Here is a 42400-nt window from a genome sequence, read left to right as displayed (position 1 = left end):
TGCTGGAGCGGAGGATGAAGCGGTTCCTGATGGGCGTTGCGCTGCTCGCGGCGAGCGCTTCAGCGTGCGCGACGGAGCCCGTCGGCGCGGCGCCGGACCGGCCGGCGCAGGCGGTACGTGCACTCGAGCGCGCCGTGCTGCTCGGGGCGGCACAGGCCGGCGCTGCGTGGATCGCGGTGGGCGAGCGCGGCCTGGTGATGCGTTCGGACGATGGCGCACACTGGCAGCAGCTCGCCGCGCCGGTCAGCGTCACGCTGACCGCGGTGCGCTTCGCCGACGAGCGCCACGGCATCGCCGTGGGGCACGGCGGCACGGTGCTGGTCACCGAGGACGGCGGACGTCGTTGGGAGCGCCGCCTCGATGGCCGGCGCATCGCCGAGCTGCTGCTCGCGGATGCGAAGGCGCGCCACGACGCCGCCGCGCAGAAGGCCGCCGAGCAGTTGCGCGCCGACGGACCCGACAAGCCGCTGCTCGACGTGCTGGTCTTCGGCCCGCGCCGCGCGCTCGTCGTCGGCGCGTATGGCCTGGCGCTCGCCACCGAGGACGCCGGCATGACCTGGGCCCCCTGGTCCTCCAGGCTCGACAACCCGAAGGGCCTGCATCTTTATGCCGTGCGCCAGCGCGGCAGCCGCATCGTGATCGCGGGCGAGCAGGGCATGGTCTTCAAGTCGGAAGATGCCGGGCGAACCTTCCAGCGCCTGAGCACGCCGTACCAGGGCAGCTTCTTCACGCTCGAGTTGCCGGACGATCGAGAGATCGTTCTGGCCGGCCTGCGCGGCAACGTGTGGCACTCGCTCGATGGGGGCGGTGCCTGGATGGTGCTCGCCACGCCGATGCCCGTGTCCGTCATCGCCAGCCAGCTCGGTGCCGACGGCACGCTGTTGCTGGCCAACCAGGCCGGCTTCGTGCTCGCACGTCGCGGCAACGCCTTCGTACCGATGAACCGCGAGCCGCTGCCGCCGCTGACCGGTCTCGCGGCCGGACGCGGCGGCGCGCTGTTGGCCCTGTCCGTCCAGGGCGTGATGCCCGTCGCCTCCAAGCCATGACCCAGCCCCAGGACTTCGACCCGCGCTCCGGCTCGCTCGTCGAGCGCGCGCTCTTCAACCATCGGCTGATCGTCGTCGTGCTGTGCGCGCTCGTCACCGTGCTGCTCGGCTGGCAAGCCACCAAGCTGCAGTTCAACGCCAGCTTCGAGAAGACGATTCCCGCCGAGCATCCGTACATCCGCAACTTCCTGCAGCACCAGAACGAGTTGAGCGGCCTCGGCAACGCGGTGCGCATCGCGGTGGCCAACCCGAGCGGGACGATCTACGACGCGAAGTACCTCGACACGCTGCGCCGCATGAGCGACGAGGTCTTCCTCGTCCCCGGCGTCGCGCGCAACCAGATGAAGTCGCTGTGGACGCCGACCACGCGCTGGGTCGGCGTCACCGAAGAGGGCCTGGAAGGCGGGCCTGTCATTCCCGACGGCTACGACGGCTCGGCCAGGGCGATGGACCAGCTGCGCGCCAACGTTGCACGCTCCGGCGAGATCGGCCAGCTCGTCGCGCTCGACGCCAAGTCGAGCGTGATCTTCGTGCCGCTGCTGGCCAAGGGTACCGATGGCCAGCCGCTGGACTACGGCACGCTCGCGCACCGCCTCGATGAGCTTCGGGCGAAGTACGAAGGGCAGGGCGTGCAGCTGCACATCACCGGCTTCGCCAAGATCGTCGGCGAGCTGATCGACGGTGTGCGCGTGGTACTGGTGTTCTTCGCGTTCGCGGTCGCGATCGCTGCTGCCGCGGTGTTCTGGTTCACGCGCTGCGCACGCTCGACGCTGCTGGTCGTCACCGCCTCGCTGGTGGCCGTGGTCTGGCAGCTCGGCATGCTGCCCACGCTCGGCTTCGCGCTCGACCCCTACTCGATCCTCGTGCCCTTCCTCGTCTTCGCCATCGGCATGAGCCACGGCGCGCAGAAGATGAACGGCATCATGCAGGACATCGGCCGTGGGCTGCCCAAGCTCGTGGCCGCGCGCTTCACGTTCCGACGCCTGTTCCTCGCCGGCCTGACCGCGCTGCTGGCCGACGCGGTCGGCTTCGCGGTGCTGCTGGTGATCGACATCCAGGCGATCCGCGAGCTGGCGATCGCGGCGTCGATCGGTGTCGGCGTGCTGATCTTCACCAACCTGATCCTGCTGCCGATCCTGCTCAGCTACGCCGGCGTCAGCGCCGCAGCCGCGCAGCGCAGCCTGCGCGCTGAAGGCGCGGAGCAGAAGCAGCCGCTGTGGCGCTGGCTCGACCGCTTCACGCAGCGCCGCTGGGCGCTGGGCGCGGTGGCGATCAGCGTGGCGCTGGCGGCTGGCGGGCTCGTCGTCTCGCAGCACCTGGCCATTGGTGACCTCGACCCCGGTGCGCCCGAATTGCGCGCGGACAGCCGCTACAACCGCGACGTGGCCTTCGTCAACGCCGCCTATGGCGCATCGAGCGACGTGCTGGCGGTGATGGTCAAGACCCCCGACGGCCAGTGCTCGAAGTACACAACGCTGAACAAGATCGACGCGCTCGAGTGGCAGCTGCGGCAGCTCGACGGTGTCGAGACGACCAACTCGCTGGCGCTGCTGAACCGCCGGGTGCTCGCCGGCTTGAACGAAGGCAATCCGAAGTGGTACGAGTTCCTGCCCAACCAGGACATGCTCAACACCGTGACGGCCGGCGCGCCGCGCGGCCTGTACAACGACGCCTGCTCGCTGCTGACGGTCTACGTCTACCTGCGCGACCACAAGGCGCAGACGCTGGCTCGCGTGGTGGACCACGTCGAAGCCTTCGCGAAGGTCAACGACACGCCGGACACCAAGTTCCTGCTGGCCGCCGGCAGCGCCGGCATCGAGGCGGCGACGAACATCGTCGTCAAAAATGCCTGGCGCACCATGCTGTTGCTGGTCTACGGCGCGGTGGTGCTGCTGAGCTTCATCACATTCCGTTCCTGGCGCGCGGTGCTGGTGGCGGTGCTGCCGCTGATGCTGACCTCGGTGCTGGCCGAGGCGCTGATGGTCGCGCTCGGCATGGGAGTCAAGGTGGCGACGCTGCCGGTGATCGCGCTGGGCGTGGGCATCGGCGTGGACTACGCGCTGTACATCCTGTCGATCACGCTGACGCAGCTGCGCGAGGGCAAGAGTCTGTCGGAGAGCTATTACCGCGCGCTGCTGTTCACCGGCAAGGTGGTGCTGCTGACCGGCGTGACGCTGGCCATCGGCGTGGTCACCTGGGTCGCCAGCCCCATCAAGTTCCAGGCCGACATGGGCCTGCTGCTCGCGTTCATGTTCCTGTGGAACATGCTCGGCGCCATGGTGCTCCTGCCGGCCTTGGCGCACCTGCTGCTCAAGCGCCAGCGTACGTCGTCGGCCGAGAACTCCGCCGCCTTCTTCGGCGCGCTGCGCGCGAGGCCCTGATGAAACCTGCGATGAGCTACCCCCGACGCGTGCGCATCGCGCGCAAGACGCTCGAAGCGCCCGACATCTGCAGCTTCGAGCTGGTCGCCGTCGACGGCGGGGTGCTGCCGCCGTTCACCGCCGGCGCGCACATCGACGTGCATCTCGATGGCGCGGTGGTGCGGCAGTACTCGCTGTGCAACCACCCGCGCGAGACCGATCGCTACCTCATCGCGGTGCTGCGCGAGCCGGCATCGCGCGGCGGCTCGAGCAGGATGCATGCGCTGCGCGAGGGCGACGACCTGGACATCTCCGAGCCCCGCAACCACTTCGCGCTGGCGCCCGACGCGCGCCGCCACCTGCTGCTGGCCGGCGGCATCGGGATCACGCCGATCCTGTGCATGGCCGAGCAGCTCGCGAGCGAGGGCGCCGCGTTCGAGTTGCACTACTGCACGCGCTCGGCCACGCGCACGGCCTTCCTGCAGCGCATCCGCCAATCGGCCTTCGGCGCCAAGACCCGGATCCACCATGACGACGGCGCAGCCGCGCAGAAGCTCGATCTTCCGGCCGTCTTCGCTGTGCCGCGAGCCGGCGACCATCTCTACGTCTGCGGCCCGGGCGGCTTCATCGAAGCGGTGCTTGTCGCGGCACGTGCCGCCGGCTGGCCGACGGAGGCGCTGCACCGCGAGTACTTCGCCGCTGGCCCCACCAGTGTTGCGGACGACGGCGCGTTCGAGGTGCAGATCGCCTCCTCCGGGGCGCTGATCCGGGTCGCCCCGCAGCAGAGCGTCGTCGCGGCGCTCGCCGCCGTCGGCATCGAGGTGCCGGTGTCCTGCGAGCAGGGTGTCTGCGGCACCTGCCTGACCGGCGTGCTCGACGGCACACCCGACCACCGCGACGTTTACCTGACCGACGACGAACGGGCGCGTGGCGACCAGTTCACGCCCTGCTGCTCGCGCGCCAAGTCGCCGCGGCTGGTGCTGGACCTGTAGCAGCGGAGGCAAGAAGACGATGCATGACCAGCTCCCTCACCCCGAAGCGACCACCGAGGGCGCGGCGCGCCGCCGGCTGGTCGATTGGGGCGATCGCCTCTGCTGCGCGGCGCTGCTGGCGGTGGGCTTGGGCGGTGCAGCCCTGCTGGGCTGGTACGTCTGGCAGATGCCGGCCCTGCGCTGAATCGAGCCGATCAGCCGCTATGGATCCCGCGTGCCGCGACTTCCCCACTTGCGGCTCACGTGGAGCCGTTGCGCCCGTCCATAGGGCTTCCGGGGTCGGCATCTCCCCCGTAGCGGGCGAGGGCCGGGATCAGCTTGGCGAGAACCTGTGGCCCGATCACTGCGGCCATCTCGCGCTCTGCATCTGCAACCGCACGGCCAAAGGCGTCCAGCCACGCCAGACCCGCTGGCGTGAACCGCACGATGCGGACCCGGCCATCGGCCGGATCGGCAACTCGTTCCACCAAACCCCGCGCGCTGCAGAGATCGATCAGCTCCGTCATGGCCGCGTTGGTCATGGCAGCCCTGCGCGCAAGTTCGGTGATGCGGGTGCCTTCGATGTCCAGATGACGCGTCAGATGGACGTGCGAGCGCTGTGTTCCGGTGTGTCCGGCCTCGCGCATGAGTTCCAGCACGCGCTCCTCGAAGCGGCGCAGCGCGTTGCTCAGCACCCGCCCTGGATTGCGGCTGCGCCAGGCGTAGGTATGACCGTCGGAGGGTTCTGTCATCGCAAACCCGACTGTTCACGGGCCATTTACTTTGGTAACCTAAATATATCTCATGCCCAGCCCGGAGGTCCATCCCATGAACGCTGAAGTCGGCGGGTCGCCTATCGAGACCGACGTCCTGATCGCGGGCGGCGGTCCTTGCGGGCTGATGCTCGCCATCGAGTTGGGGCGCCGGAACATCCGCTGCCTGCTGGTCGACGCCAAGCCCGGCACGGCCTTCAATCCGCAGGCCAATGCGACCCAGGCGCGCACGATGGAGCACTTCCGGCGGCTGGGCTTTGCGCAGGAGATCCGCACGCTGGGTCTGCCACCGGACCATGCGACCGACATTGCGTACTTCACGCGCTATGCGGGCCACGAGCTGGCCCGCATTCGGTTGCCTACGGCCGCCGAGGCCGTGGCCAAGATCAAGGAATTGTCGGGCGCCTGGAGCGCGGCCGAATTGCCGCACCGCGTGTCGCAGAAGTTCGTCGAGCAGGTGCTGCGCCGCCATGCGCAGGCCTGCCCGTCGAACGATGTGCGCTATGGCTGGACGCTGGACGCCTTCAGCGATGACGGCGATTCGGTGAGTGCGGCGGTGCGCCCGACGGAAGGCGGTACCGGCCAGCAGGTGAAGGCCAAATTCCTGGTCGGGGCCGACGGCGCACGCAGCTTGGTCAGACGCGAGCTGGGCATCGAGTGGGGCGGTGTCTCGGGCATCCAGCGGGAATTCATGGGTGGCAAGATGTTCGCCGTCTACCTGCGGTCGCCAGCGTTCTTGTCGGTGCTCAAGCATCCCAAGGCCTGGATGTACGTGGCCGTCAACCAGCAGCGTCGCGCGTTCATGGCGTCTGTGGACGGTGTGGCCGAGTACGCGTTCCACGCCGCGCTGCGTCCTGGGGAGGATGCCGATTCGTGGACCGAGGCCGACGCCCGCCGCGTTTTCGCGGAGGCTGTCGGTGCCGAGGTGCCCATCGAGATCCTGTCCATGGGCACCTGGCTCGCAGGGCATGCTCTCGTCGCAAAGCGACTGCAGCGAGGCCGCGTTTTCATCGCTGGCGACGCTGCCCATCTGTTCACGCCGACGGGCGGGCTGGGCTACAACACGGCAGTCGAGGATGCAGTGAACCTGGGCTGGAAGCTCGCCAGCGTGATCCACGGCCAGGCGCCGCCGGCACTGCTGAACAGCTACGAGGCCGAACGCAAGCCATTGGCCGAGCGCAATACGGCTTACGCCCGCCACTTTGCCGACTCGGTCGGGCTGTTCGTCGCGAAGCCCGAACTCGACGAGGTATCGGAGCGCGGCAACGAGGCGCGGCGCATCGCCTCCGAGGTCCTCAACCAACATGCGCGGCTGGAGTTCAACATTCCGGGCGTCACCTTCGGCGGCCGCTACGACGCATCACCGGTGATCGTGCGCGACGATGCCGCGCTGCCGCCCGACGAGCCGAACAACTACGTGCCTACCGCCAGCCCTGGCGGTCGCCCGCCACACGCCTGGCTCGAGGACGGTCGTTCGCTGTTCGACCTCTTTCACACGGATTGGACCCTGCTGCGTCTCGGACCCGGAGCGCCCTCGGGTGCGGCCTTCGAGGCCGCGGCCCATGTTGCGGGCATGGATCTGCGCATCGTTCACCTGGCGCGGGCGCCGCTGCGCGAGCTTTACCAAGCGCCGCTCGTCCTTATCCGTCCCGACCAGATCGTGGCGTGGCGCGGCGCCAGCGATGCGGCCGCTGCCCCGGTGCTGGCACGGGTGATGGGCCGTTGAGGCTCGCGCCGAGTCGTCGTTGAAGCCAAGGGGCCGATCTTGCGCAATCTGAACCAGCACACCATCACCGAAGCCGTTCTTGCGCGGCACGCGAAAACGGCGGACCCGCGGCTCAAGCAGATCATGACCATCCTGGTCAAGCACCTGCACGAGTTCGCGCGCGAGGCGCACCTGACCGAGGACGAGTGGTTCAAGGGGATCGAGTTCTTCACCCGCTGCGGCCACATCACCGACGACAAACGGCAGGAGTTCATCCTGTTGTCCGACGTGCTGGGCCTGTCGATGCTGACCGTGGCGCAGAACAACGACAAGCCGGCGGGCTGCACCGAGGCCACCGTCTTCGGCCCCTTCCACGTCGAGGGTGCGCCGCACTTCGAACTGGGCGACGACATCGCCAACGGCGCGCGCGGGCAGCCGTGCGTGGTGCGGGGCACGATCCGGGGCATCGGCGGCGAGCCGGTTCCCGGTGCGCACCTCGACGTCTGGCAATCCGACGAGGACGGGCTGTACGACGTGCAGCATGCGGGAATCGACCACGCACAGGCGCGCGGCATCCTGAACGCCGACGATGCAGGCCGTTTCGTTTTCCGTTCCATCCTTGCCGTGCCCTACGCGATTCCGCACGACGGCCCGGTCGGAGACCTGCTGAAGGCGACCGGGCGCCACCCTTGGCGGCCGGCTCACCTGCACTTCCTCATCAAGGCACCGGGCTATGAGACGCTCATCACGCACGTGTTCCGCAGCGACGATCCATACCTCGATTCGGATGCCGTGTTCGGTGTACGCCAGACGCTCATCGCGGAATGGAAACCGCAGCCCGATGGCAGCCACCTCGTCGAATACGACTTCGTTCTGAACCCCTGCAAGTGAGCCAGGGGCTGAAAAGGGAGCATGCAGTGATCCGGCACATCGTGATGTGGAATGTGGGCGGCGCGACGCCCGAAGAGAAGCGACAAAACATCGAGCGCGTGCGCCGAGGCTTTCAGGACCTGCGCGGCGGAATACCGGGCCTGATTCACCTGGAGGTCGGCGTGGACGCCAGCACGGTCGACTATGCGTGTGACGTCGTCTTGTTCAGCGAGTTCGAGTCTTGGGATGCGCTCAGGGCCTATGCAGTGCACCCCAAACACCTGCGGGTACGAGACGAACTCGCAGGCGTGCGCATCGCGAGACATCAGGTCGATTACGAGACGGTTGCCGACTGAGTGGCGTCGACTGAGTGGTGCCCAACTGGAGTTCCATGGACGAATTCATCTACAACGCACAGGCGTCGCGCGTGGTGTTCGGGCGCGGCGCGCTGGCACACCTCGAACGCGAGATCGAGCACCTCGGTTCGCGCCGCGCGCTCGTGCTGTGCACGCCCGAGCAGTGCAGCCAGGCCGAACAGGTGGCGGCGCGCCTTGGCGACCGCGCCGCGGGCGTCTTCGCACGTGCGGTCATGCACGTACCGCTGGAGACGGCGCGCGAGGCCCGCGACGAGGCACAGCGGCTGGGCGCAGACTGCGCGGTGGCCATCGGTGGTGGCTCGACGATTGGGTTGGGCAAGGCCATCGCGCTCGACTCCGGCCTGCCGATCCTGGCGATCCCGACCACCTATGCGGGCAGCGAGATGACGCCGATCTACGGCATCACCGAAGGCGGTCTCAAGAAGACGGGCAGGGACCCTCGCGTATTGCCGCGCACCGTGATCTACGACCCCGAGCTGACGCTGACCCTGCCGGTGGGATTGAGCGTGACCAGCGGCATGAATGCGATCGCCCATGCGGCCGAAGGTCTCTATGCTCGCGACAGCAATCCCGTGATGGCGCTGATGGCGGAGGAGGGCATCCGCGCCCTGGCAGGGGCGCTGCCGGCGATCCGGCTCGCGGCCGACGACGTTGCCGCGCGCTCTGATGCGCTGTACGGCGCCTGGCTGTGCGGCATGGTGCTGGGTAACGTGGGCATGGCGCTGCACCACAAGCTGTGCCACACGCTCGGCGGCAGCTTCAATCTCCCGCATGCCGAGGTGCACACGGTCGTGCTGCCGCATGCCATTGCCTTCAATGCCGGGGCGGCGCCCGAAGCCATGCTGCGCATCCGCCGCGCCCTCGGCGTGACCGGCTCGCTCAGCGCCGCCGCAGCGCTGTATGACCTGGCCCGCGACAACGGCGCGCCCGTGGCGCTGAAGGACATCGGCATGCAGGAGGCCGACCTGGAGCGAGCAGCCGGCCTCGTCGTGGCCAATCCGTACCGGAACCCGCGCGAGATCGGTGCTGGGCAACAGGGTGCGATCCTGCGCCTGCTGCGAGATGCGTTCGTCGGCCAGCGGCCGGAGTGAGTCAGACACTGGAGCAACGACATGTGGCCAATCTGGGAGTGGTTCGTCGACGTCCACTCTTATGCCGTTTGGGCCGAATGCTCTCGCGCATCGTCCAGGCCCATTGTTTCGCTGGGACCCGTGGCACCCGAGATGGATTGCCATAGCAGCGTCACGCCATGTCGCCGTGCGTGCTCCTTGCTTTCCGATGAAATCGAGAAATCCGCCAGCTCGTCAGCGACGGCGACACCGTAGTTCGCATTGGTACTTTGCACACGCACTGGACTTGGACCTCGGTTCGCTTGGAGGGCAGGCGCTAAGGCTAAGTGCAGCTGGGATGTCGCGCCGTGACGCAGTCCCTGTGCGCTGTGCGCCAGCATGCCGGGCGCCTTTCATCGTGCTGACGGTCCGCAGCCTCGCGAGGATTCCGATCCGGGCAGTTTCAGGGCAGTTCGCGCGTTCGGTCCGCCGTGTGGTCAGGCCGCCCGACGAAATCGAGAAGCACCCACGCATTTCGTTGCCAATGCCGCCTCAGTTGCTTTCTGTCGGGCCGCCGGCTGCTGGTGCGAGCGGCGTATCCGCACGACGGCGTTGATCACGCTGTCCTTGCCGTACCAAGGCAACCGCTTCCTCGAACGAGTAGGAAGTATGGTGAACCCGGTCGGCGGCGATCTGATCCACGGGCGCCTGCCGGCCGGCCCGCATCGGCAGCATCAGCACCAAGCTGGCCTGCTGCAGACGGGCCAGGCACTTGTTGAGCATCAGGCCGTCCTCGGCTACGACCTTGTCGGCCGTGGTGCCGACGACGAACACCGTGCCCACGGCTTCAAATCTTGCATCGACCGGCGGGTGGGCCAACTCATGGACGGTCACATGTCGGGCATCAAGGCGCTCGCTACGCAGCACTCGCGCCAGCAGTTCCGCGGTGAACTGGGGCTCGCTGCCGGCCATGCTTACGCACATCAGCATCGAGCCAGGCGGCACGTCCAGCGGACCCTGCCAGCGCCCCTCCGCCTTCTGGCGCTCCTGTCGCAACCACAACCCGAGGTCTCCGCCGTCCGAGGCCGCCACTCGTGGGCGCGCAGGCCTCGGGGCTTGAGTCAGTTCCGCGAAGACCTGCGAGATGACGTGCTGGGCTGCTGCCCGCTGTTCGGCGCTGATCAGATTCCGTTCGAAGTCCTCACGGGCCAGCTCGAAGGCCGGCATGACGACCTTGTCACAGTAGGCCGACAGAGATCTGCGCTTCAGGAAGGCGCGCGCATCGGCCACGACCTCCACCGCGTCGCCGCTAAGGGAGCGCTGGTAGAAGCGTTGCGAAAGGTCGAGCGCTGGCGCGTCGCCGAAGAGGATTTCCAAGAATGTCAGCGCCGGCACGTGCCGTCCGGCGACCACCAGGCACAGGGTCAATGGCGTGGACAGCAGCAACCCCACTGGGCCCCACAGCCCGCCCCAGAAGACGGCCGCGACCACAACCGAGAACGGTGACAGGCCCGTGGAATGTCCGTAGAGCAGTGGCTCGACCGCGTAGGCCGCCACCAGTTCCACGCCGAGAAAGACCACCAGCGTGGACAGCACCAAGCTCCACCCCGGGATCATCGCGGCGGCCATCGCGCACGCGCACACCGCCGCTGCCGGAAACCCGACGTAAGGAACGAATCGCAGGAGCGCAGCCAGCGCTGCCCAGACGGTGGCGTGTGGCACACCCAAAGCGGACAGCAGCGCCCATATCACGAGGCCGACGCCGCAGTTCACCGAGAACTGCGAGATGAAGTAGCGCGAGAGCCGCTGCCCCGCATCGTTGAACGCACTGGTTGCCGCACGCACATCGCGGCCTCCGGTCAATCGGATGAGGCGGTCGCGTAGTGAATCCTGCTCCAGCAGCGCGAACACAAGCACCAGCGCCACGACGCTCACCACGCCCAGCGGCCCCCACACCATGGCGAGAAGCCGACCCAGCACGGTGGCACTGTCGTCGGGCGCGCGGCCGGCCCTGATTGCTGCAACATTGAGCGGCGTCTCGGCGGTCCTACCGCGGCCCGGATTGGGCAGGGCGTCCGGGACGGAGCCCTGTGCCAAGTCGCCGAGCAGCCGGCCGGCACGGCCCTGCATTTCCTGCATCCGGTCCACGGTGAGCTCGCGCAGGGTGGAGATTTTCTGGCGTACATTGACCTCGTAGCGAGGCAGGTCGCGCGACATCGCACCCAGTTGCGCGAAGATCACGGCCGCGATAGCGGTCACTGCCAGTCCGACCAGCACGAGCGCTGTCATGGCGGACGTGGCCTGACCCAGACCCAGACGGCGGATCGCCCGCACGATGGGTGCCATCACGAAACCCATCATCGCTGCCAACGCGATGGGCGCAAGCAGACTGCGCCCCAGATACAGCAGACCCAGCACGGCAACGCCGGCTAGGATATTCAGCCTCAGGAGCGGAGGCGGCGTCGGCTGCGACATCTGCTAGGCGACGGGAACAGAAGAATGGCGAGTATTGCAACTGCCGGTGTGTGCGGGCAGGCGTGATGTCTCATCAAGTGTTGCGGCGGCCTCGACATTGAATGGCAACACCATCGCGCGTCCGCTCCAAACCAAACAGCGTCCTCGTAACCGGGGCGGTTCAGGGCCAGGGTGTCGTGCTTCTCACACTGCCGCTGTTCGTGATCCTGGGGACGCGCGCGACTGGTGTCCATCAGCCGCCCCGTCCGGATGCCGCGCTTCTGGTGTGCTCGTCGGACCACCCGCCGCCCAGCACCTTGTACAGCGTGACTCGGTTCGACATCCGCGACAAGCGCGTGCCGATCAGGTTCTGTTGCGCGCTGTAGAGCGAGCGCTGCGAGTCCAGCACCGTGAGGTAACTGTCGACGCCGCGCGAGAAGCGTGCCCGCGACAGTTGGTCGCTCTCGGCCGTCGCGTTGACGAGCGACTGCTGCGCCTCGAGCTGGTCCCCCACCGTGCTGCGCTGAGCCAGTGCGTCCGACACCTCGCGGAACGCGGTCTGGATCGCCTTGTCGTACTGCGCCACGTTGATGTCGCGGCTGATCTTCGCGATGTCGAGGTTGGCGCGGTTGGCGCCGCCATCGAAGATCGGCAGCGAGATCTGCGGCAGGAAGGACCATGTCCCCGAGCCGCTCTTGAACAGGTCCGAGAGATCGGCGCTCGATGACCCTGCCGACGCAGTCAGGCTGATGCGCGGGTACAAGGCCGCGCGTGCGGCACCGATGTTGGCGTTGGCAGCCTTCAGCTGGTGCTCGGCCTGCAGGATGTCGGGCCGGCGCTGCAGCAACGTCGACGGCAGGCCGCTCGGCAGGTCGGGCAGGGCGTTGAGCGAATCGGCAAGGTTGGCGGGCAGCAGCTCGGCCGGCAACGCCGAGCCCACCAGCAGCACCAGCGCATTGCGGTCCTGCGCCACCTGCGAGGTGTAGCGTGCCACGTCGACGCGCGCGGTGTCGACGCTGGTTTGCGCCTGGCGCAGCGCCAGTGCCGACATGATGCCGACCTCGAGGCTGCGCTGGCTCAGCCGGTACGACTCGCTCTGGCTCGTCAGCGTGTTCTGTGCCAGGGCCAGCCGCTCCTGGTCCGCGCCCAGCGTCAGGTAGGCATTCGCGATCTCGGCCACGAGGCTGATGTGCGTGCTGCGCCGCGCCTCCTCGGTCGCAAGAAACTGCTCCAGCGCCTGTGCGCTCAGGCTGCGCACGCGTCCGAACAGGTCGAGCTCGTAGGCGCTGACGCCCACGCTCGCGCTGTACTGGCGGCCGATCTCCGGGTTGCCCGGCACGCGCAGGCCGTCGGCGGTGCGCGTGGCGCTCTGGCTGCCGGTGGCGCTGACGCCGGGGTACAGGTCTGCGTTCTGCACGCGGTACTGCGCACGCGCCTTCTCGATGTTCAGCGCGGCCACGCGCAGGTCGCGGTTGTTGGCCAGCGCCAGCGCCACGATTTGGCGCAGCCGGTCGTCGGCGAAGAACTCGCGCCAGCCGATGTCGGCCGTCTCGGGCGCGTCTGCGGCCGGTGCCGACGCCGCCACCGGGTAGGCGGTTGGCACCGGCAACGGGGGGCGCTCGTAGGCGGGCATCAGGCTGCAGCCGCCGAGCGCGACAGCAGTGGCCGCGCAGGCCAGGGTGATCCAGGTCAAGCGAGTCATGTCAGTGGCCTTCCAGCAAAGAGGAGGTGTCGGCGTGCGGCTGCGGCGCCGCTGCGGCCGCCTTGGGCCGACTGTCGAACAGGCGCCGCACGGTCACGAAGAACAGCGGTACGAAGAAGATCGCCAACAGCGTGCCCGAGACCATGCCGCCGACCACGGCCGTGCCCAGTGCGTTCTGTGCGCCGGCGCCGGCGCCCTTGCCCAGCATCAGCGGCAGTACGCCGAGGATGAAGGCGAGCGAGGTCATCAGGATCGGGCGCAAGCGCATGCGCGCTGCGGTCAGGGCCGCCTCGACCAGGCCCATGCCTTGCGCGACCAGATCCTTCGCGAACTCGACGATCAGGATGGCGTTCTTCGACGCCAGGCCCACGGTCGTCAGCAACCCGACCTGGAAGTACACGTCGTTCATCTTCCACGTCAGCAGCGCACCGAGCAGCGTGCCCACCACGCCCAGCGGCACGACGAGGATCACCGAGAACGGGATGGACCAGCTTTCGTACAGTGCCGCGAGGCACAGGAACACGACCAGCAGCGATACCGCGTACAGCAACGTTGCCTGGCCGCCGGCCTCGCGCTCCTGGCGCGAGATGCCGGTCCATTCAAAGCCGATGCCGGGCGGCAGCTCGGCCGCGTGACGCTCCACCAGGTCGAGCGCCTGTCCGCTGGACATCGCGCCGGGCATGGCCATGCCGAGAATCTCGACCGAGGGCACGCCGTTGTAGCGCTCCAGCCGCGGCGAGCCCGAGGTCCATGCGGCCTGCGCGAAGGCGCTGAACGGCACCATCGCACCGCCGGCGTTGCGCACGAACCAGTTGTCGATGTCGCTCGGCAGCATGCGGAATGGCGCATCGGCCTGCAGGAAGACCTTCTTCACACGCCCCTTGTCGATGAAGTCGTTGACGTAGCTGCTGCCCCAGGCGGCCGAGAAGGTGTTGTTGACGTCGGCCATCGACAGGCCCAGTGCGCCGACCTTGTGTTCGTCGATGTCGAGGCGGAACTCGGGTGTGTCTTCCAAGCCATTGGGCCGCACGGCCACCAGGCCCTTCTCCTTCATCAGCGCACCCAGCAGCTGGTTGCGGGCCTGCATCAGCGCCGCGTGGCCGAGGTTGGCGCGATCTTGCAGCATCAGGTCGAAGCCGCTCGCGTTGCCGAGCTCCGAGACGGCCGGCGGGGCAAAGGCGAACACCGTCGCATCGCGCAGCTGCGCGAAGTAAGCCATGGCCTTGTTGGACACAGCAGCCGCCGCCAGATCGGGCCGCGTGCGTTCGCTCCACGGCTTGAGCTTGACGAACGCGAAGCCCGCGTTCTGACCGCTGCCCGCGAAGCTGAAGCCGGCCACCGTGAAGATGGAATCGACCGCGTCCTTCTGATCGACCAGGAAGTGGTGCTCGACCTGCTCGATCACTTTTAGCGTGCGATCCTGCGTGGCGCCGGGTGGCAGCTGCACCAGCGTGAACAGCGAGCCCTGGTCTTCGTCGGGCAGGAAGCCGGCGGGGATCTTCATGAACACGAAACCGACCGCAAGCACGAGCACCGCGTAGCCGGCCATGTAGCGCCAGCCGCGGCCAAGCATGTGCCGCACCACGCCCTGGTAGCCGCGGTTGCTGCGGTCGAACAGGCGGTTGAACGCGCCGAAGAAGCCGGTGGTGGCGAGCGCGTGGCCTTTCGCCACCGGTTTGAGCAGCGTCGCGCACAGCGCGGGCGTGAGAACAAAAGCGACCAGCACTGACAGCGTCATCGCCGAGACGATGGTGACCGTGAACTGGCGGTAGATCACGCCGGTCGAGCCGCCGAAGAAGGCCATCGGCACGAACACGGCCGCCAGCACCAGCGCCACGCCCACCAGCGCACCGGTGATCTGCCCCATCGACTTGCGCGTGGCTTCCAGCGGCGACAGTCCCTCTTCGCTCATCACGCGCTCGACGTTCTCGACCACGACGATCGCGTCGTCGACCAGCAGGCCGATCGCGAGCACCATCGCCAGCATCGTCAAGGTATTGATCGAGTAGCCGAATGCCGCGAGCACGCCGAAGGTGCCGAGCAGCACCACCGGCACCGCGATCGTCGGGATCAGTGTGGCGCGGAAGTTCTGCAGGAACAGGTACATCACCGCGAACACCAGCACGATGGCTTCGATCAGCGTCTTCACCACCTCCTCGATCGAGATGCGGACGAAGGGCGTGGTGTCGTAGGGCTTGATCACCTCCACGCCGGGCGGGAAGAACTTGCGCAGTTCGTCGACCTTGGCATCGATGCCTCGCACGGTGTCAAGCGCATTGGCGCCGGTCGCGAGCTTGATCGCCAGGCCCGCGGCCGGCTTGCCGTTGAAACGGCTGACGGTGGCATAGCTCTCGCTGCCCAGCTCGATGCGGGCCACGTCGCGCAGGCGCACGGCCGAGCCGTCGGCCTGCGTTCGCAACAGGATGGCCTCGAACTCGGCGGCCGTCTTCAGTCGTGTCTGCGCGGTGATGGTGGCGTTGAGCTGTTGGCTCTGCACCGACGGCAGGCCGCCGAGCTGGCCCGCCGAGACCTGCGCGTTCTGCGCCTGGACGGCGTTCTTCACGTCGAGCGGGGTCAGCTTGAAGCTGTTGAGCTTGCTCGGGTCGAGCCAGATGCGCATTGCGTACTGCGAACCGAACAGCGTCGTGTCGCCCACGCCTTCGACGCGGCTGATCGCCTCCTGGACATTGGCGGCGACGTAGTCCGCGATGTCGGCGGCGCCCAGCTTGCCGTCTTGCGACACGAAGGCCAGCACGTTCAGGAAGTTGCTGGCCGACTTCGTGACCTGCACGCCTTGCTGCTGCACCTCTTGCGGCAGCAGCGGCGTGGCCAGCGCCAGCTTGTTCTGCACCTGCACTTGCGCGGTGTCGGGGTCGGTGCCGTTCTCGAAGGTCAGCGTGATGGTCACGCTGCCTGACGATTCACTCGTCGAAGCGATGTACGCCAGCCGGTCCAGGCCTTTCATCTTCTGCTCGATGACCTGGGTCACCGTGTCTTCCAGCGTCTTGGCCGATGCGCCGGGGTAGTTGGCCGAGATCGCGATGGCCGGTGGCGCGATCGTCGGGTATTGCGCGATCGGCAGGGTCTTGACGGCCATCACCCCCGCCAGCATCACGATGATGGCGAGGACCCAGGCGAAGATCGGGCGGTCGATAAAAAAGCGAGCCATGGTGGTGATCTCCTCGGTGGGTCAGTTCGCAGCCACGCGCGCGGGGGGCGCGCTCGCCGGCGCCGCCACCGGCACGGCGTTGACGGGTTGGCCGGGGCGCGCCTTCTGCTGCCCCTCGACGACCAGGCGATCGCCGGCCTTCAGGCCGGAGGTCACCAGCCACTGGTCACCGATGGCGCGCTCGGTGGTGAGAGCCCGCGATTCGAGCTTGCCGTCGGCGCCGACCACGAAGGCGATCGGCTTGCCGGCGGCGTCGCGGCTGACCGCCGGCTGCGGCACCAGCAAGGCTTGGTCGCTGACGCCCTCTTCGACCAAGGCGCGCACGTACATGCCGGGCAGCAGGTCGGCGTTCGGGTTGGGGAACACCGCACGCAAGGTGATCGCACCGGTGCTCTGGTCGACCGTCACGTCCGAGAACTCCAGCTTGCCGGCGAGCGGGTAGGTGCTGCCGTCTTCCAGCAGCAGTTTGACAACGGCCGCGTTGGCGCCTCCGCTCTTCAGATCACCCTGCGCCAGCGCGTGCTTGAGCCGCAGCACCGCGCTGCTCGACTGGGTCACGTCCACATAGATCGGATCGAGCTGCTGCACGGTCGAGAGCAGCGTCGCCTGGTTCGCCGTGACCAGCGCGCCCGGGGTCACCGACGACTTGCCGATGCGCCCCGAGATGGGGGACACGACGTGGGTGTAAGCCAGGTTGATGCGGGCGCTCTCGAGCGCCGCTTTGGCCCCGGCCACGTCGGCTTCACCCTGCTGCAGCGCGGCCGACGCATCGTCCTGATCCTGCTGGCTGACGGCCTTGATCGCCACCAGTTCGCTGTAGCGCTCCGACTTCAGCCGCGTCGAGCGCAGATTGGCTTCGCTCTTGGCCAGCGTGGCGCGCGCGCTCTCGAAGCTGGCCTGGTAGCTGGCCGCGTCGATCTGGTACAGCGGCTGGCCGGCCTTCACCAGGCTGCCTTCCTGGAAGCTGCGCGCCTGGATCAAGCCGGTCACCTGCGGGCGCACTTCGGCGATCTGGTAGGGCACGGTGCGGCCCGGCAGTTCGGTGTTGAGCGCCAGGCGCTGCGGCTGCACGACGACCACGCCGACCTGCGGCGGGCCCGAGGCGGCGGGCGGCGGGCCCTGCGGCGGGTCTCCGCACGCCGTGAGCAGGGCCGACACCAGGGCCAGCATCGTGGTGTTACTGGTCAGAGAATGGATTGAAGGCATGGGGAAACTCCTTAAACGAGGCGTGAGGGCCTGCAGCGCGCCGCCCGGCGGCTGCCCGTTAAACATACGGGTGAGTACAGTATAAGGGTTTACCAGCGGTGCATGTCAAGCGATAATGAACTCATGAGTTCATAAGATGGGTGTTGACATGAGAGTAAAAACCGAGACAAGACGCGAGGCGATCCTGGAGGTGGCGGCGCAGGTGTTCCAGGAACTGGGCTATGAGCGCACGTCGATGGATGAAATCGCCGCGCGCATGGGCGGGTCGAAGGTGACGCTGTACGGCTACTTCTCGTCGAAGCAGCAGCTTTTCCTCGAAGTCGCCAACCACCTCGGTGCTAAACAGTTGGGCCCGGCATACGATGAACTGGTGGTCGGCAGCGACGACATGTCGAGAGTGCTGCGCCGCTTCGGCGAGAAGTTCCTGTCGTTCATCTGCACACAACAGGCCGCGGGCACGTATCGCATGGTGATCTCGCAATCCGGCCAGTCCGACATCGGACGGGCGTTCTTTGAACTGGGACCGAAACGCGGCGAAGAGGCGATCGCGGTTTTTCTTCAATCACAAATGGATGCTGGCCGCCTGAAGCAGACGGACGCGTCGGTTGCGGCCATGCACCTGATTGGCCTGCTGTCAGCCGAGACATTGGATCGCATCCTGCTACGCGTGATGGCGTCGCCCACGCGTCAGCAGATAAAGCAGATGGTGGACCGCGCGGTCAAGGTGTTCACCGCCGCTTACGCAGTCTGAGTGGCGCGATGCGGCTCACCAACTGACCGGAGGCTTCGGGCGGGATAGCGGCAATCTCACAGAATGCTGCCGCTCGCCTTTTGTCCTAGGTCGGCCGACCGCATGATCTTTGCGAGTCATTGCTGCGCACCAAACGGTCGGTCCAGAGAGCGGGCGGCAGCGCAGTGCCTTCGGCAGTACCGGTGCCAACGCGTTGACATGTTCGCGCCGGCTCGACCGACGCGCCAGTCATCGCGCTCGGCGCCACGCCCGACGTGGGACGCCGGCTCAAAGTGGCGGCGTGCTCCTGCGCGCATCCACTGCGCCATTGGGCCTGTCACATCGTTCGCCTCTGCTGTGGGCCCTCTCTTCGTTCTTTGCAGGCCCTATCGCCAGTGCTTCAACACTTCGCAGGTTTGTCCTGATAATCTTGTGATCGCAATGCAAACAAGGTTGCCATGTCCTCGACCCCTGAGTACCGAGTGATCCTGGTGGGCACGGACGCGCTGGCCAACCGTGCGCTTCACCGACACCTGAGGCGCCAGTACCTGGTGCACTGCGTCGGGCGCGCCACAGACGGTTCGAAGCTCACTCTCGACTATGCGCCGGACGTTGTGGTCTGCGCACCCGCTCCCCGCCGAACCCGGGTTGGCGCTTGCCACGCAAGCCTGGCTGGGCTTCGACGAGTTGCAGCAACTCTCTCACGCGGCCAAGCGAAGTTGAAGCCCTTCGCACGTGCCTGCACGGACGGACGAACTCTTGATCTGGACCAATATCTTGGGCAAACGGCTGTCTGCTGAGAGTCCACCGGCGGCTCAAGGACAGGCTGCGTCGGCTCCGCGGCGTGGCCTCGTACTGCCTGCATCACTACCTCGGCTGATTCCGCACGCCTGAACGATTCCCAAAACCAGACCTCACTCCGCCGGCGATCCTGGCGCTGGCCATCGGAGTCTGACGACATCCATGCTCAACGCGCATAGCGCCCTGGATTGCGTCATGCTGTGGTGCTCGGTCAGCAGGTCCAGCTGGCGTTTCGTTCGGTATTGATGCCGTAGTTCCGGATGGCCGCGAGGCACGTGTCGCCGTCGACGTTGCCTTGGTCGCGCAACTGGGTCAGCGCGGCGAGGACGATGTGGGTGCGATCCACCTCGAAGAACCCGCGCAAGGCTGCACGCGTGTCGCTTCTGCCGAATCCGTCGGTTCCAAGGGCCGTGAACGGCGCGCTGACGTAACTCGCCACCAACTGGGGCCAGGCCCGGACATAGTCGCTCACCGCCACGATCGGGTCCTGGCCGGCAAGGCAAGTCTCCACATGGCTCTGGCGGGCCTGTGTGTTCGGGTGCAGGCGGTTGTATCGCTCGACCTCGCGTGCATCGCGGGCCAGTTCACTGAAGCTGGTGGCGCTCCACACCTCCACCTCGACTTGCCAGTCTTCGGCCAGCATCTGAGACGCGGCGATCGCCTCGCGCAGGATCGTGCCCGACCCCACGAGCCTGACACGGCCGCGACTGGCTTTGGTCGACTGGGTCGAGTGTCGGTACAGCCCCCTGATCACATCGCCGTGCACGTCTGCCGGCAGAGTAGGCTGCGCGTAGTTCTCGTTCATGAGCGCGATGTAGTAGAAGACATCCTGTTGTTGCTCGAGCATCTGCCGCATGCCGTGGTCGAGGATGACGGCCAGTTCACCGGCAAAGCAAGGGTCGTAGGCGCGGCAATTGGGCACGGTAGCCGCTTGCAAGAGGCTCGTGCCGTCCTGGTGCTGGAGGCCTTCGCCACCGAGCGTGGTACGGCCTGCGGTGGCGCCCAGCAGGAAGCCGCGCGCGCGCTGGTCTGCGGCCGCCCAGATCAGGTCGCCCACGCGCTGGAAGCCGAACATCGAGTAGTAGATGTAGAAGGGCAGCATGGCCAGGCCGTGTACCGAGTAGCTGGTGGCGGCTGCCGTCCAGCTGCTGATGGCGCCCGCCTCGCTGATGCCCTCTTCGAGAATCTGGCCGTCGGTGGCCTCGCGGTAGCTCATCAGTGAGCCAATGTCTTCCGGCTCATAGGCTTGCCCCGAGCACGCGTAGATGCCGATCTGCTTGAACAGATTGGCCATGCCGAAGGTGCGGGCCTCGTCGGCGACGATGGGCACCACCCGGGGGCCGAGCGCCGAATCCTTCAGCAGTGTGGTGAGCATGCGCACGAAAGCCATCGTCGTGCTCATCTCCTTGCCTTCGGCATTGACCGCGAACTCTGCATACCTTGTCCAGGCTGGCACAGGCACGGTGGGCGCCTGCGCACAGCGGCGCGGCAGGTAGCCGCCCAACGCCTGCCGGCGCGTGTGCAGGTAGCGCATCTCGGCGCTGTCGTCGGCGGGCTTGTAGAAGGCCAGTTCGGCAGCCTGCTCGTCGCTGAGGGGCAGCTGGAAGCGGTTGCGGAAGGCGATCAGGTCGTCGCGTTCGAGCTTCTTCTGCTGGTGCGTGGTCATGCGGCCCTGGCCGGCTTCGCCCATGCCGTAGCCCTTCTTGGTCTGCGCCAGGATCACCGTGGGCCGGTCAACGGTCCGCGTGGCGGCGTGGTAGGCGGCGTGGATCTTGACGAAGTCGTGGCCGCCGCGCTTGAGCAGATCGATCTGCTGGTCGGTCAGCCCCTGCGCCAGCGCGGCGAGCTGTGGGTTCTGGCCGAAGAAGTGGTCGCGGTTGTAGCGGCCGTCTTTGGCAGCAAAGGTCTGGAACTGGCCGTCCACGGTGTTGGCGAAGGCGTGGGCGAGCGCGCCGTGCACATCGCGTGCGAACAGGCCGTCCCAGTCGGAGCCCCATACGAGCTTGATCACGCGCCAGCCCGCGCCTTCAAAGAGAGCCTCCAGCTCGTCGATGATGCGGCCATTGCCGCGCACCGGGCCGTCCAGGCGCTGGAGGTTGCAGTTCACAACCCAGATGAGATTGTCGAGCTTTTCGCGCGCCGCAAGCGTCAGCGCGCTCATGCTCTCGGGCTCGTCCATCTCGCCGTCGCCGAACACCCCCCATACGCGTCGACTCGCGGTGTCCAGCAATCGCCGGTGCTGCAAGTAGCGCATGAAGCGCGCCTGGTAGATGGAGCTGATCGGGCCTATGCCCATGGAGCCGGTTGGGAACTGCCAGAACTCGGGCATCAGCCATGGGTGAGGGTAGCTGCTCAGCCCCTGCGCGCCTGTGCCCTTGGCGCCGATTTCCTGCCGGTAGTGAGCCAGATCCTCGGCGCTCAGGTGACCTTCGAGGAAAGCGCGCGCATAGACGCCCGGCGCCGAGTGCGGCTGGAAGAAGATGAGGTCGTCGCCACCAGCCTCGCGCTGGGCGCGGAAGAAGTGATTGAAACCCACTTCGAACAAATCGGCGGCGCTGGCATAGCTGGCGATATGTCCGCCGAGATCGCCATAGGCCTTGTTGGCTCGAACCACCATGGCCAGGGCATTCCAGCGCATGAGAGAGGCCAAACGCTCTTCCAGAGCGAGGTCACCCGGATAGGCGGGCTGCTGCGATGTCGGGATCGTGTTCACATAGGGTGTGCCACGCACGGGCCGCCAGCCGATGGACGGGTCGCGGGCCGAGTGCGCGAGAGCGTCCAGGACCTGGGCCACCCTCTGCGGGCTCGAGGCACGCAACAGAGAGTCCAGCGCTGCCAGCCATTCCGAGAGTTCTTCGTCGTGTGTCGTCTGGTCTGGAAGCTTCGCTGAGTTGTTCATGAGGAATTCCTTCGGATGATTCAAGGGCCAAGGGAGCTGTTCGGCTGGTTGCACGCTGCACGGCCCCGAGTTGGGGCGCAATCGTCGTTGCTCTCCGCCCACCTCGCACCGAGCCGTTGCGTTGCCTGGCGTGAACAAGGATCTTCTAAGGGTTTGTGCTAGGCATGCTTCCTGCTTGACACGAGGTGTTCTACAGGACACACTGTGTCCTAGACACTATCTCACACTTGGAGGTCCTGATGAAGCTCACGAAATCCCTTGCAGTCGCAGCGCTTTCGCTCCTCGTGGGAGGGTCGGCATCGGCCGGTACCACGTTCGACGCGGTCAAGAGGCGGGGCTTCGTTCAATGCGGGGTCTCGACGAATCTGCCGGGATTCGCGTTCACCGACAGCAAGGGTGTCTGGCAAGGCGTGGACGTCGACACTTGCCGTGCGATCGCTGCGACCCTGTTCGGTGATGCCTCCAAGTTCAAGGTCGTGCCGCTGACCACACAGGCGCGCTTTACCGCGCTGCAATCTGGCGAGGTGGATGTCCTGACGCGCAACACGACGCAGACCTTGTCGCGCGACACGACGCTGGGTCTCATCGGTGTGGGTGTCAACTACTACGACACGCAGGGCCTGATGGTCAAGAAGGAGTTGGGTGTTGCCAGCGCGAAGAAGCTCAATGGAGCGACTGTCTGCGTGCTTCCCGGCACCACGACCGAGTTGAACGTTTCTGACTGGTTCCGCGGCCTCAAGCAGAGCTTCAAGCCCGTGGTTCTGGACAAGCCCGACGAGATCCAGCGCGCATTCGCGGCCGGGCGCTGTGACGTGATCACGATGGACAAGTCACAACTCGCGCTGGCCCGCCTGGCGCTTGGTGGCCCGGAGAAGTTCGTCATCCTGCCGGAGGCTCTGTCGAAGGAGCCGCTAGGTCCCATGGTTCGCCAGGGCGACGAGGCGTGGTTCAACGTTGTGCGCTGGAGCCTGTTCGCCATGATCGAGGCTGAGGAGTACGGTCTCACCTCGAAGAACGTCGACGAGTCCCTCAAGAGCACGGCGCCCGTGGTGCAGCGCATCCTGGGCGTTATTCCCGGCATGGGCAAAGCCCTGGGCGTCGACGAGAAGTGGGTTTACAACATCGTCAAGCAGGTCGGCAACTACGGCGAGGTCTTCGATCGCAGCCTCGGGGCGGGAAGCGATCTGAAGATGGACCGTGGGCTGAACGCGCTGCACACGAACGGCGGTCTGATGTACGCCTGGCCGATCCGCTGAGGGCGACCCCGCCCACACGATGACGATGCAAACATGAGCAGCAGCGGACTGAGCGTCGAGCGTCGCCTGTCCTGGAGCAATCCAAGCGTTCGGGCTGTGGTCTACCAGCTTGCCGCCGCGGGGCTGGTTGCTTGTCTCGTCTGGTTCCTGGTGGCCAACACGCTGCACAACCTGGCGAGCCGGAACATCGCGACCGGCTTCGGGTTTCTTTCCCAACCGGCTGGCTTCGAGATCGCGGAAGCGGCGGTCGCCTATTCGCCGGCCGACACCTATGGGCGCGCCATCGTCGTCGGGCTGCTCAACACCTTGCGGGTTGCAGCGATCGGGGTCGTGCTCGCCACCGCCTTGGGCGTCGTGATCGGGATCGGTCGGCTGTCTCCAAGCTGGATCCTCCGCCGCATCTCGTCGGCTTATGTGGAGGCCGTGCGCAACATCCCTTTGCTGCTGCAGTTGCTGCTGTGGTACGCGCTGGTCTCGGAGACTCTCCCAGGGCCGCGCCAGGCGCTTCACCCCTTGCCGGGCACGATGTTGTCGAACCGCGGGCTCAACCTGCCCTCGTTGTCGGGGGTATCGCTGGAATGGGCTGGAATCGGGGTGGCCATCGCGATGCTGCTCGTTGGCGCGTATGCGTTCTGGGCACGGCGACAGCGCCTCCAGCAGGGTCGGATTCGCCCGGTGCTTCCGGCGGCCATGGCGCTGCTCATCCTGGTCCCAGTGGCCGCATGGTGGCTCAGTGGCCGTGACGTGTCGATTGAAGTGCCGCGCATGGAAGGGTTCGGCATCGAAGGCGGCTGGTCTCTGTCGCCAGAGTTGTTCGCTCTGCTGGCCGGGCTCGTGGTCTACACGGCGGCATTCATTGCAGAGATCGTGCGTGCCGGTATCGAGGCCATCAGGAAAGGGCAGTGGGAGGCGGCCGGTTCCCTGGGGCTCAGCCGCGGGCGAACGCTGCAGTTGATCGTTCTTCCGCAGGCACTGCGTGTGATCATTCCGCCGCTGACGAGCCAATACCTCAACCTGGTGAAGAACAGCTCGCTGGCCGTTGCCGTCGGCTACCGCGACCTGGTGTCGGTGGTGAACACGACGCTGAACCAGACAGGTCAAGCCATCGAAGGGGTGCTCATCATCATGGGCGTCTACCTGACGTTCAGCTTGTCGATCGCCATGCTGATGAACTGGTACAACCGGCGCATTGCGCTGGCGGAGCGCTGACATGGGACCGACGAGCGGCGCCGATCAACAGCAGCAGCCTGCCCGGACCGCAACAGCGAAACCGGGCCCTCTGTCCAGGGTGGGTGTCTGGCTCGTAGCGCACCCTTTGAGCACTGCACTCAGTCTGGCGTTGCTGGGCCTGATGCTGTGGCTGCTGCCGCCCATTGCCAACTGGCTCTTCTTCAACGCCAGCTGGCGGGCCAGTTCGGCCGAGGCCTGCCGCGCCCACTCCGGGGCCTGTTGGGCCTTCGTCGCAGAAAAGGTTCGGCTCATCCTGTTCGGAACCTATCCGTTCGAGGAGCAATGGCGCCCGGCCGCCGCCTCGGTACTCCTGGTGGGTCTCATCGTTTGCAGCTGCGTGCGTCGACTGTGGCGACCAGGGCTCGGCGTCGCATGGGCTGGCGGGCTGCCGACTGCGGCGGTCCTCATGTGGGGCGGCATTGCGGGGCTGAGCCCCGTGGAGGACATGCAATGGGGAGGCCTGCCTATCACCTTGATGCTCTCGGTGTTCGGCATCGTCGGCGCATTTCCGTTGGGGGTGCTGCTCGCCTTGGGCCGGCGTTCCCGCATGCCCGTGATCCGCGCGATGTCGGTCGTCTACATCGAACTGATCCGGGGTGTCCCGCTCATCAGCCTGCTGTTCATGGCATCGGTGATGCTGCCCTTGTTCCTGCCCGAAGGCTTCTCGATCGACAAGCTCCTGCGGGCGCAGATCGCCGTCATTTTGTTTGCCGCTGCCTATATCGCGGAGACCGTGCGTGGCGGATTGCAGGCGATTCCGAAAGGCCAGTACGAAGGCGCCGAGTCCATTGGCCTGAGCTACTGGCAACAGATGCGCGGCATCATCCTTCCGCAGGCGCTCAAGGTCGTCATTCCGCCGCTGGTGAGCACGTTCATTGCCCTGTTCAAGGACACCTCGCTGGTGGCCATCATCGGCATCTTCGACCTGTCACTCACGGCCAAGGCGGCGCTGGCCGATCCGGCGTGGACAGGCTTTGCCGTCGAGGCCTACCTCTTCATCGCGGTCATCTACTTCCTCTTCTGCTACGGCATCTCGCGCTACAGCCAGGCGTTGGAAGCGCGCCTGAGCGCCGGACGCCAGCACTGAGCCGGCCGGCGATGCATCAACAAGGCAACAACATGTCCGATCACATCATCACGTTGAAGTCCGTCTCCAAGTGGTACGGCAGCTTTCAAGTGCTGCGAAACATCGACCTCGAGGTTGCCAAGGGCGAACGCATCGTCGTCTGCGGTCCGTCGGGATCGGGGAAGTCGACCATGATCCGATGCCTGAATCGCCTGGAAGCGCACCAGCAGGGGCGCATCGTGGTCGACGGTATCGAACTGACCGAGGACTTGCGGCGCATCGAACAGGTGCGCCGTCACATCGGCATGGTGTTCCAGCACTTCAACCTCTTCCCTCATCTGACCGTGCTGGAGAACCTCACGATTGGACCGACCTGGGTTCTCGGCCAACCGCGTGCCGAAGCCGATGCCGCGGCGATGAAGCATCTGAAGCGTGTGCGCATCGCCGAGCAGGCCATCAAGTACCCCGGCCAGTTGTCGGGCGGGCAGCAGCAGCGCGTGGCCATCGCCCGTTCTCTGTGCATGAACCCCAAGATCATGCTCTTCGACGAGCCCACTTCGGCGCTGGACCCGGAGATGGTCAAGGAAGTGCTAGACGTGATGACCGAACTGGCTCGCGAGGGCGGGGTGACCATGATTTGCGTGACCCACGAAATGGCCTTTGCGCGCAAGGTGGCCGACCGGGTCATCTTCATGGACCACGGCGAGGTCGTCGAACAGGCTCCACCAGCCCAGTTCTTCGACAATCCGAAGAGCCCGAGAGCCCGTGAGTTCCTCAGCCAGATCCTCCACTAGACACCACGAGCAAGCATGCGATGAGCAAGTTCGAGACCTCCAAGCTTGGGTTCCAGACACGGGCCATCCACCACGGCCACGACGCCGATCGTCATTTCGGTGCCGTGGCCCAGCCCATCTACATGACCACCACCTTTGCCTTCGACAAGGTGGCGGAGGCTGAGGCCGTGTTCGCTGGGGAAAGCGACCGCTATGTCTACGGGCGGCAACACAACCCCACGCAAGAAGCCTTGGAGGTGCGGCTGGCGTCGCTGGAGGGCGCCCAGGCCGGGGTGGTGTTTGGTTCCGGCATGGGCGCCATCGGCTCTGTGCTGCTGACGCTGCTTTCTTCGGGTGACGAGCTGATCGTGCATCACACGATGTACTCGACCGCCGCGTCGTTGATCCATGAAGGTCTGCCACGCTTTGGCATCAAGATCAAGAAGCTTGATCTGTCGAATCCCGAGGCGCTTGCCGGCGTGATGTCACCGGCCACGAAACTGGTGTATTTCGAGACCCCGGTCAATCCGAGCTGCGAGGTGCTGCACATCCGGGCACTGGCGGAGATCGCGCATCGCGGAGGTGCGCGGGTGGTGGTGGACTCCACCTTCGGATCCCCGGCCCTGCAGCGCCCGCTGGAGCACGGAGCGGACATCGTCGTGCACTCGATGACCAAGTACATCAACGGCCACGGCGACCTGCTGGGCGGTGCGGCGCTGGGCGACCGCGAAACGATGGTGAAGGTCCGCACGGTCGGGCTGAAGTACATGACGGGTTCCACGCTGTCGCCGATGCTGTGCTTCATGGTTTTGCGCGGGCTCAAGACGCTTGCATTGCGGATGCGACAGCACAGCGAGAGCGCACTCCGGATTGCGCAGTATCTGGTCGAGCATCCAAAGGTGCAGATGGTCCGCTACCCGATGTTGCAAGGCAGTCCAGGCCACGACATCGCGAAGCACCAGATGTCCAGGGGCGGAGGCATGCTGTCATTTGACCTGCACACCGGGTTCGACGGCGCGATGCGCCTGATGAACCAGGTGCAACTGATCGCCAGAGCCATCAGCCTCGGTGACACCGACTCGTTGATCATGCACCCGGGCGCCTTCATCCGGGCTCGGCAGAAGGTGGAGCCCGATGCCCGGCTGAGTGAGGGTGTCACCATGGCGCTGATGCGCTTGTCTGTGGGGCTGGAGGACTGCGACGACCTGCTGGCCGACCTGGACCAAGCCCTCGCAGCTGTCTGATCCACTGAACTCTCAGCCTATTTCGACCACGACATGAGCCAAGCAACTGAACATCCAACCACCACCGCCGGCCCTGCCTGGACGGGGGTCGTCCGCCATCTTCACAAGGTGCCGCGCGCCTTTCTGCCGATGCGATCATTTTCCGAACTCACCCTGCTGGCCGGCAAGGGGATCGAGGGTGACCGGTACATGATCGGACAGGAGACAGGCTTCTACTCTCACAAGCCCGAAGAGGGGCGCCAGATCACCCTCTTCGAAATCGAGACCCTTGAAGCGCTCTCGCGCGACGCCAAGATCACGCTCTTGCCTGAAGAGCACCGACGGAATGTCACCGTCGAGGGGGTGCCGCTGAATCACCTGGTGGGGCGACGGTTCTGGCTGGGCGAAACCCTGCTGGAGGCCACCCGGCTGTCGACGCCTTGCCGGCACATCGAGGAGATTCTGGGCAAGGCCGTCTTCGACCCACTGATCAACCGTTCGGGCCTGAACTGCAGGATTCTTCAGGGTGGTGTCGTGCGTGTCGGCGACATTGTTCGGCCGGCGTGATGGCACGCCCGATCAAGACGGTCACCGTCGATGTCGTAGGCATGGACGAGCCGCGGCCAGGCGTCAAGCGCTTCACGCTGGCCGATCCCGACGCTTGGACCTTGCCGCCATTCCGTCCCGGAGCCCACATCGATGTGCATCTCGGCCCGCACTTGGTGAGGACCTATTCCCTGTGCAACGACCCGGCGGATGCCGCGCGCTACGTCATCGCCGTCAAGCGAGATGCCGACGGTCGTGGTGGTTCGCGATTCATGCACGACGAGTTGAAGCTCGGCTCACGCATGGGCGTCTCGCTTCCGCGTAGCGGCGTCGAGGTCAGTCCCCGAGCCATGAACATCTTCATCGCCGGGGGCATCGGCGTCACGCCGTTCGTCTCCGCCATCCTCGACATGGAGCGGCAGGGCCTGTCGAACTACACACTGCACTGGTCGAGCATGGGTGAGCCCAGCCTGCTGGACATGCTGGAGCCCGCGGTGTCGGGCGGCCGCGTTCGGCTCTACAACACGCTGGTGGATCCCCGGCCCGATCTGGCCGCCATTGTCCGCTCCGGTGGGCCCGAGGCGAAGGCGTTCTGTTGCGGTCCGGCGGGCATGCTTGACGCCTTCGAACGGGAAGTGGCCGACTGGCCGGCCGATCGAAGGCACATCGAGCGCTTCACACCACCAAGAGTGGCGGTGAATGCCGATGCCAAGCCCTACGAACTCGTGCTGGCCAAGAGCGGCCAGCAGATCACCGTGACGCCTGAACTGGGCCTGGTGGGCGCACTGGAGGCCCTGGAGGCTGATGTGTCGGTGTCGTGTGCAGGCGGCATCTGCGGCGCCTGCCGAACACCTTGGCTGGAAGGGCCGCCAGTGCACCGCGATCGAGTGCTCAGCGCAGCCGATCGCGAACATGAGGTGATGGTTTGCGTTGCAGGCTGTGCCGGCCCGCGGCTGGTTCTGGATCTTTGACGGGTTGGGATGCTGGCCACTGATCAATCCCGCACATTTGCGGCTGGTACCGAGATTGAAGGGGGGGTGCCATGAGCAACTCGACCATCGACTACTATTTCTGGCTGAATTCGGACTGGGCCTACTTGGGGGCCGACCGGCTGGAGGCGCTGGCCGCCCGTTGCAAGGTGCAGATCGTGTACAAGCCGGTCAACCTGCCCCAGGTCTATTCGCGCACCGGGGGCGTGCTGTTGGGGCAGCGTGCGCCCGAGCGGCAGGCCTATCGGGTGACCGAGTTGAGGCGTTGGTGCCGCAAACTGGGCATCCACGTGAATGCCCAACCGAAGTTCATGTGCCCCAATGCCGATCTTGCGTCGTGCATCGTGATTGCTGCAGATGGGATGGGCGCGCCGGTGACGCCGCTATATAAAGCCGTCTTGCACGCTGAGTGGTGCGAGGACCGCGACATCTCATCGGAAGAGACGCTGCGCGCGATCCTGCGGGAGCAAGGGCTGGACGACGGGGCACTGCTCGAAGCGGCGCGTCGGCCCGAGGTCGAACGGCGCTACCGGCGCTTCACCGATGACGCCGTCGCTGCGGGCGTTTTTGGCTCCCCCTCGTATGTCTATCGGGGAGAGCTGTTCTGGGGCCAGGACAGGCTGGACATGCTCGAGGAGTGCATCACCGGGTCAAGCCAGGTTTGGTGATGGCAAATGAGTCCACCGTGAGTAGCGGCTGACGCGCATCTTCGATGCATCCGTCAGCCCGCGAGTCACCCTGCACCAGCACCTCAAGGGACAGTACTACGCGCTGATGGCCGCGCGCGATCTCGCCACCCCCAACCCCCGAGGCGCGACCGCGCGCACCGCGAATTCTTCGATCCGCTCGCGCACGCCTTCATCCGGCTGCGAAGGCGCCAAGGCGGAGTTGCTGACTTTCATCGCGGGCAGGTTCCGGGCCGTCCTGGGCGAGCCCGGTCGGTCAGTGGCCGCTGCGCGAAAACCGACCCGCGCCGCGGCGGGCAGACAGTCGGCCCAGGCCGCCGCAACGGAAGGTCCCGTGGCCGCAGGGCGGGCGCGCTCAGTCATGCGCACTCAGGCTGAAATCGTCTCTGGCCTGCGGTGTCGACCATGAGCGCCGGATCACGACCGGAGAGGGGCCCCCTCGGCTCCTCGGAAGCAAGCACCTTCCACTGCGCCTTCAAGAGCGGCGGGCGGGTGTCGCGCCGGGCGCGTATTGGCAGACGCAACCGGCAATGCAGCCGACTCGGCGACTTCGATTGCCGTCGAGATCAGTCTTCGAATCAGGGCGAAGTCCTTTCGATCCGAACGCGTGATCACGACGACTCTTCTTCGCATCGACGGCTTGCCGATCCTGACCTTGCGAAGTTGATACTCCTTGAGCAGTGGGTCCGGAATCCTCTCGGGAAGAATGCTTGCACCCATCCCCGACGAGACCAACCTCAGCATGGAGTCGATCGTCTCCGTCTCCGCGACGAAGGTTGGATGCAAGCCGCTGCTGTGCAGCATGCGACGCAGCGCGTAGTGTTCAGGAAAGCCGATCAGGCGCAGCGAAGCCGTCATGAGGTCGATGTCGTCCTCGGCCGGGCAGCCAGGCCCCACGACCAGACACATGACATCCTCGAACAGGGGCGTTGACGCGAGCTTGTCCGAGGCGACGGCGGTGTCGTAGACAAAACCGACGTCCGCCTTCCCGTTCTCGACCAGGTCCACGACGTCCGGAGAGCTTCGCCCCATGACCGACAGATTCACCCTCTGGTGTTGGCGCGAGAACTGCGCCATCACGTCGCCCAGGAAGTAGTAGCTCAGGGTGTGAACGCTGGCGAGCCGGAGGGTTCCCTCCAGGCGGTCATCGCTGTTCTTCAAGGCGGCCAGCACGGCATCGATGGCACCGAACGCCGGGCCTGCGCGCTCCAGCAGCCTGCATCCGGTGTCCGTCAACTCCATACCGCGGCCGGTTCTCAGAAAGAGCGGGCAGCCGAGACGGGTCTCGAGCGCAGCAAGCTGCCGGCTGAGCGCCGGCTGAGTGCAGTCCGTCTCCTCGGCGGCGCGCGAAAGGGATCGCAGTTCCGCGATCTTGAGGAAGTACCGAATCTGCCGGTCAAACGAATCCATCGACGCCTCGCCCTACGACGAATGCATCAGTCGGAACACGAATGGGCGCCGAAACTGCCGAACCGTCAAGCATGGGCAAGCCAGGAGTTCAGCAAGCATCATGCCCGGTCTCGGCGCAGGCCAGATGCTCTATCGCTATGTTGGCTCAGTGTGGGCACCTGCAGCACCCGCCCTGCAGGTCCGAATAGCTGCTATGCGCGCTGATGCATGGCGCGGTAGGCGGCGCTTCGTGAAACTCCATGGGCAGATTCGCTCAAATTCAACCTTGGTGGGGTGCCATGGACTCAGCAGCTTTCACATTGCGTCGCCACGGCCGCAAGGCCCACGTGACCGTCGGATTGGCCAGCATGATGGGTACCACGATCGAGTGGTACGACTTCTTTCTCTACGGCACCGCTGCGGCGCTGGTGTTCAACAAGATCTTCTTTCCCGCGTTCGACCCGATCACGGGCACGATGGCTGCCTTCGCGACGTACGCTGTGGGGTTCTTCGCCCGTCCGCTGGGCGGCATCGTGTTTGGACACTACGGTGATCGCTTGGGGCGGAAGTCCATGTTGCTGATCACGCTGTTTTTCATGGGCGTGCCGACCATCCTGATCGGACTGATTCCGTCATACGACTCGATCGGGTACTGGGCCGCGCTGTTGCTCGTTGTGATGCGATTCCTGCAGGGGGTGGCCGTCGGTGGGGAGTGGGGCGGCGCCGTGCTGATGGCGTTCGAGCATGCGCCGGATGGCAAGAAGGGCTTCTTCGGAAGCCTGCCGCAGGTCGGTGTTGCGCTGGGCCTGATCCTCTCGTCGTTGGCGATGGGCGCGATGGCCAAACTGCCGGAGGCAGACTTGCTCGCCTGGGGCTGGCGCATCCCGTTCCTTGCAAGCGTGGTCCTGTTGTTGGTGGGATGGTTCATCCGGGCGCGCGTGGCCGAATCGCCCGACTTCGAGCGCATGGCAGATCGCGGCACGCGCGTCGAAGTGCCGATCGCGAAGGTGCTGAAGCAGTACCCGCGGGAGACCGCGGTGGTGATCGGCGCCCGACTCGCCGAGGTCACCTGGTTCTACACCACGGTCACGTTTTCCCTGGCGTACGCGACAGGTACGCTGGGAATCGCCCGCGCCCAGATGCTCGATGCCACGATATTGGGCGCCTGCGCCGCGCTGGCGACGATGCCGCTGGCGGGCATTCTCGGCGACCGGTTCGGAAGCAAGTGGGTCTTTGCCTTTGGCACCGTCGGCATCATCGTGTGCGCTCCGCTGTTCTTCGACCTGCTGCAGTCCAAGCAGCCGCTGCAGATCAAGCTGGCGCTGGTGATGGCGGTCGGGCTTGTGTACGCGACCTTGTACGGCCCCGAAGCCGGTCTGTTCTCGAGCCAGTACCCCGCGGAGGTTCGATACACCGGCATTTCGCTCGCGGTTCAAGTCTCGGGCGCCATTGGCGGGGGTCTGGCGCCCATTGTCGCGACGTGGCTGCTGGCCAGGGGCGGCGGCGATCCGCGCTACGTGGTGTGGTATCTCTCGGCGTTGGGTGTCGTCGCGCTGCTGTGTGCCGCCAAGATGCATGGTGAGTCGCGGTTCGCCGGCGGTCCGGCGATGATGAGGTCTCCCCTGGAAAGCGTTGACCCGTGAAAGTCATCGACTACTACTTCTGGATGAACTCGGACTGGGCCTATCTCGGGGCCGACCGGCTGGAAGAGCTGGCTGCGCAGAAAGGCGCCACGATCCAGTACAGGCCGGTCGACCTGCCGCACGTGTATTCGGAACCGGCGGCACCATCCTTGCGCTGCGTTCGCCCGAGCGCCAGGCCTATCGCATCGCCGAACTCCGGCGCTGGTGCGCACGCCTCGGAATCCACGTCAACCCGATGCCGAAGTTCATGTGCCCGGATGCGGGGTTGGCGGCTCGAATCGTGATTGCCGCCGACCTGCGCGGCCTGCCCTGTCACGCGCTCTACAAAGCCATTCTCCATGCCGAGTGGTGCGAGGACCAGGACATTTCCGACGAGGCCACATTGCGCTCGGTGCTTCATTCGCTGCGTCTGAACGACGATGAACTGGTGCGCGAGGCGGACTCGGACAGCGTCAGGGGCGCCTACCGCGAATACACCATCACGGCGATCGCCGGCGTCTTTGGCTCACCTTCGTACGTGTACCTCGGCGAGGTCTTCTGAGGACAGGACCGCCTCGACGTTCTCGAAGAGGCGCTCGACATAGACAATCCTCGAGGGCTGGACCAGATATCCGAGGATTGATCCCTGTGACAATTCGGGACTCCATGCCCCCGGACTCACAGCCGATATCCGGCCCGTAGAAGTGCTCGAGGAGACCGTCGGTGGCGGAGGCCCGGGACTCCGGCGCTACAGGTCCAGAACCAGGCTAGGCTTGTTGACGGGCAAGTGAGTCTGCCAGCGAGAAGCCTACGTCGCTGCAGATCTCGATCAGTGCGGGGCCGGGGTGGGCAAGAGCGGACTCGACAAGTGCATCCGCGTTGGCCGCGTTGTCGATTCGGCACGCATAGGCGCCAAAGGCGCGCCCGAAGGCCACGAAGTCCGGATTCTCAAGCGTTGTTCCGTGAACCCGCGCTGGATAGTGGCGTTCCTGATGCGACCGGATGGTGCCGTACGACTCGTTGTTCGAGACGAACACCTTGAGCGGCAGGCGCCTCGAGGTGGCCGTGATGAACTCAGTGCCGGTCATCAGGAAGCCCCCGTCACCGCAGAACGAAAGCACCATCCGGCCCGGGTGCCGCATCGCGGCAGCCACGCCGGCCGGAACGCCCATGCCCATCGCGCCGCAGGATGTGCTGAGCATGCGCTGACCGGGACGCAGCCTGAAGATGCGATGCACCCATCCAGCGAAATTGCCGCTGTCGCAGGTCACGACGCCGTCCAGCGGCAGGCGGGCCGCGGCAGCCTGCACCGCGTGGCCCAGTACATCCTGCAAGGGCACAGCAGCGGCCGACCAGCCCTGCGTGGCCTGCAGTGCCAGGCCGGCGCGGGACAGCCATGCATCGCGCGTCGGTGGTGTTCCCCGTGGCGCCTGGGACACGAGTTGGCGCGCGAACGCACCTGCGCTGCTGACCACGGCCAGGGTCGCTTCGTAGTGTCGACCGATGCCGCGGGCATCGACATAGACGTGAACAAGCCGCTGTCCGTTGCGGCCGAGTCGCAAGCTGTAGCCGTGCGTCGTCAGGTCGCCGAGCCGCGTGCCGATCGCCAGCACCAGATCCGCGTCGTCGATGACGGCGCGGTGCTCCGGCGAGCCAAAGAACCCCATGTGCCCGAGCCACAGAGGGTGATCGTTGGGGAAGAGATCCTGCTGCTTGTTGGTGACGACGACCGGTGCATTCCAGCGTTCAGCCGTCCGGACGAGGTCCGCGCGAAATCTGTCGTCGCGGCATTCGCCGCCCGCGATGATCACGGGGCGTTGCGCGGCACCCAGAAGCCCAAGGGTCCGCTCGATGTCTTCCGTGCACGCGGACGCAAGCGCGAGGCCGTGCACGCGCGCCGTCGCGTCGCCGGCCTCTGCCATCAGGACATCTTCCGGCAGTTCCACGACCACCGCGCCGGGCGTCGCGCCGCGGGCTTCGGAAAAGGCACGGGCCATCAACTCCGCAGCCTTGTCTGGCGTGTCGATCCGACCGGACCACTTCACCAAGCCCGTCAGACCGCCGGGACTCAGCTCCTGAACGGCGTCCCGCCCGAGATGGGAGTTCTCGACCTGGCCCATCAAAACCACGAGTGGGACGGCATCCTGCTGGGCGACGTGCAGTCCGAGCATGGCGTTGGCCAATCCGGGCCCCCGGCTCACCATCACGACGCCAGCGTGTCCGGTCAGCTTTGCGTCTGCCACCGCCGCCAGGGCGGCGGAGCCTTCATGCCTGCAGGTGACGACGTCGATCGACGGCGTGTCGCGCAGCGCGTCCAGAAGCGCCAGAAAGCTCTCGCCTGGCACGTTGAATGTCCTGTCGCAGCCGTGGGCCAACAGGCTCTGCGCGACCAGATCCGCAACCCGGTGCCTCATCGTCATTCCGCCAAAGGCAACTTGGCGTCGACAACGAACTTCTTGAAGTTGGCGATGTCGGCGACGGAGTCGCTCGTATAAGTCTCGGGTGTCGATCCGCGAATCGGAGCCGCGCCGATCGATGCCAGGCGCGTCTCGAAATTGCGGTCCTCAACAATGGTCCGGAGCGCTTGAGCGAGCCGATCAATGACAGGTCGGGGCGTGCCGGCGGGGGCTGTGACGCCGAACCACGGTGAGATGTCCATCCCGACAGCCCCTGCCTCACGGAGTGTGGGAAGGTCCGGGAGCGCGGGGGAACGCTCGTTGGCGGCGATGGCCAGTGCCTTGAGCTTCCCGGCCTTCACATGCTGGGCCACTGTCGATTCAGTGAAGAAGCCGACCTGCACGATGCCTCCGATGAGGTCCGAGATCGGCTGGCTGCCACCGGGATAGCTGACGAACGTCATCTCCAGGTGGTTCTGCAGGCAGAACAGGGCACCCCCTATGTGCGCGGAAGCCGCGTACGTGCCGCTGTAGTTGAGTTTGGTGGGTTGGGCCTTGGCCAGCGCGATCAGCTCCCTGACCGACTGGGCCGGCAAGGTCGAATTCACCACGAGCAGCACGCGCTGCCGGGCCACCTTCGCGATCGGTGAGAAGTCCTTGATCGGGTCGTACGGCAGGCTCTTGAAGATGGCCGGTGCGCGGGTCTTCACGGACTCCACGTCGAGCATCAGCGTGTAGCCATCTGCCTTCTGCTTCGCGACGAAGCCTGCCGCGATCGTGCCCCCGGCTCCGCCCTTGTTCATTACCAGGACAGGCTGCTTCAGCTGCTTTGAAAGCTCCTCACCAATCACGCGGGCCACGATGTCGGTCGGGCCGCCGGGAGGGAAGCCCACGATCAGCTGGATCGGGTGATTCGGAAAGTCCTGTGCGACAGCTGCGCCCTGCAAGGCGGTCATGCTCGACAGCGCGACGACGAGGATCCTGAGAAGCTTGATCACGGCGGTTTCTCCTTGAAGGGAACTGAATCGGGGGTCACGTGGGGTCCGTTGTCATCCGCCGGCATCTCGGGGTCGCGCGCCTCAGTCGCGGGCGGCTGCGGTGCCTTGGCGAAGATGAAGTCGAGCGCGGATGCGGCGGTGTCCACGGCGAATCGATCAGCGGTTCACGTCGACCACGAGCCGACCGCGGACTCTGCCGTCGAGAAGTCTCGTGGCTGCGGTGATGGACTCCTGGAGGTCGATCTGCTGCGTGGTCGCATCGAGGTCCATTGCCGACAGGTGGCGTGACAGGCGCTCCCAGGCTGTCACGCGCTCGTGCCGCGGCCGGGTCACACTGTTGACGCCCAGCAGGCTGACACCACGCAGGATGAACGGGGCTACCGAGGCATGGAAGTCGAGCCCTTGGGCCATGCCGCATGCGGCGACGGCGCCGTCGGCTTTCGTCGAGGCACACACGTTCGCCAAGGTGTGGCTGCCGACCGAGTCGATCGCCGCTGCCCAACGCTCCCTCTGCAAGGGCTTGCCGGGTTCGCCGAGGAGTTTTCGGTCCATCACTTCTGCAGCGCCCAGCAGCCGCAAGTAGTCGGACTCTTCCGGCCTGCCGGTCGATGCCACGACGCGATAGCCCAGTTGCGCCAGCAGCATGATCGCGAAGCTGCCCACACCGCCCGCGGCGCCTGTGACGAGCACTTCCCCATGGGACGGCTTCAGCCCATGCCGCTCCAGCGACATGAGGCACAGCATCGCCGTATAGCCGGCTGTCCCGACCGCCATGGCACGGCGCGAAGACATGCCGTCGGGCAGGGGGATGAGCCAATCGGCGCGCAGCCGCGCCTTCTGTGCGAGGCCGCCCCAATGCTCCTCACCGACACCCCATCCGTTGAGAAGCACGGCTTGGCCCGCACTGAAGGCTGGGCTTGAAGAGTCGATCACGGTGCCCGCCAGATCGATGCCAGGGACCATCGGGAATCGCCGCAGCACCGGTCCCCGGCCCGTGAGGGCCAGGGCGTCCTTGTAGTTCAGCGTGCTGTACTCGACGGCGACGGTGACTTCGCCCGCCGGCAGTTGTTCATCTTCCAGCAGTTGAACGCCGGCTCGGTAGCCGGCAGCATCCTTGTTGACGACGATGGCGCGGAACACTTCAACTCTCCTTCGCGAATGGGTTTGCAGGGCTGCAGGCGGGCGATGGCTTGGGCAGCGAACGCAAGAATGCGTTCGCGAAGACATCGAGCGGGCTGATGGATCGCACCAGCCGTGCCCGCAGGACAGCGCCCTCCCAGCCGATCCAGAAGAAGGCGGCCAGTTCGTCGCAGTCGGCGTCCAATGTCACCGTGCCGTCCCGCTGTGTTAGGCGGAAGCAGTCGGCCGTGCGCCGCTGCCACCTCAGCAGCATGTCGTCCAGCACCTGCCGGAACCCGTCCGGCAGGTTGCGATTTCCTCACCCAGGTTGCCGACCAGGCAGCCGCGAGTGAAGCCATGACGCCTCAGCCCCAGCTTGGCGTCGGCGATGAAGGCGCTGAGTCGTTCGAGTGGCGCAAGGTCTTCGCACCCAAACCAGCGATCCAGCTTGTGCAGGAAGTAGGCGGCGTAGGCGGCCATCACTTCACGGCCGAAGTGTTCCTTGCTCGGGAAGTAGTTGTAGAACGACCCCTTGGGCACCCCGATGCGCCGCAGTACGGTGTCGATGCCGGTTGACGCGAACCCTTGTTCGGTCAAGAGCGCCATGCCGGTCCTGACCAGCGCTTCGCGTGTGGTGACACCACGATCGAAGGCTCGGGGTGGGCGGCCGCGCCGCGGCACCTGTTGTTCTTGCATGACGAGAATCTAGACCGACCGGCTAGAAAAGGCAATACACTTTGTGTCGCACAGGACACGAGGTGTCGTTCAGATCGCGATGAGGAGCAAGTGAGAGTCGTGAAGATCGCAGGCAAGGACTTCTTCAGGGAACATGACCGCGAGTTGCCCGCCGAGGAACTTCGCCTCGTCGGCGAGGCACGACGGTTCTCGTACGAGGATCTCGGGCCCGAGGCCCGCCGGGCGTTTGCCGCCGGCGAGCCGTTCGACCGTGGCATCGTCGACCGCTGGGCCTCGCTGGGCATGTTGGGGCTGCAGGTCGACCGCAGCGAAGGTGGCTTCGGCACCTCGTACCTGTGCAAGGTACGTGTTGCCCAGGAACTGGCCGTGCACGGATTCGCCGCTGCGTTCTGTCTCAACAACATGCAGGGAATCGCCACCCGGCTATCCCGGCACGGCAGTGTCCGGCAGAAAGCCGAACTGCTTGGCGGGCTGGTGTCCGGCCGGTGGCTTGGCGCGCCGGCCATGACCGAGCCTGGCGGGGGCAGCGACCTTGCAGCGCTGACCAGCAGCGTGGTGCCGGTCCCCGATGGTTGGGTGTTGAACGGAACGAAGGCCTGGGTCAGCAATGGTCTCATCGTGGACTGGGTGACGCTTCTGGCACGGGCTCCCGATGGCGCCGGGTCCAATATCGCCAGCTTCCTGGCGCCCTGCGTGGGTGCTTCGGTGCAGCGCGCGGAAATGCCGATGCCCGGAGCGCGCTCGTTCCGCCTGGCTGAGATCTCGTTTCGAGATCACTTCGTACCCGACTGGGCCCTGCTGCACTTGCCCGGCACCGCCCTGAAGACGTCGCTGGACTCCATCAACGCCGCTCGCGTGCATGTGGCCGCGATGTGCGTGGCAACGCTGCTCGGGGCCTTTCGTACGGCCTTGGAGTATTGCGGCTCTCGCGTGGCATTCGGCAAGACGCTGCTGGAGCACCAGGGGCTGCGCTGGAGCCTGGCGGACGTGGCGATCCGGTTGGAGGCCGCCGATGCGCTCGTGCTCCGAGCCACGCGGGCGGTTCAGCAGGGTGACGATGTCACGGTGCTCGCTGCACAGGCCAAGGCCTTTGCAGCGAGCGTCGCGTTTGACGGCGTCGAGGCGTGCATGCGTGCCATGGGCGCTGTCGGCGCGAGCGCAGTTCATCCCCTGGCCATGCACGCCACGGAGCTGCGGTTGGCGACCTATGCAGATGGCACTGACGAAATCCTGCGAGACCGTGTCGGGCAGCGGCTGCTGACCACCTACCTCGGCGTATGAGGCTTCGATTGGAGGAGTGAAGGGTGCGCAACGTTGTCGTTGAGAACGCTGACCAGGCCGTGGCCGGGGTCCGGGATGGCGCGTCCATCTTGATGGGCGGATTTGGTGGTGCCGGCCTGCCTCGCGGACTGATCCGGGCGGTTCTTCGCCAGGGCGTCAGGGACCTGACGGTGATCTCCAACAATGCCGGAGCCGATGCGGACGATCTGTCGCTGTGGTTCGACGCCGGGATGGTGCGCAAGATGATCTGCTCGTATCCGCGCAGCGCGGTGGCCTTCACCGAGCAGTACCGCGCAGGCAAGGTGGAGTTGGAACTCGTGCCGCAGGGCACCTTGATCGAGCGGATCCGCTGCGGCGGCGCGGGGCTCGGGGGGTTCCTGTCACCTGTGGGGGTCGGAACGGTGTTCGAAAAGGGCAAGGAAAGGATCGAGCTGAACGGTCGGGCTTACCTGCTGGAGAAGCCCATACGCGCCGACTTCGCTATGCTCAAGGGTCGCAGGGCGGACACGCTGGGCAACGTCGTCTACAACAAGACGGCACGCAACTATTCACCGGTGATGGCAACAGCCGGCGATCTGACCGTCTTCGAGGTGGACGAGATCGTGCAGCCAGGAGAACTGGACCCGGAAGCCGTCGTGACGCCCTGCATCTTCGTGAACCGGGTCTTCCGACCGGAAACGCCATGACACCTCTGACCCGAAGCGCTCTGGCCCGACTCGTCGCGAGCCACCTGCCGCCGAACAGTTTCGTGAACCTGGGCATCGGGGCACCGACTGCGGTGGGCGATTTCGTCTTACCTTCAAGCGGCGTGATGCTCCACAGCGAGAACGGCATCCTCAACATCGGGCCCAGACCGCCCGCGGACGAGGAGGATCCCGACCTGATCAACGCGGGCAAGACGCCGATCACACTCGGCACGGGCGGTTCGTATTTCGATACGAGCCTCTCGTTCACGATGATGCGCGGCGGGCACCTCGACATCGCGATCCTGGGAGCTTTCGAGGTATCCAGCCGGGGTGACCTGGCCAACTGGACCACGGGTGGCGACAGCGGTGCGCCGCCGGCGATCGGCGGTGCGATGGATCTGGCGGTCGGCGCCAAGCAGATCTGGGTGATGATGGACCACGTCACCAAGGATGGTCGCCCGCGCATCGTGCGGGAGTGCGCTTACCCGTTGACGGCAATGGCCGTGGTGAACCGGATCTTCACCAACCTCGCCATCATCGACGTGACTCCGCGAGGCTTGGTTGTCGAAGGGATGCTCGACGCCTTCACGCTCGCGCAACTGCAGCAAGTTACCGACGCCCCGCTCGTCGCATCCGGTAGCTTGCGCATCATCCCTGCTTAGCTGCGTCCGCTCCCGAGGTCCTGTGCACGGCGTGCCACAATTTCGGTCTGTTTCACTCGAAGTGTTCGCTGTCCGGCAGGGGGATGAATACCCTGCTGTGGCGCGGGCAGGAAGACAAGCGCGACCGTGGCAGTCAATCTGAAACAACATCGCCTACAGCGGGGCCTGACGCTTGAGCAGATGGCCAAAGATGCAGGTCTGACCAAGAGCTACGTGTCGAAGGTGGAGCGGGGACTGTCGACGCCGTCGATCGGATCTGCGATGGGCATTGCTGCGGCCCTGGGCATAAGTGTTGAGCGGCTGTTCGGCCAGGCCGATGGACCCGATGAGCCAATGACGATCATTCGGGCCGGCGACGGAGCCAGCAAGGATCCGGACGCCTACCTGACCTTGGTCGCCGGGGCCAACCCGAAGGGGATCATGCGAGCCTTCGTCGTGCGTCCCGGCAACAAGGGCACACGAGGTCGTGCGGCCAGCCACCACGACGGCGAGGAGATCCTCTTCGTGCTCAAAGGTCGCATTGAGTTGCGCGTGGGCAAAAGCATCCAGACGCTGGGTGTCGGGGACTGCGTGCACTTCAATTCTTCGATGCCACACCAGCTCAGTTCCGTCGGCGCGACGCCGGCCTCCGCACTGGTGGTCGTGGCTGCAAGTCAGGCTGGGGCCTCGCGCGGTCGCTGAGGTGCCTTCCCGGGGCTTGCCATCTCTCTGCCGGCCGCCATGGAATTCGTTGCCCTTATGGCGGCGCCAGGTCAGGCGTGAGCGGTGCGCAGAGCGTTGTCGAGATCCGATCAGAGTTCGTTCACGTCTCCGATGCCAATGCTCAGCCGCAGCAGTGATGACGGCAGATGTGACCTGGCCAAGCGACACCTCTGTGTTTCACGAACGCTCGGGAAGCTGAAAGCTCGTTGGCAAACGCGGCCATATGAAATCGCTCGACAGCCCTAGATCGCCTTGACCATGTCCTCGACGACCTTCTTCGCGTCGCCGAACACCATCATCGTCTTGTCCATGTAGAAGAGTTCGTTGTCCAGGCCCGCGTAGCCGGCGGCCATCGAGCGCTTGTTGACGATGATGGTCTTGGCCTTGTAGGCCTCGATGATCGGCATGCCGTAGATCGGGCTGCCCTTGGTCAGCGCGGCGGGGTTCACGACGTCGTTGGCGCCGAGGATGATCGCCACGTCGGCCTGGCCGAGCTCGCCGTTGATGTCTTCCATCTCGAAGACCTGGTCGTAGGGCACCTCGGCCTCGGCCAGCAGCACGTTCATGTGGCCCGGCATGCGGCCGGCGACCGGGTGAATCGCGTACTTCACGGTCACGCCCCTTTCGGTCAGCTTGGCCGCCAGTTCCTTGACGGCGTGCTGCGCGCGCGCGACCGCGAGGCCGTAGCCCGGCACGATCACCACCGTTTCGGCGTTGCCGAGCACGAAGGCGGCATCGTCGGCGCTGCCGCTCTTGACCGGGCGCGCCTCGGCCTTCGCACCGCCCGCGGCCGCGGCCTCGCCGCCGAAGCCGCCGAGGATCACGTTGAAGAACGAGCGGTTCATCGCCTTGCACATGATGTACGAGAGGATCGCGCCCGACGAGCCGACCAGCGAACCCGCGACGATCAGCATCGCATTGTTCAGACTGAAGCCGATGCCCGCCGCGGCCCAGCCGGAGTCCGGAGT

Annotated in this window: 35 protein-coding genes and 2 pseudogenes; 23 read left to right on the top strand and 14 right to left on the bottom strand. The window is 65.9% G+C overall.

The window, feature by feature from the left end; translation table 11 throughout:
- The 4 genes from AC1DTW_RS26000 to AC1DTW_RS25985 all read left to right on the top strand — a co-directional run.
- A partial coding sequence (locus AC1DTW_RS26000; RefSeq protein ID WP_477984537.1) for a WD40/YVTN/BNR-like repeat-containing protein occupies positions 1-1046 on the top strand: 1046 nt, incomplete at its 5' end.
- Positions 1043-3427 carry an efflux RND transporter permease subunit gene (locus tag AC1DTW_RS25995; RefSeq protein ID WP_477984535.1) on the top strand — a complete coding sequence of 795 codons (2385 nt, stop codon included), beginning with the start codon at positions 1043-1045 and terminating at the stop codon, positions 3425-3427. The genes AC1DTW_RS26000 and AC1DTW_RS25995, both read left to right, overlap by 4 nt.
- Positions 3428-3438: 11 nt before the next feature.
- Complete coding sequence (locus tag AC1DTW_RS25990) at positions 3439-4398, top strand: PDR/VanB family oxidoreductase (RefSeq protein WP_477984533.1); 960 nt, start codon at positions 3439-3441, stop codon at positions 4396-4398.
- Between the two features lie 19 nt (positions 4399-4417).
- Entirely contained in the window at positions 4418-4582 is a 165-nt protein-coding gene (locus tag AC1DTW_RS25985; RefSeq protein ID WP_477984531.1) for a hypothetical protein, read from the top strand.
- A 55-nt stretch (positions 4583-4637) separates the two neighbouring features.
- On the opposite strand, the gene AC1DTW_RS25980 is transcribed toward AC1DTW_RS25985, so the two are convergent.
- Positions 4638-5129, bottom strand: coding sequence for a MarR family winged helix-turn-helix transcriptional regulator (locus tag AC1DTW_RS25980; protein WP_477984529.1), 492 nt, complete (start codon positions 5127-5129; stop codon positions 4638-4640).
- Positions 5130-5205: 76 nt separating this feature from the next.
- On the opposite strand from AC1DTW_RS25980, the gene AC1DTW_RS25975 reads away from it, so the two are divergent.
- Genes AC1DTW_RS25975 through AC1DTW_RS25960 form a run of 4 tightly spaced genes read left to right on the top strand, consistent with a single transcriptional unit; the run spans position 5206 to position 9193 of the window.
- Entirely contained in the window at positions 5206-6876 is a 1671-nt protein-coding gene (locus tag AC1DTW_RS25975; RefSeq protein WP_477984527.1) for an FAD-dependent oxidoreductase, read from the top strand.
- Between the two features lie 39 nt (positions 6877-6915).
- Entirely contained in the window at positions 6916-7746 is an 831-nt protein-coding gene (locus AC1DTW_RS25970) for an intradiol ring-cleavage dioxygenase (protein WP_477984525.1), read from the top strand.
- A gap of 26 nt (positions 7747-7772) precedes the next feature.
- On the top strand, positions 7773-8081 hold the full coding sequence (locus AC1DTW_RS25965) for a Dabb family protein (RefSeq protein ID WP_477984523.1): 309 nt from the start codon (positions 7773-7775) through the stop codon (positions 8079-8081).
- A 35-nt stretch (positions 8082-8116) separates the two neighbouring features.
- On the top strand, positions 8117-9193 hold the full coding sequence (locus AC1DTW_RS25960) for a maleylacetate reductase (RefSeq protein WP_477984521.1): 1077 nt from the start codon (positions 8117-8119) through the stop codon (positions 9191-9193).
- A 510-nt stretch (positions 9194-9703) separates the two neighbouring features.
- On the opposite strand, the gene AC1DTW_RS25955 is transcribed toward AC1DTW_RS25960, so the two are convergent.
- The 4 genes from AC1DTW_RS25955 to AC1DTW_RS25940 all read right to left on the bottom strand — a co-directional run bounded on the left by AC1DTW_RS25955 (position 9704) and on the right by AC1DTW_RS25940 (position 17646).
- Positions 9704-11569 (bottom strand): AI-2E family transporter, encoded by a 1866-nt coding sequence (locus AC1DTW_RS25955; protein ID WP_477984519.1) that lies wholly within the window; start codon positions 11567-11569, stop codon positions 9704-9706.
- A 289-nt stretch (positions 11570-11858) separates the two neighbouring features.
- Positions 11859-13307, bottom strand: coding sequence for an AdeC/AdeK/OprM family multidrug efflux complex outer membrane factor (gene adeC, locus AC1DTW_RS25950; protein ID WP_477984517.1), 1449 nt, complete (start codon positions 13305-13307; stop codon positions 11859-11861).
- A 1-nt stretch (position 13308) separates the two neighbouring features.
- Positions 13309-16476 carry an efflux RND transporter permease subunit gene (locus tag AC1DTW_RS25945; protein WP_477984515.1) on the bottom strand — a complete coding sequence of 1056 codons (3168 nt, stop codon included), beginning with the start codon at positions 16474-16476 and terminating at the stop codon, positions 13309-13311.
- A 21-nt stretch (positions 16477-16497) separates the two neighbouring features.
- Positions 16498-17646, bottom strand: a complete 1149-nt coding sequence (locus AC1DTW_RS25940; protein ID WP_477984514.1) for an efflux RND transporter periplasmic adaptor subunit — start codon at positions 17644-17646, stop codon at positions 16498-16500.
- Positions 17647-17830: 184 nt separating this feature from the next.
- On the opposite strand from AC1DTW_RS25940, the gene AC1DTW_RS25935 reads away from it, so the two are divergent.
- Positions 17831-18433, top strand: a complete 603-nt coding sequence (locus tag AC1DTW_RS25935; RefSeq protein WP_477984512.1) for a TetR/AcrR family transcriptional regulator — start codon at positions 17831-17833, stop codon at positions 18431-18433.
- Positions 18434-19424: 991 nt separating this feature from the next.
- Here the strand turns inward: AC1DTW_RS25935 and mdeB are convergent.
- The gene (gene mdeB, locus AC1DTW_RS25930; protein WP_477984510.1) at positions 19425-22112 is read right to left on the bottom strand and encodes an alpha-ketoglutarate dehydrogenase; all 2688 of its coding nucleotides are present in this window, start codon (positions 22110-22112) and stop codon (positions 19425-19427) included.
- Between the two features lie 239 nt (positions 22113-22351).
- Between mdeB and AC1DTW_RS25925 the strand changes: the two genes are divergently transcribed.
- From AC1DTW_RS25925 to AC1DTW_RS25890, 8 genes are all read left to right on the top strand, one after another.
- A complete protein-coding gene (locus AC1DTW_RS25925; RefSeq protein ID WP_477984508.1) occupies positions 22352-23368 on the top strand; it encodes an amino acid ABC transporter substrate-binding protein in 1017 nt (338 codons plus the stop codon).
- Between the two features lie 33 nt (positions 23369-23401).
- A complete protein-coding gene (locus AC1DTW_RS25920) occupies positions 23402-24577 on the top strand; it encodes an amino acid ABC transporter permease (RefSeq protein ID WP_477984506.1) in 1176 nt (391 codons plus the stop codon).
- 1 nt (position 24578) lies between these two features.
- Positions 24579-25685, top strand: coding sequence for an amino acid ABC transporter permease (locus AC1DTW_RS25915; RefSeq protein WP_477984504.1), 1107 nt, complete (start codon positions 24579-24581; stop codon positions 25683-25685).
- A 32-nt stretch (positions 25686-25717) separates the two neighbouring features.
- Positions 25718-26458, top strand: a complete 741-nt coding sequence (locus tag AC1DTW_RS25910; RefSeq protein ID WP_477984502.1) for an amino acid ABC transporter ATP-binding protein — start codon at positions 25718-25720, stop codon at positions 26456-26458.
- A 20-nt stretch (positions 26459-26478) separates the two neighbouring features.
- Positions 26479-27681, top strand: a complete 1203-nt coding sequence (locus tag AC1DTW_RS25905) for a trans-sulfuration enzyme family protein (RefSeq protein WP_477984500.1) — start codon at positions 26479-26481, stop codon at positions 27679-27681.
- A 33-nt stretch (positions 27682-27714) separates the two neighbouring features.
- On the top strand, positions 27715-28227 hold the full coding sequence (locus AC1DTW_RS25900; RefSeq protein ID WP_477984498.1) for an MOSC domain-containing protein: 513 nt from the start codon (positions 27715-27717) through the stop codon (positions 28225-28227).
- On the top strand, positions 28227-29177 hold the full coding sequence (locus AC1DTW_RS25895; RefSeq protein ID WP_477984496.1) for a PDR/VanB family oxidoreductase: 951 nt from the start codon (positions 28227-28229) through the stop codon (positions 29175-29177). Before AC1DTW_RS25900 ends, AC1DTW_RS25895 begins: the two co-directional genes overlap by 1 nt.
- A 71-nt stretch (positions 29178-29248) precedes the next feature.
- Positions 29249-29863 carry a 2-hydroxychromene-2-carboxylate isomerase gene (locus AC1DTW_RS25890; protein WP_477984494.1) on the top strand — a complete coding sequence of 205 codons (615 nt, stop codon included), beginning with the start codon at positions 29249-29251 and terminating at the stop codon, positions 29861-29863.
- A gap of 96 nt (positions 29864-29959) precedes the next feature.
- Here the strand turns inward: AC1DTW_RS25890 and AC1DTW_RS25885 are convergent, their stop codons facing one another.
- Together AC1DTW_RS25885 and AC1DTW_RS25880 are read right to left on the bottom strand one after the other, a co-directional pair.
- A complete protein-coding gene (locus AC1DTW_RS25885) occupies positions 29960-30097 on the bottom strand; it encodes a hypothetical protein (RefSeq protein ID WP_477984492.1) in 138 nt (45 codons plus the stop codon).
- A gap of 201 nt (positions 30098-30298) precedes the next feature.
- Complete coding sequence (locus AC1DTW_RS25880) at positions 30299-31291, bottom strand: LysR family transcriptional regulator (RefSeq protein WP_477984490.1); 993 nt, start codon at positions 31289-31291, stop codon at positions 30299-30301.
- A gap of 278 nt (positions 31292-31569) precedes the next feature.
- Here AC1DTW_RS25880 and AC1DTW_RS25875 point away from each other — a divergent pair, with 278 nt between their 5' ends.
- Positions 31570-32913: an MFS transporter gene (locus AC1DTW_RS25875; protein WP_477984488.1), complete on the top strand. Its 1344-nt coding sequence runs from the start codon at positions 31570-31572 to the stop codon at positions 32911-32913.
- Positions 32914-32936: 23 nt separating this feature from the next.
- Positions 32937-33454: pseudogene (locus tag AC1DTW_RS25870) on the top strand (2-hydroxychromene-2-carboxylate isomerase).
- A gap of 205 nt (positions 33455-33659) precedes the next feature.
- Here AC1DTW_RS25870 and AC1DTW_RS25865 read toward each other — a convergent pair.
- From AC1DTW_RS25865 to acuR, 5 genes and pseudogenes are all read right to left on the bottom strand, one after another.
- Entirely contained in the window at positions 33660-35306 is a 1647-nt protein-coding gene (locus tag AC1DTW_RS25865) for a thiamine pyrophosphate-dependent enzyme (RefSeq protein WP_477984486.1), read from the bottom strand.
- A gap of 2 nt (positions 35307-35308) precedes the next feature.
- Entirely contained in the window at positions 35309-36286 is a 978-nt protein-coding gene (locus tag AC1DTW_RS25860; RefSeq protein WP_477984484.1) for a Bug family tripartite tricarboxylate transporter substrate binding protein, read from the bottom strand.
- Complete coding sequence (locus tag AC1DTW_RS25855) at positions 36283-36432, bottom strand: hypothetical protein (RefSeq protein WP_477984482.1); 150 nt, start codon at positions 36430-36432, stop codon at positions 36283-36285. The genes AC1DTW_RS25860 and AC1DTW_RS25855 overlap by 4 nt, the downstream gene beginning before the upstream one ends.
- A 10-nt stretch (positions 36433-36442) precedes the next feature.
- Positions 36443-37426 carry an acrylyl-CoA reductase (NADPH) gene (acuI, locus tag AC1DTW_RS25850; protein WP_477984480.1) on the bottom strand — a complete coding sequence of 328 codons (984 nt, stop codon included), beginning with the start codon at positions 37424-37426 and terminating at the stop codon, positions 36443-36445.
- Position 37427: 1 nt separating this feature from the next.
- A pseudogene (gene acuR, locus AC1DTW_RS25845) lies at positions 37428-38101 on the bottom strand (acrylate utilization transcriptional regulator AcuR).
- Between the two features lie 99 nt (positions 38102-38200).
- Between acuR and AC1DTW_RS25840 the strand changes: the two are divergent.
- From AC1DTW_RS25840 to AC1DTW_RS25825, 4 genes are all read left to right on the top strand, one after another.
- Positions 38201-39382 (top strand): acyl-CoA dehydrogenase family protein, encoded by a 1182-nt coding sequence (locus AC1DTW_RS25840; RefSeq protein WP_477984478.1) that lies wholly within the window; start codon positions 38201-38203, stop codon positions 39380-39382.
- Between the two features lie 23 nt (positions 39383-39405).
- Positions 39406-40068, top strand: a complete 663-nt coding sequence (locus AC1DTW_RS25835) for a CoA transferase subunit A (RefSeq protein WP_477984476.1) — start codon at positions 39406-39408, stop codon at positions 40066-40068.
- Positions 40065-40730 (top strand): 3-oxoacid CoA-transferase subunit B, encoded by a 666-nt coding sequence (locus AC1DTW_RS25830; protein WP_477984474.1) that lies wholly within the window; start codon positions 40065-40067, stop codon positions 40728-40730. The genes AC1DTW_RS25835 and AC1DTW_RS25830 overlap by 4 nt, the downstream gene beginning before the upstream one ends.
- A gap of 126 nt (positions 40731-40856) precedes the next feature.
- Complete coding sequence (locus tag AC1DTW_RS25825) at positions 40857-41411, top strand: helix-turn-helix domain-containing protein (protein ID WP_477984472.1); 555 nt, start codon at positions 40857-40859, stop codon at positions 41409-41411.
- Between the two features lie 263 nt (positions 41412-41674).
- Here the strand turns inward: AC1DTW_RS25825 and AC1DTW_RS25820 are convergent.
- Positions 41675-42400 (bottom strand): NAD(P)(+) transhydrogenase (Re/Si-specific) subunit beta (locus AC1DTW_RS25820; protein ID WP_477984470.1); only part of this gene is annotated, 726 nt, incomplete at its 5' end.

It is taken from the genome of Rhizobacter sp. P5_A1, from assembly GCF_056400745.1.
The sequence above is the reverse complement of the archived record's forward strand: the minus strand, read 5'-3'. Positions and strand labels throughout refer to the sequence as shown.

Bases quoted from the DNA above. Each gene is read 5' to 3' on its own strand.
- adeC (WP_477984517.1), bottom strand. From the start codon at position 13,307: ATGACTCGCTTGACCTGGATCACCCTGGCCTGCGCGGCCACTGCTGTC.
- AC1DTW_RS25905 (WP_477984500.1), top strand. From the start codon at position 26,479: ATGAGCAAGTTCGAGACCTCCAAGCTTGGGTTCCAGACACGGGCCATC.
- AC1DTW_RS25915 (WP_477984504.1), top strand. From the start codon at position 24,579: ATGGGACCGACGAGCGGCGCCGATCAACAGCAGCAGCCTGCCCGGACC.
- AC1DTW_RS25985 (WP_477984531.1), top strand. From the start codon at position 4,418: ATGCATGACCAGCTCCCTCACCCCGAAGCGACCACCGAGGGCGCGGCG.
- AC1DTW_RS25945 (WP_477984515.1), bottom strand. From the start codon at position 16,476: ATGGCTCGCTTTTTTATCGACCGCCCGATCTTCGCCTGGGTCCTCGCC.
- AC1DTW_RS25995 (WP_477984535.1), top strand. From the start codon at position 1,043: ATGACCCAGCCCCAGGACTTCGACCCGCGCTCCGGCTCGCTCGTCGAG.
- AC1DTW_RS25920 (WP_477984506.1), top strand. From the start codon at position 23,402: ATGAGCAGCAGCGGACTGAGCGTCGAGCGTCGCCTGTCCTGGAGCAAT.
- AC1DTW_RS25865 (WP_477984486.1), bottom strand. From the start codon at position 35,306: ATGAGGCACCGGGTTGCGGATCTGGTCGCGCAGAGCCTGTTGGCCCAC.
- AC1DTW_RS25925 (WP_477984508.1), top strand. From the start codon at position 22,352: ATGAAGCTCACGAAATCCCTTGCAGTCGCAGCGCTTTCGCTCCTCGTG.
- AC1DTW_RS25890 (WP_477984494.1), top strand. From the start codon at position 29,249: ATGAGCAACTCGACCATCGACTACTATTTCTGGCTGAATTCGGACTGG.
- AC1DTW_RS25940 (WP_477984514.1), bottom strand. From the start codon at position 17,646: ATGCTGGCCCTGGTGTCGGCCCTGCTCACGGCGTGCGGAGACCCGCCG.
- AC1DTW_RS25875 (WP_477984488.1), top strand. From the start codon at position 31,570: ATGGACTCAGCAGCTTTCACATTGCGTCGCCACGGCCGCAAGGCCCAC.
- mdeB (WP_477984510.1), bottom strand. From the start codon at position 22,112: ATGAACAACTCAGCGAAGCTTCCAGACCAGACGACACACGACGAAGAA.
- AC1DTW_RS25830 (WP_477984474.1), top strand. From the start codon at position 40,065: ATGACACCTCTGACCCGAAGCGCTCTGGCCCGACTCGTCGCGAGCCAC.
- AC1DTW_RS25960 (WP_477984521.1), top strand. From the start codon at position 8,117: ATGGACGAATTCATCTACAACGCACAGGCGTCGCGCGTGGTGTTCGGG.
- AC1DTW_RS25900 (WP_477984498.1), top strand. From the start codon at position 27,715: ATGAGCCAAGCAACTGAACATCCAACCACCACCGCCGGCCCTGCCTGG.
- AC1DTW_RS25885 (WP_477984492.1), bottom strand. From the start codon at position 30,097: ATGAAAGTCAGCAACTCCGCCTTGGCGCCTTCGCAGCCGGATGAAGGC.
- AC1DTW_RS25935 (WP_477984512.1), top strand. From the start codon at position 17,831: ATGAGAGTAAAAACCGAGACAAGACGCGAGGCGATCCTGGAGGTGGCG.
- AC1DTW_RS25895 (WP_477984496.1), top strand. From the start codon at position 28,227: ATGGCACGCCCGATCAAGACGGTCACCGTCGATGTCGTAGGCATGGAC.
- AC1DTW_RS25910 (WP_477984502.1), top strand. From the start codon at position 25,718: ATGTCCGATCACATCATCACGTTGAAGTCCGTCTCCAAGTGGTACGGC.
- AC1DTW_RS25880 (WP_477984490.1), bottom strand. From the start codon at position 31,291: ATGGATTCGTTTGACCGGCAGATTCGGTACTTCCTCAAGATCGCGGAA.
- AC1DTW_RS25975 (WP_477984527.1), top strand. From the start codon at position 5,206: ATGAACGCTGAAGTCGGCGGGTCGCCTATCGAGACCGACGTCCTGATC.
- AC1DTW_RS25980 (WP_477984529.1), bottom strand. From the start codon at position 5,129: ATGACAGAACCCTCCGACGGTCATACCTACGCCTGGCGCAGCCGCAAT.
- AC1DTW_RS25990 (WP_477984533.1), top strand. From the start codon at position 3,439: ATGAGCTACCCCCGACGCGTGCGCATCGCGCGCAAGACGCTCGAAGCG.